Source organism: Actinobacillus pleuropneumoniae (assembly GCF_003290385.1).
GTDB lineage: Bacteria > Pseudomonadota > Gammaproteobacteria > Enterobacterales > Pasteurellaceae > Actinobacillus > Actinobacillus lignieresii.
Map to the genome: position 1 here is coordinate 634,386 of NZ_CP030753.1, position 57,671 is coordinate 692,056.

General features: G+C 41.3%; 45 protein-coding genes and 2 pseudogenes (2 of these 47 cut by a window edge). 23 read left to right on the forward strand and 24 right to left on the reverse strand.

Annotation, left to right across the window (positions count from 1 at the left end):
• A protein-coding gene (gene recO / locus DRF63_RS02975) for a DNA repair protein RecO (protein WP_005596730.1) crosses the window boundary here: on the forward strand, positions 1-273 show its 3' portion. The gene continues 450 nt to the left of window position 1, outside the view; 273 of the gene's 723 nt are visible here — the last part of the coding sequence; its start codon lies beyond the left edge, outside the window; its stop codon occupies positions 271-273.
• A 93-nt stretch (positions 274-366) separates the two neighbouring features.
• Here recO and DRF63_RS02980 read toward each other — a convergent pair whose 3' ends face one another.
• The 14 genes from DRF63_RS02980 to DRF63_RS03045 form a co-directional block, all read right to left on the reverse strand.
• Complete coding sequence (locus DRF63_RS02980; RefSeq protein ID WP_005596732.1) at positions 367-1,983, reverse strand: vWA domain-containing protein; 1,617 nt, start codon at positions 1,981-1,983, stop codon at positions 367-369.
• Between the two features lie 23 nt (positions 1,984-2,006).
• Positions 2,007-2,603 carry a tight adherence pilus pseudopilin TadF gene (gene tadF / locus DRF63_RS02985; protein WP_005596734.1) on the reverse strand — a complete coding sequence of 199 codons (597 nt, stop codon included), beginning with the start codon at positions 2,601-2,603 and terminating at the stop codon, positions 2,007-2,009.
• Entirely contained in the window at positions 2,575-3,060 is a 486-nt protein-coding gene (locus DRF63_RS02990) for a TadE/TadG family type IV pilus assembly protein (RefSeq protein WP_005596736.1), read from the reverse strand. Before DRF63_RS02990 ends, tadF begins: the two co-directional genes overlap by 29 nt.
• Before the next feature lie 2 nt (positions 3,061-3,062).
• Entirely contained in the window at positions 3,063-3,815 is a 753-nt protein-coding gene (locus DRF63_RS02995; RefSeq protein ID WP_005596739.1) for a tetratricopeptide repeat protein, read from the reverse strand.
• Complete coding sequence (locus tag DRF63_RS03000) at positions 3,805-4,650, reverse strand: type II secretion system F family protein (RefSeq protein ID WP_005596741.1); 846 nt, start codon at positions 4,648-4,650, stop codon at positions 3,805-3,807. The genes DRF63_RS02995 and DRF63_RS03000 overlap by 11 nt, the downstream gene beginning before the upstream one ends.
• Positions 4,650-5,537, reverse strand: a complete 888-nt coding sequence (locus tag DRF63_RS03005; RefSeq protein WP_005596743.1) for a type II secretion system F family protein — start codon at positions 5,535-5,537, stop codon at positions 4,650-4,652. The genes DRF63_RS03000 and DRF63_RS03005 overlap by 1 nt, the downstream gene beginning before the upstream one ends.
• Entirely contained in the window at positions 5,537-6,814 is a 1,278-nt protein-coding gene (locus DRF63_RS03010; protein ID WP_005596745.1) for a TadA family conjugal transfer-associated ATPase, read from the reverse strand. Before DRF63_RS03010 ends, DRF63_RS03005 begins: the two co-directional genes overlap by 1 nt.
• Positions 6,815-6,822: 8 nt before the next feature.
• The gene (locus DRF63_RS03015) at positions 6,823-7,950 is read right to left on the reverse strand and encodes a CpaE/TadZ family protein (protein ID WP_005596747.1); all 1,128 of its coding nucleotides are present in this window, start codon (positions 7,948-7,950) and stop codon (positions 6,823-6,825) included.
• 162 nt (positions 7,951-8,112) lie between these two features.
• Positions 8,113-8,616 (reverse strand): Rough colony protein B, encoded by a 504-nt coding sequence (locus tag DRF63_RS03020; RefSeq protein ID WP_005596748.1) that lies wholly within the window; start codon positions 8,614-8,616, stop codon positions 8,113-8,115.
• A complete protein-coding gene (locus DRF63_RS03025; RefSeq protein ID WP_005596750.1) occupies positions 8,613-10,001 on the reverse strand; it encodes a type II and III secretion system protein family protein in 1,389 nt (462 codons plus the stop codon). Before DRF63_RS03025 ends, DRF63_RS03020 begins: the two co-directional genes overlap by 4 nt.
• Entirely contained in the window at positions 9,991-10,809 is an 819-nt protein-coding gene (locus tag DRF63_RS03030; RefSeq protein WP_043991782.1) for an SAF domain-containing protein, read from the reverse strand. The genes DRF63_RS03025 and DRF63_RS03030 overlap by 11 nt, the downstream gene beginning before the upstream one ends.
• Before the next feature lie 26 nt (positions 10,810-10,835).
• Entirely contained in the window at positions 10,836-11,264 is a 429-nt protein-coding gene (locus DRF63_RS03035; RefSeq protein WP_005596754.1) for an A24 family peptidase, read from the reverse strand.
• 44 nt (positions 11,265-11,308) lie between these two features.
• Complete coding sequence (locus DRF63_RS03040; RefSeq protein ID WP_005596756.1) at positions 11,309-11,506, reverse strand: hypothetical protein; 198 nt, start codon at positions 11,504-11,506, stop codon at positions 11,309-11,311.
• A 54-nt stretch (positions 11,507-11,560) separates the two neighbouring features.
• Complete coding sequence (locus tag DRF63_RS03045) at positions 11,561-11,794, reverse strand: Flp family type IVb pilin (RefSeq protein WP_005596758.1); 234 nt, start codon at positions 11,792-11,794, stop codon at positions 11,561-11,563.
• A 593-nt stretch (positions 11,795-12,387) separates the two neighbouring features.
• Here DRF63_RS03045 and rhlB point away from each other — a divergent pair.
• The 9 genes and pseudogenes from rhlB (at position 12,388) to tsf (ending at position 25,111) form a co-directional block, all read left to right on the forward strand.
• On the forward strand, positions 12,388-13,626 hold the full coding sequence (gene rhlB / locus DRF63_RS03050; RefSeq protein WP_005596760.1) for an ATP-dependent RNA helicase RhlB: 1,239 nt from the start codon (positions 12,388-12,390) through the stop codon (positions 13,624-13,626).
• Positions 13,627-13,725: 99 nt separating this feature from the next.
• Positions 13,726-14,148, forward strand: coding sequence for a hypothetical protein (locus tag DRF63_RS03055; protein ID WP_005596762.1), 423 nt, complete (start codon positions 13,726-13,728; stop codon positions 14,146-14,148).
• A 50-nt stretch (positions 14,149-14,198) separates the two neighbouring features.
• Positions 14,199-15,698 (forward strand): helicase HerA-like domain-containing protein, encoded by a 1,500-nt coding sequence (locus tag DRF63_RS03060; protein WP_005596765.1) that lies wholly within the window; start codon positions 14,199-14,201, stop codon positions 15,696-15,698.
• A gap of 199 nt (positions 15,699-15,897) precedes the next feature.
• Positions 15,898-16,929, forward strand: coding sequence for an ABC transporter substrate-binding protein (locus DRF63_RS03065; RefSeq protein WP_005596767.1), 1,032 nt, complete (start codon positions 15,898-15,900; stop codon positions 16,927-16,929).
• Between the two features lie 131 nt (positions 16,930-17,060).
• A complete protein-coding gene (locus DRF63_RS03070; protein WP_005596769.1) occupies positions 17,061-19,061 on the forward strand; it encodes an ABC transporter permease in 2,001 nt (666 codons plus the stop codon).
• Positions 19,062-19,296: 235 nt separating this feature from the next.
• A pseudogene (locus DRF63_RS03075) lies at positions 19,297-21,436 on the forward strand (TonB-dependent siderophore receptor).
• Between the two features lie 144 nt (positions 21,437-21,580).
• A pseudogene (locus DRF63_RS11405) lies at positions 21,581-23,183 on the forward strand (ABC transporter ATP-binding protein/permease).
• 264 nt (positions 23,184-23,447) lie between these two features.
• The gene (gene rpsB, locus DRF63_RS03085) at positions 23,448-24,164 is read left to right on the forward strand and encodes a 30S ribosomal protein S2 (protein ID WP_005596781.1); all 717 of its coding nucleotides are present in this window, start codon (positions 23,448-23,450) and stop codon (positions 24,162-24,164) included.
• Positions 24,165-24,259: 95 nt separating this feature from the next.
• Positions 24,260-25,111 (forward strand): translation elongation factor Ts, encoded by an 852-nt coding sequence (gene tsf, locus DRF63_RS03090; RefSeq protein WP_005596783.1) that lies wholly within the window; start codon positions 24,260-24,262, stop codon positions 25,109-25,111.
• 129 nt (positions 25,112-25,240) lie between these two features.
• Here tsf and DRF63_RS03095 read toward each other — a convergent pair whose 3' ends face one another.
• Positions 25,241-26,794 carry a phosphoethanolamine transferase gene (locus tag DRF63_RS03095; RefSeq protein ID WP_005596785.1) on the reverse strand — a complete coding sequence of 518 codons (1,554 nt, stop codon included), beginning with the start codon at positions 26,792-26,794 and terminating at the stop codon, positions 25,241-25,243.
• Positions 26,795-26,905: 111 nt separating this feature from the next.
• Here DRF63_RS03095 and pyrH point away from each other — a divergent pair, with 111 nt between their 5' ends.
• Together pyrH and frr are read left to right on the forward strand one after the other, a co-directional pair.
• The gene (gene pyrH / locus DRF63_RS03100; protein WP_005596787.1) at positions 26,906-27,619 is read left to right on the forward strand and encodes a UMP kinase; all 714 of its coding nucleotides are present in this window, start codon (positions 26,906-26,908) and stop codon (positions 27,617-27,619) included.
• 183 nt (positions 27,620-27,802) lie between these two features.
• Positions 27,803-28,360 carry a ribosome recycling factor gene (frr, locus tag DRF63_RS03105; protein WP_005596791.1) on the forward strand — a complete coding sequence of 186 codons (558 nt, stop codon included), beginning with the start codon at positions 27,803-27,805 and terminating at the stop codon, positions 28,358-28,360.
• Between the two features lie 77 nt (positions 28,361-28,437).
• Here the strand turns inward: frr and pdxR are convergent, their stop codons facing one another.
• The gene (pdxR, locus tag DRF63_RS03110; RefSeq protein WP_233432347.1) at positions 28,438-29,826 is read right to left on the reverse strand and encodes a MocR-like pyridoxine biosynthesis transcription factor PdxR; all 1,389 of its coding nucleotides are present in this window, start codon (positions 29,824-29,826) and stop codon (positions 28,438-28,440) included.
• Between the two features lie 99 nt (positions 29,827-29,925).
• On the opposite strand from pdxR, the gene pdxS reads away from it, so the two are divergent.
• Together pdxS and pdxT are read left to right on the forward strand one after the other, a co-directional pair.
• The gene (pdxS, locus tag DRF63_RS03115; RefSeq protein ID WP_005596795.1) at positions 29,926-30,813 is read left to right on the forward strand and encodes a pyridoxal 5'-phosphate synthase lyase subunit PdxS; all 888 of its coding nucleotides are present in this window, start codon (positions 29,926-29,928) and stop codon (positions 30,811-30,813) included.
• Entirely contained in the window at positions 30,813-31,388 is a 576-nt protein-coding gene (pdxT, locus tag DRF63_RS03120; RefSeq protein ID WP_005596797.1) for a pyridoxal 5'-phosphate synthase glutaminase subunit PdxT, read from the forward strand. The genes pdxS and pdxT overlap by 1 nt, the downstream gene beginning before the upstream one ends.
• A gap of 73 nt (positions 31,389-31,461) precedes the next feature.
• Here the strand turns inward: pdxT and tadA are convergent, their stop codons facing one another.
• The 4 genes from tadA to pnp all read right to left on the reverse strand — a co-directional run bounded on the left by tadA (position 31,462) and on the right by pnp (position 37,299).
• Positions 31,462-31,986 carry a tRNA adenosine(34) deaminase TadA gene (gene tadA / locus DRF63_RS03125; RefSeq protein ID WP_043991790.1) on the reverse strand — a complete coding sequence of 175 codons (525 nt, stop codon included), beginning with the start codon at positions 31,984-31,986 and terminating at the stop codon, positions 31,462-31,464.
• A gap of 82 nt (positions 31,987-32,068) precedes the next feature.
• On the reverse strand, positions 32,069-33,928 hold the full coding sequence (locus DRF63_RS03130; protein WP_012262860.1) for a DEAD/DEAH box helicase: 1,860 nt from the start codon (positions 33,926-33,928) through the stop codon (positions 32,069-32,071).
• Between the two features lie 221 nt (positions 33,929-34,149).
• Positions 34,150-35,091, reverse strand: coding sequence for a lipoprotein NlpI (gene nlpI / locus DRF63_RS03135; protein ID WP_012262861.1), 942 nt, complete (start codon positions 35,089-35,091; stop codon positions 34,150-34,152).
• 60 nt (positions 35,092-35,151) lie between these two features.
• On the reverse strand, positions 35,152-37,299 hold the full coding sequence (gene pnp / locus DRF63_RS03140; RefSeq protein WP_005596805.1) for a polyribonucleotide nucleotidyltransferase: 2,148 nt from the start codon (positions 37,297-37,299) through the stop codon (positions 35,152-35,154).
• A 300-nt stretch (positions 37,300-37,599) separates the two neighbouring features.
• Here pnp and parC point away from each other — a divergent pair, with 300 nt between their 5' ends.
• The 5 genes from parC to DRF63_RS03170 all read left to right on the forward strand — a co-directional run bounded on the left by parC (position 37,600) and on the right by DRF63_RS03170 (position 47,873).
• The gene (gene parC / locus DRF63_RS03145) at positions 37,600-39,846 is read left to right on the forward strand and encodes a DNA topoisomerase IV subunit A (RefSeq protein WP_005596807.1); all 2,247 of its coding nucleotides are present in this window, start codon (positions 37,600-37,602) and stop codon (positions 39,844-39,846) included.
• A gap of 139 nt (positions 39,847-39,985) precedes the next feature.
• On the forward strand, positions 39,986-41,317 hold the full coding sequence (mukF, locus tag DRF63_RS03155; RefSeq protein WP_005596809.1) for a chromosome partition protein MukF: 1,332 nt from the start codon (positions 39,986-39,988) through the stop codon (positions 41,315-41,317).
• A 79-nt stretch (positions 41,318-41,396) separates the two neighbouring features.
• Positions 41,397-42,110, forward strand: a complete 714-nt coding sequence (gene mukE / locus DRF63_RS03160) for a chromosome partition protein MukE (protein ID WP_005596811.1) — start codon at positions 41,397-41,399, stop codon at positions 42,108-42,110.
• A gap of 20 nt (positions 42,111-42,130) precedes the next feature.
• Entirely contained in the window at positions 42,131-46,621 is a 4,491-nt protein-coding gene (gene mukB, locus DRF63_RS03165) for a chromosome partition protein MukB (protein WP_005596813.1), read from the forward strand.
• A 76-nt stretch (positions 46,622-46,697) separates the two neighbouring features.
• On the forward strand, positions 46,698-47,873 hold the full coding sequence (locus DRF63_RS03170) for a sugar transporter (protein WP_005596814.1): 1,176 nt from the start codon (positions 46,698-46,700) through the stop codon (positions 47,871-47,873).
• Positions 47,874-47,924: 51 nt separating this feature from the next.
• Here the strand turns inward: DRF63_RS03170 and DRF63_RS03175 are convergent, their stop codons facing one another.
• Both DRF63_RS03175 and DRF63_RS03180 read right to left on the reverse strand, forming a co-directional pair.
• The gene (locus tag DRF63_RS03175) at positions 47,925-49,664 is read right to left on the reverse strand and encodes a DUF3413 domain-containing protein (protein WP_005596815.1); all 1,740 of its coding nucleotides are present in this window, start codon (positions 49,662-49,664) and stop codon (positions 47,925-47,927) included.
• Between the two features lie 2 nt (positions 49,665-49,666).
• A complete protein-coding gene (locus tag DRF63_RS03180; RefSeq protein ID WP_005596816.1) occupies positions 49,667-49,888 on the reverse strand; it encodes a YejL family protein in 222 nt (73 codons plus the stop codon).
• A gap of 209 nt (positions 49,889-50,097) precedes the next feature.
• Between DRF63_RS03180 and DRF63_RS03185 the strand changes: the two genes are divergently transcribed.
• The 4 genes from DRF63_RS03185 (at position 50,098) to glmU (ending at position 56,629) form a co-directional block, all read left to right on the forward strand.
• Positions 50,098-50,676 (forward strand): TetR/AcrR family transcriptional regulator, encoded by a 579-nt coding sequence (locus tag DRF63_RS03185; RefSeq protein WP_005618884.1) that lies wholly within the window; start codon positions 50,098-50,100, stop codon positions 50,674-50,676.
• A 32-nt stretch (positions 50,677-50,708) separates the two neighbouring features.
• Positions 50,709-51,914, forward strand: coding sequence for an efflux RND transporter periplasmic adaptor subunit (locus DRF63_RS03190; protein WP_005596818.1), 1,206 nt, complete (start codon positions 50,709-50,711; stop codon positions 51,912-51,914).
• Between the two features lie 12 nt (positions 51,915-51,926).
• On the forward strand, positions 51,927-55,046 hold the full coding sequence (locus DRF63_RS03195; protein WP_005596820.1) for an efflux RND transporter permease subunit: 3,120 nt from the start codon (positions 51,927-51,929) through the stop codon (positions 55,044-55,046).
• Positions 55,047-55,264: 218 nt separating this feature from the next.
• On the forward strand, positions 55,265-56,629 hold the full coding sequence (glmU, locus tag DRF63_RS03200) for a bifunctional UDP-N-acetylglucosamine diphosphorylase/glucosamine-1-phosphate N-acetyltransferase GlmU (RefSeq protein ID WP_005596823.1): 1,365 nt from the start codon (positions 55,265-55,267) through the stop codon (positions 56,627-56,629).
• Between the two features lie 106 nt (positions 56,630-56,735).
• Here the strand turns inward: glmU and DRF63_RS03205 are convergent, their stop codons facing one another.
• Both DRF63_RS03205 and DRF63_RS03210 read right to left on the reverse strand, forming a co-directional pair.
• Entirely contained in the window at positions 56,736-57,053 is a 318-nt protein-coding gene (locus tag DRF63_RS03205; protein WP_005596827.1) for a CHY zinc finger protein, read from the reverse strand.
• Positions 57,054-57,056: 3 nt separating this feature from the next.
• Positions 57,057-57,671 carry the 3' portion of a DUF1919 domain-containing protein gene (locus DRF63_RS03210; protein WP_005596829.1) on the reverse strand. It continues 6 nt past the right edge of the window, so the window shows 615 of its 621 coding nt (coding positions 7-621); its start codon lies off the right edge, out of view; the stop codon is at positions 57,057-57,059.

Genomic DNA, 57,671 nt, shown 5'->3' on the forward strand with positions numbered 1-57,671 from the left:
ATTTGTGCCGCAACCGGTGATCCGGTTTCCCCCTCAATGACTTATCAATTTCGAGAAAATCAAGGCTTTATTGCCTCGCTTTTGCAGAATAATTATACTTTTCTTGGTAAAGATTTATTGGCTTTCGAGCAATTGGATTTTTCCGATAAAGCCACCTTACAAGCGGCAAAACGCTTTACCCGTATGGCATTAAAACCTTACTTAGGTTCTCAACCGTTAAAAAGCCGAGAACTGTTCCAAAGTATCCTACCTAATAAACTTAAAAGTGGTTAAAACTAAAAAATAAAAGGGCATATAGGACAAAATAAAAGCGATCTAATTTGTAAAACTCTTTGCAAATTAGATCGCTTATTTATATGGATATAATTAGTTAATACTACGTCCTACATCATCCGTTTCACCGATGGCTTGTTTGAATGAGTTTAGGAGAGATTCCCTATTATCGGCATAAAAATAATTTCCATTGCCTACACATGTTTTCCAAGCATCAGCGGATTCTGATCTATAACCAAACTCTACAAAAACAAGTTTGGTATTTTTATCTTTATTTAAAGTATTTAGTTTTTCTTGAATAATACTACACATCCCTTTTCTAGATATATCTTTTGTTTTATTTGTTAAGTAAGTATTGTAGTTAAATGTAGAATGTCTATTATAATAGGCTTTGTTTGATGTTGTCGTAGAGGACAAATCCTCTTTTTTACCTAAAATTAAATTTTTAGTAATTCTACTAAAATTAGTAAATGGAATAGAATTTCTTTCAAGGTCTGCTAAATTCAAGTTTGACATATCATCGTTACCGTCAGAAAGCACGAGTATTACTCGTTTGGTTTCTTGATTAAGCTCTTCTGAGCGACTTTTTTCAGATAACATCTGATTACTTGCTGTAAGTAAACCGGAACTAGCTAAAGTACCGCCATTAGCTTTTAGAGAATCAACTCTATTTCGGAATTTCTCTTTTTCTTCCTTAGTGTACCAAAATTGACTAGCTTTTTTTAGACCTTCTAAACATATAGAGGATTTAGGAAATATAATATCATAATTTGGTTTTCCTATCGAATTCAGAGTTGCTTCGGTGTCTAATAATGCAACAAAGTTATCAACAAATTCAGTTCGTCTCAAAGATTTATGACTAGATGTTAAATATTGTTTGATTTTGCTTTTTGACATCTCATGTAGGTTATTTTGTAATACAAATGGTAGTACACATTTATTTTCTTTGGGATGTTCTGCTCCCATTGCAAATGCTGTAATCCCAATTCGATTATATTCATTAGCTTCTTGAGTAAATAATGATTTATCAGCGAGTTCTTTAAGTACTTCTCGTAAAATATATATTTTACTATTTGTCCCACCTTTTAGTTTTTCTCCTTTTATCCCATCTTTCATTGAGCCCGATAAATCCGCAACCACCATTAAATCAATCGGAATATTAAAAGTATTCTTTTTAAATGCTTTAGATTTACTTGCTACATCAACTTGCTGAGGAATGACTTCGACAGTACCAACTTTTAAAGGAAACCATGATTTATGTTCAATAGTTCCGCTCACCGTACAAGTTACTTCACTAGAGCTAGTATGACCTTTCCCACTTGTATTGTTCACTGTTTTACAAATAGGGATTAAATTCATCTTGTCATCGTTTGTCTGAGGTAAAAAGGCTTTTACAAATGTAGTTACCATTTGACTATCACGTTTACCTACTTCTGAGCTAATATCAAAACTATCATTTTCCTTATTTGATGATCCGGATAATTTATAGTCATTGTCTTTACGACCGTTATTATTTTCCGCAGTGAGAGATAAGACCGCTTGTTCCAAACTATCGGAAAGGCGGGCCTGATCTTGAATAATACCGGCACTTTCAAGAGAAACGAATATAAGTGCGAGAATCGGGAGGGCGAGTAATCCGCCCATAACGGTATATACGCCGGACTCATCCTGAATAAAACGTCTGGCTTGAGATAATGGGGTTATTTTCATAAGAATCCATCCTTATTAATTTATTAACGACCGACGCCTAAAGCTGATGCACGTAATCGGCCGGATTCATAGTCTTGTTTCGCTAATGTAAGTCCTTTAAATAAATTAGTCATTTTGCGACATACCGTTACGTAATAGATTGCCGCATAACGGTTTGAGCCTTTAAAGTTTTCGGTAAGCGGTGCCGCATCGGTAATATTTGTACTATAAGCAGCCTTACATTGATTATTAGTTGAATGCTCTGAGGATTTCAGTTTCTTTTCAGGACGAGTAGAGCTACTACTTTTAGGATCTTGAGGTTTAATCGGCTCAAAACCGTAATATTGCACAGTCACATCAATTAGCTTATCATCTGTTTCGCCCATTAACTTAACCGCAAGTTGTTTTAACTTTTTAACATCAGCTTCAGTGACTTCTTCTTTACCGCCGTCCGAAATATTACGTTCTTTAACGACATTTAAAAGTGAATAAGAAGTACGTTGTAATTTACCCGTGGTTGATTGCAGAATCGCAACGTCCACTAAGAAAATAAGTAATACGGAAAACAGGAAGAAAATAAATATAAATTCTACGGTTACCGACCCTTGATTATTATTTAGAAGTTGCTTTATCTTTTTCATATTCTTGAAGTACCACGATATTACGGTTAAATAGAGGTTCAACTGCGCCTTTAGGAACCCAGAAGAATAACGGCGTGTATCTATACTGAAATGAGTATTGTGCGAAAGCGGAACCTTTTGATTCGTCTTTAAGTCGTTGTTCAACCAAATCATCAAAGGTATTAGCATACTTCACTTTCACTTCTGTAATGGCATCTTGACTCAGAAATGACCAAAGACGTCCGTTATTTTTTAGGCTGTCATTAAATAGCTGTTGATAGTTACTGCCAGCCGGATTTTTTCTGGTAGTGCGAGAAGCTTCCGAAACGGATAAATCCAAATAAGAAGACAACAATGCAACACGGCATCCTTCGGCAATCATAAAAAGCACGAGAATAAAGAGTCCAATCGTTAGACTGAACTCAATAGTTGCAACGCCTTTTACATTATTAATAAAACGGTAAAGCGTTTTTTTCATAATTAACGTCCCACTTTAGGTGATTTCTCTGTTTTTTGTAGTGCATTAACCAAATCTTCCGGAGAAGAATTAAGATGCTCTTTACGAATAATATCTAAAGCATATTCCGTATCACCGGCTTTAACTAAAGCAAAAACCAAGTTATGAATTAAACGAGAATCTTTCGAACCGTTTAAATATTGCGGTAATAGCAAATTTGCCGCATTACGATAGTCGTTATTTAAAATGCTCAGCATAGCCAAATTATTGATGGCAATAGTGTCATGAATAAATAATTCGCGAGATTTATTCAGATCCTTTTCAGCCGCCGCCAATTTACCTAGTTGCGCTAAACTGATAGCCCGTAAGTTATAGGCTTCGCTGCTTCTCGGCGATTGGAAGATGAGATCCGTTGCCGCTAAGTATGCTTCGTTATATGCCCCGGCTTGAATTTGATTACGGATATACAATAATTCGATATCTTCGTTAAAAGGTAATTGTTTAAAGCGAAGCGGTTCTAAATAAAGTAAGGAAGATTTACTATCGCCGGATAAGTAGTAGCTTTTAGCTAATTTATATTGAACAAGAGGATCTTGATTCAATTTAAGTTGGTTACGATATAAAGAAATCAGAGCGCTATAATTTTTGGTATCTTCATACAGTTTTTCTTGTTCGGCCTTTTGGGCGGGTGAGAGATTTGCCGTCAAGTTAGAACAAGCGGATAAAGACAGTAATACGGTAGATACGAAAATTGTTTTAAGTAATTTAGAAGACATTTGGTAAAACCCTCATTGCACCAGGTGCGACAATTAAAATGATAATGGGAAACATAATGAAAAGAATAAGCGGAATACTCATTTTGGCGGAGAGCGTTCCAAGTTTTTCTTCCATTACAAGTAACTGCATTTCACGAATATCGGCGGATAGTTGCGTTAAATGTTCATAAAGCGAAGAACCGAAATTTAGGCTTTGTTGCATTACCGTACAGAACATTCTTATTTCTTTAGTAGGTAATGAAATCGCCATATCCTGTAATGCGGCACTTAAGCTGGTAAGTTCCGCCTTACGAATAATACGCAAAATGACGTAAGTTAAGTCCGCATTTAAATGTTCAAAATCAATCGCGACCTGTTTAAAGGCGGCTTCGATACTGATACCGGTTTGAACATTGACGGCGACAAGATCAATAAATCCGGGAATGTCGTTCATAATGCGTTTGATTTTGCTTTTTAAGATTACACCGATGGTAATACTCGGAAACATAATCGCTAAGACCACAACAACCGCACAGCCTAATAAAAATGTAGTCTGATCATCGCTTACGATATAGTTAATCAACGTAAGTAGAGCGATAACCAATAGTTTTACTTTGATATTTTTATCAACTAAGCCAAGGAATTTAAGTAATGGATTTTTATTTACCAGTAGTAATTCCAGCTCAATTTGCTGCTTGGTTTTCCCTTTTTGACTGTTATCCTCTACATTGTCTTTAGGGCGAGTTCCTTCAAGAATCTCTTTATTTTTGTCTATTTTCTTTTTATGGGAGAAAGCCATCGTTAAGACGAAAATACCGAATACGATAATGCCAAGGAAGAATAGAATAAGATTCATTAAGTCGATTTCCTCATTAACCACCAAATAATAAACATACCGAGCAATTCACTGCCTACCACATAGTAGAGAATGATACGACCGGCGGGATCATTGACGACGAAATCAAAGTTCTCCGGTGTAGTGACTTTCATAAATAGGAAGAAACCGACCGGGAAGCACGCTACTATCGCTGCGGACATCCGTGCCTCCGAAGTCATGGCTTTCTTTTTCTGTTCCATTTTATTTGAGTCGGCTATTGCCCGCCCTAAACGAGAGATTACTTCTCGCATTTGTCCGCCTCGAGAAAGGTTGGTACGAATAATGCTGATAAAGAAATAGAATTCTTTATAAGGGTAGCGTGAATAGCTGTCTTGAAATACAGCCATTACATCCTCTCCTCGAGCAAGTCGCTTATAAATTATCGTGAATTCTTCACCGATAGGACCCGTAATATCTTTACCGCAACGCTCGAGAGCTTGTAATAAACTGACTCCGGAAGACGTAGCGGAGTTAAGAACTTGAATAACTTCCGGAAACTTCTCATTAAATAGTTTTCTATTGCGACGTTGCCCTAATTTCCATATGACAAAAATAAAACCGATGACCTCTGCAATCATAAATGCCTGATTAGGGAAACGGATGTAGTTTGCATTGAGATAATATAGTCCGATGAAAATCAAAAAGTGGATAATGATATTGCGAACAAGATTGTTTTTATCACCGGAAGTAAAGTAATAAATCCAAAGTTGTGCCGTATCATTTACTTTTTTCGTCGTTTTATTCAGTTTCTCGGTGAAACCGGTTTCACGAGCATTTATTTTTTTATGTGTTTTGAACCAAGCCGAGGCGGTAAATAACAGCAGTAAAACACCAAATGCAAAGACGAAATAATAAAGTAGCGTCATTATTTCTCCTTAAAGATATTTTGCAGTTCATCACTCAGGTTAAACATTTGAGCATTTTGGTAAACAACGGAACGAGTAAGTAATCCGTGATTGGTAAATTGACCGATAATTTTGTTATCTTCATCTCGGTATTTACTCGGCTCATATGAGAAAATGTCTTGTAAAACGATTTGTCCGTTTTCCATACCCATTACTTCGGTGATGTTAGTAACTTTACGCGAGCCGTCATTTAAGCGAGAAGCCTGAATAATAATATTGACGGCAGAAGCGATATTTCGGCGAATCGCTTCTAACGGTAACGAAGCGTTTGACATCATGACCATACTTTCCAAACGTGCCAGAGCATCACGAGGACTATTGGCGTGCAATGTGGACATTGAACCGTCATGTCCAGTATTCATCGCTTGTAGCATTTGGAATGCTTCCGCACCGCGACACTCACCGACAATGATTCGTTCGGGGCGCATACGTAACGCATTGATTACTAGATCCTGCATCGAGATTTCACCTGTCCGTTCAACACCGGCTAGACGAGTTTCTAGGCGGACAACATGAGGTTGTTCCAGTCGTAATTCAGCGGTATCTTCAAGCGTTAGCACTCGTTCGGTATGAGAAATATAGTGAGAGAGCGCATTTAATAAGGTTGTTTTACCCGAACCGGTACCGCCCGAAACGATAATATTTACACGAGAACGTGCGGCAATAATCAGAAAATTAGCCATATCGAGCGTCATTGAACCGTAATTGACTAAATCTTGTAAGGATTTTTTAGATTTAGAAAATTTACGAATTGAGATAGACGTTCCGTCTAAAGCAATCGGTTGAATAACTACATTCAGTCGGCTACCGTCGGGTAAACGGGAATCGACTAACGGCATACCTTCATCAATACGACGACCGACACGAGCGACTAATCGTTTCGCTATATCGGTAAGCTGTTCATTATTGATAAACTTTTTGTCCGTCTTTTCAAGAATACCGGCACGTTCGACCCAAATATTATCCGGACCATTAACTAAAATATCGTTTACACCCTCGTCTTCCATTAACTCGCGAATCGGACCGTAGCCGCCTATCTCATCAGCGACAAGACCCGCCATATAAGCGGCGTCCGCCGGTGTAAGATAAATAGAGTGAAGGTTTGAAATGCGATAAAGTGATTGAGTTAATTCGTCAATTAACTTATTACGCTCGTTTTGGATTTCATCGAGTTTTTCTACGTCCAAATTACTGAGTAATTCGGTACGAAAGAATATTTGTTGTTCTTTTGTTAGCATAATAATGTTTATTTAAAGAGTTTTTGGAAGAAAGACATTTCCATTTTTTTATTACGTTTAGCCGCTTGTCTGGAAAGCGTACCAATCACTTTCATTGCGAGTGTTTGCACTTCTTTTTGTCCTTTACGATCCAAATTAGCAATGTTTACGGTATCGCTATTCGTTGAACGCTTGCTATAAGGCATAACACCGTCTATTTCGCATTTCAGCAAACGCTCGATATCCGCAGTTGCCATCAGTTTCGCCGTTTCTTGTTTATGATCGGAAATGCAAATAAAAGTACGAATTAAACGTCCCGTATTAGCACGCATACGTTCACATTCATCTAAAAATTGTTTGGCTACACGCAGCGAGCTAATTTTGCGCTCGATTACTAAAACGAACGTATTACTGTGCTGTAACATATTTGCATAGTCTTCTTTACTTACGTTAAAAATCGGTTGGTCATAAATAATAAAGTTATATTTATGCAGTGTTTCACCGGTAAGTTGAGAAGGCATACCGCGATACAAGTCCAGACTTGCCGAATATTCCGTCACGTCATTTTGGATTTTTTTATCAAAAAGCAGATCCAAATCTTGAGAACCGTTATTACCTTGAGCCAGTAATACCGGTACTTTTTTCTCTGTAGAGATGGTTTGTGCGATATGCGCGCTAATAAAGCTGGCACCGATACCGCCTTTACAACCCAAAACACTAATTTTGATCGTATGGCGTACCAGCGGAATATTTACACCGGCGAGTATTCGCGCAACCATTTGGGTTAATTGGGTTTCGGCATGAAAGTAGAGCACACCTTGTTCTAAAAACTTTTGTGAGAGTGAAATAGAGTCACTTTCACCTACTACGCAGCACCAGACGTTTTGCGGAATAACGCTATGAATACGTTCGATAATTTTTGGTAACTGCGTTTCGTTTTTTATATCGATAATGACGCCTAGAGTTTCTTCGGCCGAAAAAGCAAGACTATCGGCGTCTAAAAAATTCGTATTAATAATTTCAATATTTTCCAGTCCGCGGGAACGAAGTTGTTGAGCTATTTGATTATTGATCCGGTTCGTTTCTGAAATGATTACAATTTTACGGATGCTATCAACACCTTCTTTGCCGTGACCTTCTTGATCGAGCAATAACATAATTAAATCCTTTATAGGGCTTGTTTATTTCTTTTGAATTGGGATGGCTGCTAATTATTGATAACTTCCGGACACGGAATATTTCAATGACGAAGGTTTTATTTGTTTTTAATTAATCAACCTAAGTCATTGAATATAAAAGCTGACATCCGATGCTAAAACTTAATATTTCAGTTGTATTTGATTATTATGTTTTAGCGCACAGTCATAATATGGGTCGTATCCCATGTGATCTTCTGCGGTTTCTATTCGACATAGCGAATTTCTTTTAGCAACTTGACGAATTTCCACATAAAGAGGATAAAGACCGTTTTTGGTTTTATTGTGTGTTATATGAATATTCGGTTTTACATTTAACGCTTTTAAGCGTTTACTAATCTTTTTGGCTAAATCTTTAGCCGATTGCGTATTAGAAATAATATGAATAGCTTGGCTATTTTTATCACTTGCCGCATGACGTTTAATTTCGGTAACTAAATTTTCAAATCCAACGTCAGACTTATCCGCTAATACGAAACGTTGTACAAGCAGTGATTTATTTGCAACTAAGTTACTGTGCGTCGGTTGAACAGGATGAATATTTTCTAATAATTCCGCATTAGCTATTGCGTGGGTGGTTAGAGCCAGTCCTAATCCACTACATAAGATTGCGATTAATTTTTTCATTGGATAAACCCACCGTTTTTTAAGAAATTAGTCGTTAATGTTTTGTGATAAACATTTTTAAGCGATGAACTGTTAAAGAAACGCTCCATCGTGCCGGTATTTTCAAACGTAGGATAAAGAACTTGCGAGCCGTCCACCGGTTTTACTAAATTTACTGTCGCTACCACAACAAGCTCTTTACTTTCACGAGATGAACTTGCGTTGCGGAAGAATGCGCCTAAGATAGGAATATCACCTAAAACCGGTACTTTTTTGATTCCTTCAATATCTTGTTTATTCAGTAATCCGCTGATAATAAAGCTTTCGCCGTTACCGACCTCGAATGTTGATTTTGAACGGCGTGTATTAAAAATAGGGATGCGGCTGTTTACAATTTCATAATTGCCCGCAATCGTACTAACGGATTGTGATAACACTAGACGAATACGATCGCTTTTTTGTACTTTCGCGCCTACGGCAAGTTTGATACCGAATTCTTTATAAAGCACGCTTAGTTCACCGTCTTTATCACGTTGTACGAAAGGTACTTCACCGCCGACTAAGATGTCTGCCGTTTCGCCGGAGAGCATGGAAATATTCGGTTCGGCGAGAATTTTGCCGTTGTTTTGATTATCTAATGCGCTAATTAATACATTTAAATTATTGGAATTGACTAAAGCCAACTGACCGCCGTTTTTATTGAAATTACCTTGAATGGCGGCATTACCAAGATTTCGGAAAAAATTACCGCTTAAGTTGCTCCAGTTAATACCGATTTCATCGGAAAAGGTTTTATTTACTTCGGCAACGGTTAATTTCACATTAATTTGAGTGGCATTTTCCTCATTGGCATTATTGATCACGCCTTCATATTGGTATTTATCTAAAAACGGGACGTTTTCTTCGCCGTCGTTATGTTTCAGTTTGGTTTCGATAACTTTTTTGCCCGCACCGAGCGATTCGCCTACAATTCGATTGATTTCATCACTTTCCGCCGCGTTTTTCGCTTTCCCTTCAAGTACATAAGCCTTACCGACTTTTTTTACCGTCAGGTTACTATTCGGAAAACGGGTTTGAATTTGTTGATTGGTCGCCGCAATATTGTTAATCGCATTATTTACGTTTACAAAATCTTCCGTAAGTGGCGTACCGTTTGCATCGAAAGCAATCACTTCCGAGCGACCTTCCGCTTTGGCATACAGCATAAAACTGTTATCGTCCAAAATTTCATAGTCTGCGACTTCGGATGAAGAAACGAAAATCGTATCGATTTTGGCATTGGTTTTGATTAATTGGCTTTGTCCTTGCTCCAAGGTAAATGTTTTTGCCATAGCCGAATGCGATAACGCTAAAAGTCCTAATAATGCGGAGCTAAGTAATGTTTTTGAGAATTTATTAATTTGCATTATTTTTTCCTCGTAGTTGGCGAATAAACATGCCACGGTGATTTAACGGTTTTTCTGTTGCCTCTAAGCCACTCGGTAATGCAATAAGTTTGGCTTGCTTATCAAGTGAATAAAATTCTTTAAGCATTGTTGCGTCGATTTTGAGGCTGATATAGCCTAAGAAATCCTTTTTATTTTGGCTTTCGCCTTGTTTCACTTCTTCTTGAGTAAAACTTTTTACCTGTAATACTTTTAAATTATCGGCAATTTTTACCAACGAATTTTGTTCACGTTCCGGATGCGCAAGATCTTGTTGCACGCTATAAACGGAAACCAAATCGCCGCCGCGCACGGAATCCAAAATATATTGTTCCGCATCTTGTACGTAGATACGGTAGGCAACTTCCTGAGACGGGTCTAAACTGAGTAGGATAAAGCGAGGATCTTCAGGCGTAATAATTACATTAGGCGTAAGTAACGAACCCGCTTTGAGATTTTCAGTCACTAAAAAGCCTTGTAACGAGTGATTCGGTTCTGCATCCAATAATGCTTTTAAATCGGAATCGACTAAGGGGCTTGTTTCGGCAACAGTGAGTTCGGAAAGCGTATAATCTTCAGGTTGAATTAATGTGCCTTTTTCTAGATCTCGATTGAGGGTTACGGTAGTAATCACTTTTTCCGTAACAGGTGAATTGCTACTCTCTTCCGAGGTGGTCGTGGTACCGACATTTTCAGTCGTTGTTCCTTCATTAGTAGGCAACATAAATAAGCCGCCGAAACCGAGAACAATAATGACCAGAGAGATGATTAGTAACACTCTATAATTCATTCGTCATTTCCTTAGTTTTGATTTTTTCAATTAAATAGTAATAAAGTGGTGAGAAAGCCCGCACTAATTGCAATGCCGTAAGGCAATCCTTTTTCTCGAATCGCTTTTCGATAAAAAAGCCAACCGATAATAATCAGCAATAATCCTGCACAAGCGGTTAAAAAAAGGAAAAATACGGCAAAAGGCGATGGAACCGCCAGCATTAATACCGCTAGTAATTTCACATCACCGGCTCCAATAACATTGAGCAAAAAGAGTACGAAACCGATAACTAAGCAGAGTATGGCAGGAAACCAAGAAATCGAGCCGTACATCAGATAGCTAAAGGGGATAATCACCAGTAACAATGCCATAATGACTCGGTTACTGATCAGTCGGTAGCGTAGATCCGTCCAGCAAACGACTAACAATAAACAAACCATTACGGCAATGAGGGTTGAAATAAAGAGTGTCATGTATGTGAAATCCTTATTTTGTTTATACCCTAAGCTCAGCACTGCTAAGACGTGCTTAACAGTGCCGAAGTGACTAGCTCGGAGAGCTGTTTAAATTTTCTTAACGTTTCATCCGTGAAACTTGAGTCACCGTATAAAACGGCAACAACAAATACCGCCATCGCAACGGCAACTAAGCCGTATTCAAGAGAAGTAATACCTTGTTGTTGCCGATAAAACTGTAAAAGTTTTTTTATTTTCATAATGAAATATATTTCTAATTCTTATACTAAAATATGTATAAGAATTATCGGTTACTATTGCTTAGTTAAGCCATTTGCACCTTGTACTGTTTTTGTAAGTTGATCGAATTTTAATTTTAATTGTTGAATGAAACCTTTGTCGTTATAGAACACCGCAACAATTAGAATGGCTACCGCTACAGCGATCAAACCGTATTCGATTGCAGTTACACCTTGTTGGTTTTCTTTAAAACGACGGATACCTTCGGTTACTGAAATATATGCTTTGGTTGTTAAGTTAGATAACATGTAATAATCTCCTTAAATTATTTAATTTTGTTTAACAATGGAACAAATTAGCGTTACCGCCGGAAAGAGGTCCTAAGCGATAACGGGGCGTATAAAATTAAGCTTGTTTAATGTAAATATACCTTAAAGTTTATTTGAATAAAGTAAAACCTATATTTTAATGTTTTTATAACGATTTGTTGGCAATTTGTTAAAGGCGTTTGAGAGATTATCAGGCTGATAAAATTCGTAGCGTCATCGGTAGAACCAATTGAAAAATAAAGTAAATAAGTAAATTTTTGAATATGGATAAGTATGATTTACTCTGTTAAATTTACGTTAATGTAAATCTGTTTTGTTAATATGCATATAAACTGGTTAGACCAGTTTGTGTGATACAAGCAAATCGTATCGTTGCTTATTTTTTAATCTTTTTTGCCGTTTTTATCTTTCTAAACGGTTATTTCTTGTAAATTTATGAGGTTTGTCAGAGAGGGGAATATGTATTAAACCGACGTATCCATTCAAAAAAGAAAAAGAACCCTTTCTACTCAAGGTTCTGCGACTATGTTATGCTAGATGCCTAAATTGAAACTATTTAAAAGGAGATTGGCATGTCAAAACATTTGACCGAGCAACGTTTTATTGATTTTCCGATTCATGAAAACGTACTTGCTGCGCTGGATAGCAAAGGATTTGAGTTTTGCACTCCGATTCAAGCGAAAACACTACCGATTACATTAGCCGGACAAGATATTGCCGGGCAGGCGCAAACCGGAACAGGTAAAACTTTGGCGTTTTTAATCGCTACTTTTCACTATTTATTAACGAACGATAGCGAAACGAATAAAAACCAACCGCGAGCGATTATTCTTGCGCCGACTAGAGAGTTAGCGGTGCAAATCGGTTCGGATGCCGAGCTATTAGTGAAACATTCCGATTTAAAATTAGCCTTGGCTTACGGTGGAGACGGTTATGACAAGCAAGTGCAAGCGATTGAACAAGGCGTAGATATTTTAGTCGGTACCACCGGACGGGTGATTGATTATGTGAAACAGGGCATAATTAATTTAGATAAAGTGCAAGTGGTGGTGTTGGACGAAGCGGATCGTATGTTTGATTTGGGCTTTATTAAAGATATTCGCTATTTAATGCGTAAATGCCCGAAACCGGAACAGCGTTTAACGATGCTCTTTTCCGCTACGCTTTCGCCTCGTGTGCGAGAGTTGGCTTATGAAGATATGGACAATGCGCAATATATTGAAATTGAGCCGTTGCAACGCACCGGACATCGCATTAAAGAAGAACTGTTTTATCCGTCAAACGAAGACAAAATGGCGTTATTACTTACCTTATTAGAAGAAGAATGGCCGGATCGCTGTATGATTTTTGCCAATACCAAACACAAGTGTGAAGAAATTTGGAACTATTTGGTGGCGGACGGTCATCGAGTAGGGCTTTTAACCGGCGATATCGCTCAGAAAAAACGATTAGCGTTGTTAGATAGTTTTACTAAAGGTCAGTTGGATATTTTGGTGGCGACCGATGTTGCCGCTCGAGGTTTACATATTCCGGAAGTCACTCACGTATTTAACTATGATCTACCGGATGATTGCGAAGATTACGTACACCGTATCGGGCGTACCGGTCGTGCCGGTGAGAGCGGTCATTCCATCAGTTTCGCTTGCGAGCGTTATGCGGTGAATTTACCGGCAATCGAAGCCTATATCGGACATCATATTCCGGTCAGTCAATATGATAGCGGGGCGTTATTGACTTTACCTAAACCTACCCGTTCACGTACTACAAGATCGTATCAAACGAAGAAAAGACAGTCTGCTATTTCAATATAATAACTAAACTTGTTTCTGCAAGCGGTCGGATTTCTTGTAAATTTGACCGCTTTTTGCTGAAACTTAAAAGATATTTAAATCATTATTTAGAGGTCATAAATGAAAAAATTGGTATTTTTAACGATACCTTTTGGATTAAGCGCTTGCGGTTCGGCCGATTTACAAACGGTTTGGCAAGATGTAAGTAACTTGGATAAGCTGTTTGAGCCTGAACAACGTAAAGGTGTTGCGGTAACGAAAGGGTATCCGGTATCGGATGTTGCGATGAATTCGACACCGCAAAAAACAGGAAAAAAGGTTGCAACGAAACAGTCAATAACACATCAAAGAATTAATACGGCGCAATGTAAAGATGCGGACGATTGGTATTTAGACGGCTACCGTGTCGGTCGTTCTTTTGCCTCACAAAAAGCAGCGATGTATCAGCAACGTGTGAGTTATTGTAAAAGAATGTTATCTCACGCCGATCAGTTCCAACAAAATTGGGAAAAAGGCTTTAAAGTTGGGGTGAAAAAAGCATAAAATGGCGCGGTTTAATTTATGATAAACGTCATTATTTAAGAGTATTCAATATGGCACAATACGCACTCGCCCAAACGAAAACAGGGCAAATTATTTCATTAAATTCCAAAATGGCAAACCGTCACGGCTTAATTGCCGGTGCGACCGGTACGGGTAAAACGGTAACATTACGTAAATTCGCAGAAGCATTCAGTGATGACAGCGTGCCGGTTTTCTTGGTCGATGTAAAAGGCGATCTTTCGGGGCTTGCACAAGCGGGCAGTTTATCCGGCAAAATTGCGGAACGTGTCGAACAATTCCAATTAGGCGGAGAAAGCTATTTAAGCGGTTATCCGGTTTCTTATTGGGACGTGTTCGGCGAAACGGGGATTCCGCTTCGTACCACGATTTCGGAAATGGGACCGATGTTGCTTTCTCGTTTGCTCAATTTAAACGACACGCAAGAAGGCTTATTAAACCTAGTTTTCCGTGTGGCGGACGATCGCGGTTTGTTGCTTATCGACTTAAAAGATTTACGTGCGTTACTGAAATTTGTGGCGGAAAACGCTAAAGAATTCCAAGTGGAATACGGTAATGTTTCGGCGGCGAGTGTCGGTGCGATTCAACGTGCGTTATTAGCGCTAGAAAATGAAGGGGCGACAAACTTATTCGGCGAGCCGGCGTTAAATTTACAAGATTGGATGCAAACTCGTGACGGCAAGGGCGTGATTAACGTACTGAATTCAGAGAAGTTAATTAATTCGCCGCGTATGTACGGTGCGTTTTTATTGTGGTTTATGGCGGAATTATTCGAAACCCTACCGGAAGTCGGCGATCCGGAAAAACCGAAATTCGTGTTGTTCTTTGACGAAGCGCATTTATTGTTTGACGATGCGCCGAAAGTGTTGGTGGACAAAATCGAACAAGTAGTGCGTTTAATTCGTTCGAAAGGAGTAGGCGTATATTTTGTGACGCAAAATCCGTTAGATTTGCCGGACTCGGTATTAGGTCAGTTAGGTAACCGTGTGCAGCACGCTTTACGAGCCTTTACCCCACGTGATCAAAAAGCGGTGAAATCGGCGGCGGAAACCTTCCGTGCCAATAAAGACGTGGACGTGGTGGAAGCGATTACCCAACTGGGTGTGGGTGAAGCGTTAATTTCGGTATTAGATGAAAAAGGTATGCCGACCCCGGTGGAAGTGGCGTATATCTATCCGCCGAAAAGTCAGTTACCTCCGTTAGCCGCAGCAGAGCGTGATGCGTTAGTGAAACAGGATGATCTGTATGCGTATTACAGTCAGTATGTGGACAACGAATCGGCATACGAATTATTGAATGCGCAAGTTGCTCAAGCTCAAGCGGTTCAACAACAAGCCGAAGCCGAGAAAGCGGAAGAAGAAAGCGATTTCTTCGGCGGTATGATTGCTTCGATTTTCGGTACGAAAAAGAAAAAAGATCAAACCGTTGCCGAGCAAGTGGTGAGTGAAGTGACGAAGTCGGTAGCGAAAAAGCTCACCAATCAAGTTTCTAAACAGATTATGCGTGGAATCTTAGGCGCGATTACTAAGTAATTGTTGTTTTACAACGATATTGCCTATTACAAGCGGTCGTTTTTGTGAAATTTTTTGCAAAAACGACCGCTTGCTATTTTATTGGAATGATTTGTAAATCTGACCTTGTTAAAATGTTAATTTCTGACCCTTTAAATCATATCTGTTTATCTTGAGAATAAGTTATTATTTTTAATTTATAAAATAAAGGATAACAATAATGAAAGCAAAACTAACAACATTAGCTTTAATTGCAAGTGCGGCATCGGCATTATTAAGTGCGAATACGGCTCGGGCGGAAGGGCGTTTAACCGTTTATTGTACGGTACAAAACGAGGTATGTGAGAACTTAACTCAAAAGTTTGCTAAGCAATATCAGGTGGAAACGCAATTTATTCAAGGCGGTACCGGTACGATTTTCGGTAAAATTAAAGCGGAAAAAGACAATCCGCAAGCGGATATTTGGGTCGGCGGTACAATTGAGCCGCATTTCCAAGCCGGAGAACTAGGCTTATTAGAAAGTTATCGTTCGTCAAAACAAGCGGAGATTTTGCCGCAATTTAAATCACTAATGGAAAAACGCGGCGATAAAACTTCGATTATCTATATGTTAGTGCTAGGTTTTGGGGTAAATAGTGAGAAGTTACAAAAATTAGGCGTGAAATCACCGCAAAGTTGGGACGATTTGCTTAATCCGGCATTTAAAGGCGAGATTCAATTGCCGGATCCTCGATCTTCAGGTACGACTTATACGATTATGGCAACGCTTATTCAAAAATTGGGCGAAGAGAAAGCGTTCGAATACCTTAAGAAATTAAATGAAAACGTATCACAATATGTTAAAAGTAATTTAGTCACGGCAAATCTTTCTCGTGGCGAAAGCATGGCAAGTATCGGTTTTGTGCATGCTTATGCGACGGAAAAAGAAAAAGGTGCGCCGGTTGAAACGGTGATTCCGGCAGGCAAAGTCGGCTATGCGTTAGGCGGTGCAAGTATTATTAAAAATGCGCGCAATTTAGAGAATGCCAAGTTATTTATGGATTATGTGTTAAGTGCCGAAGCGCAAGAATTACCGTGGCGAGAGCATGGTGTGTACCAGATTCCGACTAATGTGAATGCGAAGGCTTCGCCAAATTCGGTAGATCCGAAAAAACTGGATTTATTGGATTTCGATTTTGATAAATTCGGTTCGAGTGAAGAAGGTAAGCGTTTGATTGATAAATGGCTTACTGAAATTAAATTAGCGAAATAATTTTCTTTGATAACAAGCGGTTGAATTTCTCCCGAATTTTACAAACGGCATTTGCAAAATGTTGGCTAAATTTAACCGCTTATAAACCACGCTATGCCGTGGTTTCTTTTTTTGAATAGCACAACCCCTTTATGTTACAACGTTTTTCTCATTCTTATTTTTGGATCTTACTAGCGTTGCTTGCCTTTGCTTGCTTGCCCTCGCAGGCGTTAGATTACGGCTTATTCGGCGCAACCAAAAGCGAACTCGCAGCGGCAATGGGCTGGAGTAACGTTAATATCAGTTGGCTTTGGTTTGGCGGTTTACTGATTTTTCCGGCGTTTCGTTTCATAAAAGATCGCATCTTACGCAGCCGAATCGAATTAGGTCTGGTGCTGTTGCTCACACTTTTTCTGTTATCTTCCGCCGTTTATCTCAACTATCGTTTCGGCTATGCGATTATTTTTCTTGCTTTCGCACTATTAGCAATCAGCAGCAATGCGTTGGCGAATTTAAAGGTGTTACAAGCCGATCGCTTTATGATCGTGAGCTTGTTAGTAGTGATATTGACGATAGCACTTTTTATTTTATATCCGATCACCACAATTTTTAGCACGATGTTCAGCGAGGGCGATTCGTTTGCGATCCTAGAACAAAGCTATCTTTTACGGATTATTTGGAATTCGTTAAGCGTATCGGCAACGGTGGGCTTGTTATCCACTGTACTCGGTTTATGTTTTGCACTTTATACCACTCGAATGGCAAGCAAACGTACCCGCTTGCTCAGTAAGTTTTTTTCGGTTCTGCCAATAGTTATGCCGCCTTTTGTGGTGAGTTTGGGCATTGCGTTAATGCTTGGGCGTTCCGGCTATATTACCGAATTTTTGGTGGAATATTTCGGATTTAGTGCAAGCTGGCTGTATGGTTTTACAGGTATCACCGTTTCGCACACCCTAGCGCTGACACCGATGGCGTTTATGATTTTAGAAGGTGCGTTAAAATCGTCTAACGTGGCATTGGAAGAAGCGAGTTACACGCTACGAGCAAATAACTGGCAAACATTCCGCTTTATATTATTGCCGCTGCTCAAGCCGGCGTTAGCCAATTCGTTTTTGGTAATTACCGTGCAATCGCTTGCCGATTTTAGTACGCCGTTTGTGTTGGGCGGTAATTTTGATGTGTTGGCGAGCCAAATTTATTTTTACCTTGTCGGCACGCAGTTGGATTATGCGGCGGCAAGCGGTTTAGGCGCAATTTTACTTGGCTTTTCCTTGCTGTTTTTTCTGATTCAATATTGGTGGATTGGCAACGGATCTTATGTCACGGTATCCGGAAAGGGGTATCGAGGTACATTCCAGCCGTTACCAAGCGGTCTAAAAAGCCTAATTTTTTGCATACTCGCCGTGTGGGTCGGTTTTACCGTTTTGCTGTACGGTTCGATTTTTTACGGTAGCTTTACCGTGAATTGGGGCGTGGATCATAGCTTTACCTTAGAAAATTATCGCAATCTATTCGGGCAAGGCTTAGATCAGGGTGGTTTTCCGTCATTGATTCAAACCGTGTTGTTCTCGCTGATTGCCGCTCCGATCAGTGCGGTATTGGGGCTATTAATCACTTATTTGCTGACTCGCCGTAACTTTGTCGGTAAGCAGAGTTTGGAATTTGTTACCTTGCTTTGTTTTGCCGCACCGGGAACGGTTGCCGGCGTGTCTTATGTGCTGGCGTTTAATCATTCGCCGCTTTATCTTACCGGTACGGCGGCGATTATCGTGTTGTCGATGGTAACACGTAATATGCCGATTGGAATGCGAGCTTGTATGGCGGCATTACAGCAATTGGATAAATCGCTCGATGAAGCCTCGTTTTCTTTAAAAGGGAGTTCGCTTAAAACGTTATTGTTTGTAACCTTGCCTTTGTTAAAACCGGCATTTTTATCGGCGTTAGTCACCAGTTTTGTTCGTTCTATGACTACGATTAGTGCCATCGTATTTTTAGTCTCGCCGAGTACCAGAGTAGCAACCTCTTATATTCTGAATCGAGTGGAAGACGGTGCTTACGGATTGGCGGTGGCGTACGGCTCGACTTTGATTATTGTGATGATGTCGATTATCGGCTTATTCGGTTGGTTAATGAAAGATAAACGGCAGTTTTAAATTTTATAGATTTTTAACAAGCGGTTATTTTTATTCAAACTTTTGCAAGTTTTGGGCTAAAAATAACCGCTTGTTTTTTAGCATTGATTTGTAAATAAAAATAAAGAGCAATCTATGAGAGTGATTTTTATTTAAAACGTCTGTATGATTCGCGCCTGTTATTGATAATGATTTTCAATAATTAAAATCTATCAATATTTATAGATCCTCATTAATTATTTTATGGAAGCGTCTTATGAAATTTAAACATAGCGTGATTTATACGGCATTATTTACATTACCTACAGTAGTGCAGGCGGATGAAGCGGCAACATTAGAACAAGTTGATGTGACCGCACAATTTGAAAAAGCAAAAGCGGCGGGCGATAAACAAAAAGAAATTGTGAATTTGAGTTTGCTAGGCAGACAGACCGCGTTTACTTCACCGATTTCCGTAGTCAATTATGATGAGAAAGCGTTTGAAGATAAAGCCCCGCGTAATGTAGTGGATGCAATTGCCAAAACCGACGCTTCCGTAATGAATTTTGGCGGGGAGAGCAATACGCTCTCCGGTGTGTATGTGCGTAATTTACAGTTAGATATGCGCCAAGTGAGTGTAAACGGTTTAGCCGGTTTATATTCGACTTACAATTCTCCGACTGTAGCGGTAGCCTCAGCACAGTTAATTAAAGGTGCTTCTACCGCAACTACCGGTATGGATCCGGAAGGTTCTGCCGGTGCGTCAATGAATATCGAGACCAAACGCGCAACCGATGAAGAGATTAATAAAATCGGCTTCGGTTGGTATAGCAATAATCGTTTACAAGAAACCTTCGATTTCGGTCGCCGTTTCGGGGCGAATAACGAATGGGGTGTGCGTGTAAGCGGTAAATATCGTGACGGTGATACCGCTCGTCATGATTACGATGAAATGAATAAAGAATTGGCAATCGGTGCCGATTATCGTGGCGATGCGTTGCGTGTCGGTTTGGATTATATGTACAGCAAACGTGATACGGACGGCGGACGCGCACGTTTACAGGATTTGCAAAATCTTGCTTATACGGCGCCTGCCGCACCAAACGGTAAAACCAACTTAAATCCGCATTGGCTCGAGCAGACCACCGAAGACGAAACCGTGATGGGGACATTCGAATATGATTTGCCTTACGGAATGATGTTATCCGGCGGTTTAGGTCATATGGAGTCACGTTATTCGGGCGCATTCGGACAAATCACTTCACCTAAGCAGAATGGTGAGTTTGAAGTTAGTGGTATTCGTGGCATTGATTTCCGTTCTCGTACGACCAGCGGTAATTTGAAATTACAAGGGGACTTTGAAACAGGAGCGGTTTCACATAACTGGAATTTAACCTTTGATTCGGTGATACGCCAGCTAGATCATGACCAAAGCAGTAAAACTAACGGAAAAATTAAAGGCGGCACAATCTATGCCCCGAGTTTTGCTCAATTAAAGAATTTTGATTTAACTGCAAATACGCAGGGTGTGGATTCGAAATTGAGTGCCAATAGCCTTGCATTCGCAGATACATTGGGCTTTGTGGAAAATACCGTTCTCTTAACTTTAGGCGGTCGTTTCCAATGGATTAAGCAACAAGATAAAAAAGCCGGTACGGAAGTGAAAGCGGATCGCTTTAGCCCTATGGTAACCCTTGCTTATGTGCCGAATCCGGATTTAAGTACTTTACGGTAACTATTTGGAAGATTTAGAACCGAGTAATATTGATGTTGAAACCGGCGAAATGAATAGTCCTCGTGTCAGCAAGCAAATCGAAGTGGGGGTGCGTAAAAACTGGGATAATTGGCTTACTACTACGCTAAGTGCGTATGAGATTCGCCGTCCGGGGATTATTCGTGGTAATAAAGCGGTGTTGAAAGCACTTGCAGGTAAAGAGCATGGCAAAGAGCGTAACCGTGGTATTGAATTGAATACTTATGCGAGTTTGCTAAATAATACGTTACGTCCGTCATTAGGACTAACTTATAACCAAGCGAAAGTTTTTGATTTCTCGATTTATGCCGATGTGATTACCGACGGCGTGCAAGTAACCAGCCCTCGTTGGATGGCAAAAGCGAATGTGGAATGGGATACGCCGTTTGTGGCTAACTTAACGCTGAATGCCGCATTGCAATACTATGGTAAATCTTACCAAGATAGTACGGCGAATTACCGTTTACCGTCTTATACCACAGTGGATTTCGGTACGAAATATGTGGTGAAAGTAGCGGATAAACAAACGCTAACTTTACGTGGCGGGGTGGAAAATGCCTTTAATAAACATTACTGGCAAGTACAACGCGGTCAATATGACCGCAGTTTTGCCGTGTTAGGTATGCCTCGTACTTACTGGGCAAATATGGAATATTCATTCTAAATCTCCATTTGGCAAGCGGTCGGATTTTGCAAAAAATTTGCCAATTCCGACCGCTTGTTTTTTTATTCGGAAACGTAAGTTATTATTTTTTTAATACATTTTTAAATGAACTGGTAAACAGAATTAAATAATAGTTTTTTATGGTTGATAACGGCACTTTGCTGCGTATCTGCTGGGCTTTTAGCAACGGGTCGGTTACTCAAGCAAACCGAGTTCGGGCAGCGCTTTTGGCATATTACTCAACCTTGTTGGCAGAAAAGCCATAAAGGGAAAACGCTCGGCTTACTTTTATTGTTGATCTTTTTGATCCTACTTGAAGTGCGGATTAGCGTACTCAATACCTTTTTCTATAATGGCTTATACAAATCGTTACAGGATAAAGCGGTTGAGGCGTTTTGGTTTTTTGCGGGGATTAATACGTTATTAGTGATCGTGAAAATTATTCACTCGATCATCAATTATTTTCTTACCCAATCGTTTGAAATTAAATGGTTGGAAAAACTGAATAGCGAAATGCTGCATCGTTGGCTACAAAATAAAAATTACTACTTGTTACAGTACGAAAAAAATTTACCGGATAATATCGATCAGCGTATCGAACAAGACGCGGCGGCTTTTGTTTCGGGAACGGTGGAAGTGACTCGAGGTGTGATTAATTCGATTGTCGCGACCATTGAATTTACGATTATTCTATGGGGATTATCGTTATTCGTTGATTCGTGTGCGAGACAATGCCGAAAGTATCGCTTTCTATTCAGGTGAATCACGAGAACAACGCAATTTAACCGCTAAATTCGATTATATTATTGCCAATCGCTGGAAAATTGTACGCAAAATGTTGGGGCTAGACGGTTTTAACACCGGTGTGACGCAAGTGGCGATGATTTTACCGCTGATGTTGCAAGCGCCTCGTTTCTTTGCCGGCCAAGCGACATTAGGTGATATGCACCAAACGGTACAGTCCTTTAACCGCTTAATGCGTGCGTTGTCTTTTTTCCGCTTGTTTTATGAGGAATTTACCTTATACCAAGCCCGTTTGAATCGTTTATACGGATTCTTTACTACGCTGAATAAACTCGATCGAATGCCGATACACATACCGTATCCGTGTTCTCGAGGATTTGTCTTAAAAGATTTCGGTATTAAGGATGCAAGCGGTCAAATTTTGCTGAAAAATATCAATATCGAACTACATGCCGGCGATTCGTTACTGATTCAAGGTGCTTCCGGTACGGGCAAAACCACGCTATTAAAAGCATTGGCTGGGATTTATCCGTTTGAAACCTTCGGAGTGGCGGAGCGTGCTTGCTTAGAACAGCCGCTGTTTTTACCGCAACGCCCTTATGTGCCGCAAGGCAGTTTACGTGATGCGATTTGTTATCCGAATTTATCGGTTACGGACGAACAATTAAAAGCGGCGATGCAAGAATGTTGTTTGCATAAATATGTAGATTCGTTGGATTTCGATACCGATTGGCAAGCGACACTTTCGCCGGGTGAATTGCAACGAGTAGCATTTGTCCGTATCCTACTTGCGAAGCCGGAATTGATTTTCCTTGATGAAACCACCTCGGCATTAGACGAACCGACCGAAGCGATTTTGTATCGGACGATTAGAGAGCGATTGCCGAACAGTATTATTATCAGCGTCGGGCATCGTTGTACCTTACAACAGTTCCACAATAAGCAGATCAATTTAAGCGAAAGGGAACGTTGCGAGTGCATGGATTGCGGCTATTGCAGCTAAAACAAGCGGTTAAATTTACCGGTATTTTTGTAAAAAATTGCTGGTAATTTCGTCCGTTTTTTGGCATAATTCGCCCCGTTTTTTGTCTGAAGAATTTTAGGCGAGAAACATTTACATTTATTTTTTTAACACTAAAACACACACATATCGCAAGCTAATGGTCGGGGTGCTACGTAAGTGGTTGATTTATTAGGATATGTGGAGGCTAAACCCCGCTTTGTCTTTCATAAGTGACAAAGCAAACAACATTTAAGGAAAATTCTTATGGCACAAGTTTCTATGCGCGATATGCTTAACGCGGGCGTTCACTATGGTCACCAAACTCGTTACTGGAACCCAAAAATGAAACCATTCATTTTCGGTGCGCGTAACGGTGTTCACGTAATCAACTTAGAAAAAACTTTACCTTTATTCAACGAAGCTTTAGCAGAATTAACTCGCATTTCAAGCAACAACGGTAAAATTTTATTCGTAGGTACAAAACGTGCAGCGTCTGAAGCGGTTAAAGCAGCAGCAGTAGATTGCCAACAATTCTACGTAAACCACCGTTGGTTAGGTGGTATGCTAACTAACTGGAAAACAGTTCGTCAGTCAATCAAACGTTTAAAAGATTTAGAAACTCAAACTCAAGACGGTACTTTTGACAAAATCACTAAAAAAGAAGCGTTAATGCGTACTCGTGAGTTAGAAAAATTAGAGTTAAGCTTAGGCGGTATCAAAGATATGGCTGGTCTTCCTGATGCGATTTTCGTTATCGGTGCCGACCACGAGCATATCGCAATCAAAGAAGCAAACAACTTAGGTATTCCAGTATTTGCTATCGTTGATACCAACTCTACTCCGGACGGCGTTAATTACATCATTCCGGGTAACGATGATGCAACACGTGCAATCCAACTTTACTTAGACGCAGCGTCAGCAGCAGTTAAAGAAGGTCGCGGTTCAAACGTTGAAGCTGAGTTAGAAGCGACAGCTGAATAATCATTGTTAAGGCATAGCCCTTAAATCACTTTAGAGCAGGGGCGATTTTTATCCTCCTGCTTTTCTTATCTAATTTAACCTTAGAGGAATACAAAATGGCTGAAATCACAGCATCACTTGTAAAAGAACTTCGTGAACGTACTGGCGCAGGTATGATGGAATGTAAAAAAGCGTTAGTGGAAGCAAACGGTGATATCGAATTAGCAATCGACAACATGCGTAAATCAGGTCAAGCTAAAGCGGCTAAGAAAGCAGGTCGTGTAGCGGCTGAAGGCGTTATCTTAGCGCGTATCGGCGCAGGCTTCGGCGTATTAGTTGAAATGAACTGTGAAACAGACTTCGTAGCTAAAGATGCCGGTTTCTTAGGTTTAGCAAACGAAGTTGCTGATTTCGCATTAGCAAACAAAGGTACAACGATTGAAACGTTAGCGGCACAATTCGAAGAAAAACGTGCGGCGTTAGTGGCTAAAATCGGTGAGAACATGAACATTCGTCGTGTTCAATACTTAGACGGTCAAGTAATCGCACAATACTTACACGGTGCTAAAATCGGTGTATTAGTAGCGGGTGAAGGTTCGGACGAAGAATTGAAAAAAGTTGCAATGCACGTTGCTGCAAGCCGTCCTGAATTCGTAAATCCTGAAGACGTTTCTGCAGAAGTTGTTGAACACGAACGTCAAATCCAAATCGACATCGCAATCAACTCCGGTAAACCGAAAGAAATCGCAGAGAAAATGGTTGAAGGTCGTATGAAGAAATTCACTGGTGAAGTTTCATTAACAGGTCAAGCGTTTGTAATGGATCCTTCACAATCAGTAGGCGACTACTTAAAATCTGTAAATACGAAAGTAACTAACTTCATCCGTTTAGAAGTTGGTGAAGGTATCGAGAAAGTTGAAGAAGATTTCGCAGCGGAAGTTGCTAAAATTACCGGCGGTAACGCTTAATTCTCAATTTAATAAAAAAGCAGGCGATTAGCCTGCTTTTTTTCTGTCTGTTGCTATGCAAGCGGTCATTTTTCTTCGGATTTTTGCAAATAGCATACTAAAAATAACCGCTTGTCGTGTTTGCCGAACTTATTTAATCGGAATCACAATCGCCGGATCGGCTTTTGCCGGAATCTTCTCGATCACTTGCTTTAATCCGTAATCGTCCTTATCGCTTTGATTACTGAATAAATCCGCTTGCGGATTTAATTTCTCATTAGTAATGCCAATCCATTTGCCGATACCGTCGGTAAAGTTTAAACCGGATTTAAACACTTTATAAACGTGGCGTTCGGTATCATCGCTTGAAATTTTAAATAGCGGCACGTCAAAATGTAACTTACCTTGTGCGGTATTTAAAATATGAATGCCTTTGTCGTCTTCGCTATGAATTAAGCCGTGATCGGAGAAGTAAACCATAGAGAAACTTCTGCCGGTTTTCGCTTTATTTTGATTTAACTCGTTATATAATTTTTCCAGTAATTCATCGGTTTTCTTCATTGAAGAAAGATAGCAGTTCACGTTGTGATATTTTTGCGCAATTTTCGCATCATCAAAGATTTTCGGATAATCGGTGAGGCGATCACATGTAATCGGGTGTGAACCGTACAGATGTACTACAATAAAACGTTTACCCTGAGCGTTTTGTGAAACAATCTGATTAAATTTCGGTAATAAAGCGAAATCACTGATATTCTGGCTAAACGAATCGCCCGTTTTTAAGAAGATTTTCTCATCGCTTTTATTTGCTAATGAAGAAATCGGTGTGTCAAAACGACCTAAATAGCCTTGGTTGGAAATCCAGTAGGTTTTAATACCGGCGGATTTGACTAATTCCACTAAATTCAAACGATAGTTGCCTTCCCAAGTTTGAGTATTCGGTTTGGTCAATAGCAATTTTAATGAAGCAATAGTATTGGTGCCGCCGGCGGTAAAACCGTCAATCAAAGTGCCTTTTGCATTACTCATAAACGGCGTATTTTCAACCGGATAGCCGTAAGCGTGATGGTAATCTTTACGTGCGCTTTCGCCGATTACCAGTACATAATCGTCATATTTCGAATCGGCGGAAAGGGTTGAAGTTCCCCACTCGGACGGAATTTCCGTACTGTTATTTAAGGCTTCCAATTCTTGTTTTACTTTCATACTTTCGTTAAAAAACTCGTGAAAGAATTTAAAGGGTGCCAGACTGAATAAGGAAATGACTAGCGAGCAGACGATAAACGCACGATTATTTAAAAAGTTGATTCGATGTTTTTTCGTGATTTTTCGGAAAAAAATGACCGCTACCAACATTCCGACAGCCAGTAAATAGTTGGTAAGAGGCAATTGCGAAAGAAATTCTCTGCCCTCCAATAAATCGGTGGCGAATAAAGAAGCGATATATTGATAAGACGGTGCGCCGAAGGATAAACCAATCGGGGTGTAAAGCGCATAACCGATTGCAATCGGTAACAATAAGCCGTAAAAAGAGAGCTTAGAACTGCCTAACGCGATAATCAGTATCACGGCAAACAGTATTTCGGCTAAGGTCGGAGAAGGAAAAAAGCCTGAGCCTTTCAACATCACATAGCCCGAAAAGATTGCGAGTAGAACGGCAATAACGGTATAAATGATTTGTTGTTTTGTTAATTTTTGTATCATTTTTTATTCCAAATTATAAATATGATTTCTTATTTATTTCCTGTTTAAATCGGATGGTCTATAATAGCGTAATTTTGTTTTTAGTCCATACAGCATTAAGAGGCAATTAAAATGAGCAACCCAATCTATAAACGTATTTTATTAAAATTAAGCGGCGAAGCATTACAAGGCGATGAAGGCTTCGGTATTGATCCGTCTATTTTGGATCGTATGGCATTAGAAATTAAAGAATTGATTGAAATGGGTGTGGAAGTCGGTGTGGTACTCGGCGGCGGTAACTTATTCCGCGGTGCGAAATTAGCGAAAGCCGGTATGAACCGTGTTGTGGGTGATCATATGGGGATGTTGGCAACCGTGATGAACGGTTTGGCAATGCGTGATGCGTTACACCGTGCGGATGTTAATGCAAAATTAATGTCGGCATTCCAATTAAACGGTATTTGCGATACTTATAACTGGTCCGAAGCAATCAAAATGTTACGTGAAAAACGTGTGGTAATTTTCTCTGCAGGTACCGGTAGCCCGTTCTTTACTACGGATTCCGCAGCTTGTTTACGTGGTATCGAAATCGAAGCGGACATCGTCTTAAAAGCAACTAAAGTGGACGGCGTATATGATAAAGATCCGGCTAAATTTGCCGATGCGAAACTGTATAATCAATTAACTTATGCGGAAGTCATCGAGCAAGAATTACAAGTAATGGACTTAGCGGCGTTTACGTTAGCGCGCGACCACGGTATGCCGATTCGCGTATTCAATATGGTGAAACCGGGCGCATTAAAACAAGTGATTACCGGTACGACCGAAGGTACGATTATTTCTTAATAATCCGTATGCGATACAAGCGGTCTGTTTTCTTTACTTATTTGCAAATAAAGAAAGCAGACCGTTTTTTGTTTGCTCGTCACTGTTCGGTAAGCGAGAAATTTGGCGTTAGGGCTATGAAAACGAAAGGGATTTAGGTAGAATTGACAAGATTATTGACTCAAATATTGAAAGGAACAACAAATGATCAATGAAATTAAAAAAGATACGCAAGATCGTATGGAAAAGAGCTTAGAAGCGTTAAAAAGCCATATTTCTAAAATTCGTACCGGTCGTGCGCAACCAAGTCTTTTAGACGGTATCCAAGTAGAATACTACGGTTCTGCGACACCGCTTCGCCAATTAGCAAACGTAGTGGCGGAAGATGCGCGTACATTAGCGGTAAACGTATTTGACCGTTCTTTAATCAGTGCGGTAGAAAAAGCGATTTTAACTTCCGATTTAGGTTTAAACCCTTCATCAGCCGGTGCAACCATCCGTGTTCCGCTTCCGCCATTAACGGAAGAACGTCGTCGTGATTTAATCAAAATCGTAAAAGGCGAAGGCGAACAAGGTAAAATTGCAATCCGTAACGTACGTCGTGATGCAAACGATCAAATCAAAGCGTTATTAAAAGACAAAGAAATCAGTGAAGACGAAGAGCGTAAAGCACAAGACGAGATCCAAAAAATCACTGACGGTTATGTGAAAAAAGTAGATGAAGTATTAGCGGCAAAAGAAAAAGAATTATTAGATTTCTAATCTTTGCTGAATGAAGAAAAAGGCACGTGTTTACGTGCCTTTATTTTTGCAAAAAAATTGTAAAATTTGACCGCTTGTTAGCAAGCAATATCCCAACAGTGTAGCAACTTGTCTAATCCTTCCCGAAGTTGTTCTTCCGACAAATGACCGAAGCCTAAACTAAATAATCTGCGTTGTTGGTGATGAATCGGATAGACCTTAATTTTCTGTGCTTTTGCCAGTTCGACTAATTGATCTAACGTTCTTGTTTCGTTTAATAATTCAATCAGCAAATAGAAGCCGGAATGTTCGCCATAATAGTTAATTTGTTTGGTATAAGGCGAGAGTAGTTCGCACAATAATTCCATTTTACGGCGGTAGATTTTTCTCATTCGATTAATATGTTTTTCAAATTCTCCGGATTGAATAAATTTGGCTAAACGTTGCTGTTCTAAGCGAGAAACCGAGGCATTAAAAAATTCACAATATTGCTGATATTCGCTTAATAAATTGCGAGGTAGCACTAAAAACGTAATCCGCAGTGAGGGCATGAGTAATTTAGAAAATGATCCTAAATAGATCACTTTATCTTGTCGGTCTAAACTTTGCAGTGAAGGAATCGGTTTACCGGTGTAGCGGAACTCGCTGTCGTAGTCGTCTTCAATAATGTAACGACCGTCTTGTGCTACCGCCCATTCGAGTAATTGTTGGCGTTGTCCAATGGTTAAAATATGACCGAACGGATATAAATGCGAAGGAGTCAGATACGCTACGTTAATTTGGTTCTGTTCCAAAAAAGATATATCCAGTTGATAATTTTCCGAGCTGAACGGCATTTTAAAAATTGGCTTTTGATAGAGATTCAATAATTTTTCTACCGTAGGATAACCGTAAGATTCCATTGCCCAATTCATAGCAGGATTGAGCTGTTGAAATAATAAAATCAATTGCTGTAAGCAGCTTTCTACGCCCGCCCCAATTACGATTTGTTTCGGTTCGCAATTTACTCCACGTGAGGCCAATAAATATTGGGAGATCTGTTGGCGTAAATTGAGATCACCTTGCTTATCGCCCATATTTAAAAAATCTTTATTTGTCCAATTGGCACACTTTTTCCAACGATTTAATGGAAAAGATTGGCTATCGATTTTATTTGAGTTGAAATCGATCTCATACTCTGTAGAAGCGGTCGAATTTATAAAATTTTTTACGACATTAGCACTCGGATAAGTCAGCTCAGCTTGAAAACAGACAAAGAAACCGCTGCGAGGCTTGGATTCGATATAACCTTCCGCCAATAATTGTGCATAAGCACTTTCCACCGTGTTTTGGCTGATTTGTAAGTATTCGCAGAGGTGACGCTTAGACGGCAATTTATCGCCAAGTTGCAATTCTTGGCTATAAATAGACCGCTTGATTTGCTGATAAAGTTGTAAATAAAGCGGTGTAGTTTGCTGCTTATTGAGTAGATAGCTTAATTTTTTCACTTCTGACATCATTAATATTTATTAAATTGATGCTTTTAATCATATCTGTTTGAAATAAAAATAGCCATCGTTTTTCACATCAATAAAAAGGAAATTCATATGACTAAAATTTTAGGTTCTGATCCGGTTAAACGTGGAATGGCTCAAATGCAAAAAGGCGGAGTCATTATGGATGTAGTGAATGCGGAACAAGCTCGCATTGCAGAGGCTGCCGGCGCGGTTGCCGTGATGGCATTAGAACGTGTGCCTTCCGATATTCGTGCCGCAGGCGGAGTAGCAAGAATGGCGAATACGACTATTGTGCGTGAAGTGATGGAAGCGGTGTCTATTCCGGTAATGGCAAAGGCTCGTATCGGACATATCGTTGAGGCGAGAGTGCTGGAAGCAATGGGCGTAGATTATATTGATGAAAGTGAGGTATTAACGCCGGCGGATGAAGAGTTTCATTTGTTAAAAAGCGATTATACCGTGCCTTTTGTGTGCGGTTGCCGAGATTTAGGCGAAGCACTGCGTCGTATCGGTGAAGGCGCTTCGATGTTGCGTACTAAAGGCGAACCGGGAACGGGCAATGTAGTGGAAGCGGTTCGCCATTTACGCAAGGTCAATGCGCAATTACGCAAAGTGATTAATATGAGTCATGACGAACTGATGACCGAAGCAAAATACTTAGGCGCACCGTTTGAATTATTGTTACAAATTAAAACGTTAGGCAAATTACCGGTAGTAAATTTTGCGGCGGGCGGAATTGCCACACCGGCGGATGCCGCATTAATGATGGAATTAGGCGCAGACGGCGTATTTGTCGGATCGGGGATTTTTAAATCCGAAAATCCGGAGAAATTTGCAAAAGCGATTGTACAAGCTACCACTCATTATCAAGATTATGACTTAATCGCTCGTCTTTCGGCGGATTTAGGCGAACCGATGAGAGGGTTGGAAATCAGCGAATTAGCGGTACAAGATCGTATGCAAGAGCGTGGTTGGTAATGAACGATTATACAAAATATACCATAGGCGTATTGTCATTACAGGGGGCGGTTTCGGAACATATCGCTCAAATAGAAACTTTGGGCGCAAAAGCCATAGCGGTAAAGTCGTTATCCGAATTGCAGCAAGTTGATGCTTTGGTGTTACCCGGCGGTGAAAGTACCGCAATGAGGCGCTTAATGCATTCAAGCGGTTTATTTCAGGCACTCAAATCATTTGATAAGCCGATATTAGGTGCTTGTGCCGGATTGATTCTGTTAGCGAATAAGCTTGAAGGCGGTGAGCCTCCTCATTTAGCCAAAATGAATATTCAAGTTCAGCGTAACGCTTTCGGTCGGCAGGTTGATAGTTTCCAAACGGACTTGATGATAAAAGGATTTGCTGATCCGTTTCCGGCGGTTTTTATTCGCGCACCTTATATCAGTCGTATAGGCAGTGAGGTAGAAGTGCTGGCGGAATGGCAGGGCAATGTTGTATTTGCCAAGCAAGGCAATTTACTGGCTTGTGCGTTTCATCCGGAATTAACATCGGATACGCGTGTTGTAGAATTGTTTCTACAACAGCTAAAAGAGTAGTTTTTATCGTAAATCTAAGGACATCATTTAGGTGTCCTTAGATCGAATTGCATTTTGCAAAAAATCGAGGAAATTAGACCGCTTGCTTCTGCCGTTTTTGTTCTTGACGACGGCGTTGAAAAAATCGACTGATTTTTTGGCTACATTCTTCTGCTAACACACCGCCTCGAATTTCAAGAAAGTGATTCATTTTATAATCTTCAAACAGATGAAATCTAGAGCCGATAGCTCCGGTTTTATAATCGCTTGCGCCAAACACTAAACGGCGTAAGCGGCTATGTAAAATCGCACCGGCACACATTGTACAAGGTTCTAAAGTGGCATAAAGCGTACAGTCTAATAAGCGATAATTGCGTTGTACTTTGCCCGCTTGACGTATCGCAAGCATTTCCGCATGCGCACTAGGATCGGACAATTGAATCACTTGATTCCAGCCTTCGCCGATAATGTTGCCTTCTTGATCAACCAATACCGCACCAACCGGAATTTCACCTATCGCTTCGGCACGATCCGCTAATTCCAACGCATACCGCATAAAATGGATATCTTGTTCCGAAATGGTAAGAGAACATTGCGTGATTTGAGGTTTGATAAACATAATTGCAAAAAAGAGAAAAAAGCTAACCGCTTGTTCTAATAGCAAAATGCCCCAAAATCGGGGCATTTATTAACGGGATCAATTAGTCGCGACGACCACGACCTTTGTCATTAAAACGTTTTTCTTTAAAACCGCCTTTTTTACGGTCGTTAAAGCCGCCTTCACGACGGTCAGAACGTCCGCCGCGATCACTACGACGATCATTGCGGTCGTTTCTATCATTACGACGACCGCCGCCGCGACGTTCTTCAAACGGTTGGCTGTTTACACCACCGGCAGGGCCTAATAAAGACATTTGCATTTGTTTGTTTAGTACGCGCGCTTTTTGTGCAAAGTGTTGCACGATATGATTCGGCATACCCTGCGGTAATTCAATCGTAGAATAAGTATCGTGTAATTTGATATGACCGATATAGCGGCTGCTAATATCGCCTTCGTTAGCGATAGCGCCAACGATATGACGCACTTCCACACCGTCTTCACGGCCTAATTCGATACGATATAAATCCATTGCTACACCGTTATTCTCACGGTGTTCACGACCGCCACGGCGTTCATCGCGTCCGCCGCGACGATCATCACGATCTCTGCGACCGCGTTCGCCGCGTGCCGCACGAATTTCCGGATCCGGCGGAAGAATGAGTTTTTGTTTCTCTTGAAGCATCATCATCATTGCCGCCGCCAATTCTTCGTGATCTTGGTCGGCAGTGAATAAATCTTCAAGCAACTCGCGGTATTTTTCTAAATCGTGATGCTCTAATTGTTTAGAAACACGCGCTTTGAATTTCTCGCGACGTTTTGCCATTAGAATTTCGTGATTAGGAATAGCCACTTCATCGATCGGTTTTTTCATTAAGTGTTCGATGTTACGCAGTAAACGGCGTTCACGCGGTTCGACGAATAATAAGGCACGTCCTGAACGTCCTGCACGACCGGTACGACCGATACGGTGAACATAAGATTCTGCGTCTAACGGAATATCAAAGTTTACTACAAGGCTGATGCGTTCGATATCGATACCGCGAGCGGCAACGTCGGTCGCCACTAAAATATCTAAACGACCCGATTTTAATTTATCTAACGTTTGTTCACGCGCTTGTTGGGTCATATCGCCGTTTAACGCCGCCGTGCGATAGCCGTTACGCTCGCATAATTCGGTAATATCAATCGTGCCGGTTTTGGTACGAGTAAAGATGATTGCCGCATCAAATTCTTCCACTTCTAAGAAACGCAATAACGCATCGTTTTTACGGAAGCCGTTTACTAACCAATAACTTTGGGTAATATCCGGTGCGGAACGTTGCGTCGCTTGAATTTTGACTTCTTGCGGATCTTGCATAAAGCGACGAGTAATACGACGAATCGGCTCCGGCATCGTTGCGGAGAATAACGCCGTTTGGTGATTTTCCGGTAATTCCGCCATCACGGTTTCAACGTCGTCAATAAAGCCCATACGAAGCATTTCGTCCGCTTCATCCAATACGATGGATTGTAGCGCAGAGAGGTCTAACGTACCGCGACGAATATGGTCAAGAATACGCCCCGGCGTACCGACCACCACTTGTGAGCCTTGTTTTAAAGCACGTAATTGAATGTCGTAACGCTGACCGCCGTAAACGGTAACCACATTAACGCCTTTCATATTTTTAGTAAATTGTTCGCAAGCATCCGCGACTTGAATCGCGAGTTCACGGGTCGGCGCCATCACCAACATTTGCGGATGACGTTTAGTCGGATCGATTTGCGCTAATAAAGGTAAAGAGAATGCCGCCGTTTTACCGCTACCGGTTTGTGCCATACCGAGTACGTCACGGCCGGCTAATAAATGAGGAATCGTTTCTTGTTGAATAGGAGAAGGCGTCACAAACCCCATGTCGTTTACAGCATCAAGAATAGATTGAGGAAGACCAAGGTCTGCGAAAGTTAAAGAATCAGTTGTCATAAAAAACCATAAATAATAACGGACGATAGATAATGCCGAATAAATAGCCGTAAAGATATTTATTCTTCAATATCCATCATCAATTGATAGAAATTGTTGAGTAGTTAGGAAAGAAAAAATGAAATAAAGAAGCAATATCAAATGCTTTTAACAAATTGTCCCAAGAGTATAAGCGGTCCGTTTTTACAAGAAATTTGTAAAACCAGACCGCTTCATTCGTCCTAATTTTTCCCAACAACGGGATCATCTTGAACCGCAACATTGCTACTACCACGTAGCTGCGAGAGTTCAAATAGGGCAAAACGATACTCAACAAAGTTAAACACTTGATTTGCAAGAGAGAGACGGAAAAGCGTAATCGCTTCATCCGTTTTATTTAATTTGAGTTTTTGTTTTGCTAAATAAAAATATGTTTCGGTCAGAATTTCTGCATAAGAAGCCGTATTCGGTTGGGCTTCTGCATCCATTCTAGCACGAAGTTCGCTCAGAGTTAAGTCCCCTAAGAAATAATGTACAACATTTGTGCCCCAGAACTCGGGAGAAAGCGTTTCGGCACGCTTAATTAAGTTGTTTTTGGCTTCTGTAGGTTTTAACTCCAATTCGTTGAAATATAGCCATAACGCTCGGTACGGATCTTGTTTTTCCGCATCATAAAAACGTAACAAATCACGCTGAGCTTCGGAATAACGGCCGCTATAATAAAAAGCCAATCCGCGATTAAGGTAAGTGTAGTTATAGTTCGGATCTAATTCCAATACCGCATTAAAGGCATCAATCGCGCTGTCATAATCATCTTCAAGTAATAGGTATAAGCCCATATAATTGTAAGCCGCAACCATTTTCTGATTCAAGCCGATAGCCTGTGTAAAATCATAACGTGCAAGCGACCATAATCCTAGACTGTCGTAGAGTACGCCGCGTTCGAAATGTAGTGCGGCACGTTCGTCCGGATTTAATTTGGCTTCCTGTAGTACTTGAGTTAGACGAACGACCATTACTTCTTGTTCAAAGCGCAATTGAGGGTTTAGTTCGGCTAAAGCTAAGCGGTTGGACGATACCATTTCCGACGAATGACGGCTTATACAACCGGTCAGAAAGAGCAACGCCAAAAGATTAAGCATCAAGAAGCGAAGGTGAAACACTTTAAAAATCAGTAAACACATTAGGTAAATCGCCTATGAGAAGATATCTACCTTCAAGAATTGAAGGTAGATATCTTATTTTTAAATCTCAGCTTGTTGTTCTGACGAAACTTCCGCTTCTTCAGTTACATTTTCGGCAACAGAGGTATCGTTATTAAGATCTTTCATAGTTAAACGGATACGGTTTTGACGATCGATTTCAACTACTTTCACAGTCACTTCTTGACCTACGGATAAGTAATCCGCAACGCGTTCGACACGCTCATTCGTGATTTGCGAAATATGTACTAAACCTTCTTTACCACCTAAGATAGAAACGAACGCACCGAAGTCCACAACGCGAGTTACTTTACCTTTGTAGATCGCGTTCACTTCAACTTCAGCCACGATATCTTCGATACGAGCCATTACCGCTTTCGCCGCATTATTATCGGTTGCGGCGATTTTTACGGTACCGTCGTCATCAATATCAATCGAAGTACCGGTTTCTTCGGTTAATGCGCGAATTACCGCACCGCCTTTACCGATCACGTCTTTGATTTTCTTCGGATCGATCTTCATCGTATGAATACGAGGCGCAAAATCGGAAATATCGGCACGAGGTGCAGGAATCGCTTGTTCCATCACGCTTAAGATGTGCATACGCGCACCTTTCGCTTGATTTAATGCGATTTGCATAATTTCAGGCGTGATACCTTCGATTTTAATATCCATTTGAAGTGCGGTTACACCTTCACGCGTACCGGCTACTTTGAAGTCCATATCGCCTAAATGGTCTTCGTCACCTAAGATGTCTGAAAGCACCACAAATTTTTCTTCTTCTTTCACTAAGCCCATTGCGATACCCGCAACCGCCGCTTTAATCGGTACGCCTGCGTCCATTAACGCTAAAGATGCGCCGCATACGGAAGCCATTGAAGAAGAACCGTTTGATTCGGTAATTTCAGATACTACGCGCACTACATACGGGAATTCTTCAGCAGTCGGCATTACCGCTAATACACCGCGTTTCGCTAAACGACCGTGGCCGATTTCACGACGTTTCGGCGAACCGATACGACCGGTTTCACCGACAGAGTACGGAGGGAAGTTATAGTGGAATAAGAAACGGTCTGATTTCTCGCCGGTTAATTCGTCAACAATTTGTGCATCGCGCTCAGTACCTAAGGTTGCAACCGCTAATGCTTGTGTTTCACCGCGAGTAAAGATTGCAGAACCGTGCGTACGAGGTAATACGCCGGTGCAAATGTCTAATGCACGAACCGTATCTACCGTACGACCGTCAATACGCGGTTCGCCGGCAATAATACGACCGCGAACAATAGAACTTTCTAATGCGGTAATAATATCAATAATCGCACCTTCAGAAACGGTTTCGTCTTGTGCGGTTAATTGTGCGATAACATCCGCTTTAATTGCATCGATTTGTTCGTAACGCGCTTGTTTTTCTGTAATACGATACGCATCGCCGATACGCGCTTCCGCTAACGCTTTAACTTGGTTGATTAATGCGGTATTCGGTTCCGGCGCAACCCAATCCCAACGCGGTTTACCCGCTTCTTTTACGAATTCTTTAATATTTTCAATTACAACTTGTTGTTGCTGATGACCGAATACGACTGCGGATAACATTTGTTCTTCAGAAAGAATATCCGCTTCCGATTCAACCATTAATACCGCTTTATCCGTCCCTGCTACTACAAGGTCTAAGCGGCTGATTTTTTGTTCCGAAGTGGTCGGGTTTAATACGAATTGATCATTGATAAAACCGACACGCGCCGCACCGATAGGGCCGTTGAACGGTACGCCTGATAATGAAAGCGCCGCTGAAGCACCGATCATCGCCACTAAATCCGGACTGATTTGCGGGTTCACCGAAACAACCGTAGCAATCACTTGAATTTCGTTAAAGAAACCTTCCGGGAAAAGCGGGCGCACAGGGCGGTCAATTAAGCGAGCGATTAAGGTTTCGCCTTCAGACGGACGACCTTCACGTTTGAAGAAACCGCCGGGAATACGACCGGCTGCATAAGTACGCTCTTGATAATCTACCGTTAATGGGAAGAAATCTTGACCTTCTTTAACCTCTTTTTTAGCCACAACGGTGACGAATACGGTAGTATCGTCCATGCTTGCCATAACGGCCGCCGTTGCTTGACGTGCGATAGCACCTGTTTCTAACGTTACGGTATGCTGACCGTATTTAAATTGCTTAACAATTGGATTCATTTTGACATTCCTATTAATTTGTACTTTATTTATTGTTTTATTTCTTTTAATGCGACTAGCAAAAATTCTCTGATTAATCTTATTTTCTTCATTTTATATTAGCGGAAAATTTTTGATAGCCGCCTCTCTAAAAGCAAGAAACAAAACGAATCTATTATACCTAAAGATTTATAGAAAATCGCCTATTATTTTAGAGCTTGTAAGATTTTTACAAAATCGGACCGCTTACCTTTTTACGGTGGACAGCGATCCGTAAATCATAGAAAATAAGCGGTCTTTTTTACTAAATTATTTGCAAAAATGAGTATAGAAATCAATTACGAAGGCGTTGAACAGATGCCGATTAAGCGTTTTACCGAAGACGCTTACTTAAACTATTCGATGTACGTCATTATGGATCGTGCATTGCCGTTTATCGGTGACGGGTTAAAACCGGTACAACGCCGTATTATTTATGCCATGTCCGAATTAGGCTTAAATGCTTCGGCGAAATACAAAAAATCCGCACGTACCGTCGGGGACGTGTTAGGTAAATTCCACCCGCACGGCGATAGTGCTTGTTATGAAGCAATGGTGCTCATGGCACAGCCGTTTTCTTACCGCTATCCATTGATTGACGGACAAGGGAACTGGGGTGCGCCTGACGATCCGAAATCTTTTGCGGCAATGCGTTATACCGAATCAAAGCTGTCAAAAATGGCAGAGGTATTATTGGGAGAATTAGGGCAAGGTACGGTTGATTACCAGCCGAATTTTGACGGCTCGCTTGAAGAGCCGAAATATTTACCGGCACGCTTACCGCATATTTTGCTGAACGGCACGATGGGGATTGCGGTCGGTATGGCAACCGATATTCCGCCGCATAATATCAACGAATTAGCCGAAGCAAGCGTGATGTTATTGGAAAATCCGAAAGCAAGTCTTGCCGAGTTAATGACGGTGGTGCAAGGTCCGGATTACCCGACTGAGGCAGAAATCATTACCCCTAAAGCCGATATTGCCAAAATGTATGAGCAAGGCAAAGGCTCAATTAAAATGCGTGCGGTGTGGAAAAAAGAAGACGGAGAAATTGTGATTTTGGCATTACCGCATCAAGCTTCGCCTTCAAAAATCATTGAGCAAATCGCAACGCAAATGCGGAATAAAAAATTGCCGATGGTGGATGATATTCGTGATGAATCGGATCACGAAAATCCAATTCGCATCGTGATTGTGCCTCGTTCAAATCGTATTGATTTTGAAGCGTTAATGGATCATTTGTTTGCCACGACTGACCTCGAGAAAAGTTATCGAGTCAATATGAATATGATCGGGCTAGACGGCAAACCGGCGGTGAAAAATCTGCAAACGATTTTAACCGAATGGCTAACATTCCGCCGTACTACGGTAACGCGCCGTTTAAATTACCGTTTAGATAAAATTTTAAACCGCTTGCATATTTTAGAAGGCTTAATGATCGCCTTCCTCAATATTGATGAAGTGATCGAAATTATCCGCAATGAAGACGAGCCGAAAACGGCATTAATGGCTCGCTTTAATTTGAGCGAAGCACAATCAGAAGCGATTTTAAATTTACGCTTACGTCATTTGGCAAAATTAGAAGAACACGAGTTACAGGAGGAAAAATCACAGCTTGAAAAAGAGCGTGATGAATTGCAATTAACGCTTGGCTCGGAGCGCCGTTTAAATACGCTGATCAAAAAAGAAATTCAAGCGGATGCAAAAGCGTTTGCCAGCCCGCGCCGTTCACCGCTTGTTGAGCGTGCCGAAGCGAAAGCGATTTCTGAAAGTGATTTAACCCCAACCGAAGATGTGACGGTGATTCTATCGGAAAAAGGCTGGGTACGTTGTGCCAAAGGGCATGATATTGACGTGCAAGGCTTAAGTTATCGTGCCGGTGACGGCTATCTTGCCCATGCTCACGGTAGAAGTAACCAGCCGGTCGTGTTCCTAGATAGCACCGGGCGAGCTTATGCGCTTGATCCGACTTCGCTACCATCGGCACGTTCTCAAGGCGAACCGCTCACCGGTAAAATCACTTTACCGGACGGGGCAACCGTGCAACAAGTGTTAATGGCGAACTCGGACACTAAAGTCCTGATGGCGTCGGATTCCGGCTATGGCTTTATTTGTAGCTTCGAAGATTTGGTTTCTCGCAATAAGGCGGGTAAAGCGGTCATTTCTTTAACCGAAAATGCCAAAGTGCTGCCGCCGCAATTAATTGATAACGAAGCTGAACTTTCGCTTGTCGCAATGAGTAGTGTCGGACGAATGTTAGTATTCCCGATCACCGAATTACCACAGCTTTCGAAAGGTAAAGGGAATAAGATTATCAATATTTCCGCACAGGCGGCAAAAGAAGGTAATGAATTGCTTGCCCGTTTATTACTGGTTAAACCGACACAGTCGTTAGTGTTTGTTTCCGGCAAACGCAAAATCACGCTTAAACCGAGCGATATTGATAATTACCGTGGCGAACGAGCAAGAAAAGGATCTCAACTTGTACGAGGCCTAAGTGCCACTTCGACAGTGGAAATTGTAGACTAATTATTTTCTCATCAGACAAGCGGTCAAATTTCGTAAAAACTTTGCGGAATTTGACCGCTTCTTTTTTTGATTTCGTTCCTATTTGATTCACATTCCTGTACAATAAAAGCCATTTTTCATCAACAAACGACAAAGCTGTATGCAAAACGAATTGGCACAGACAATCCCCGAACTGATCAACTGGACGAAAGAGCGAGAATTTTCACTTTCGTTATCTTCTGATCGCCTTGCCTTTCTCTTGGCGATTTCCATTTATAATAACGAACAAACGGACGGAGAGCTTTTAGAAAGTGATCTTATTGATCTTTTTCGTTATGTTTCGGAAGTATTCGACCAATCGGAAGCCACCCTTACACAACGTGCCAATAATGCGATTAACGATTTAGTTAAGCAGCGTTTTCTTAACCGTTTCTCCAGTGAATTTACCGAAGGTCTAGCCATTTATCGTATCACTCCGTTAGGTGTCGGTGTGGCGGATTATTATGTGCGTCAGCGAGAGTTTTCTACCCTACGTTTATCCATTCAGCTTTCGATTGTAGCGGACGAGATTCAGCGTGCTTCATCGGCGGCGGAAGAGGGCGGTGACGAGCGTTTTTGGCGTAATAACGTATTTGCACCGCTTAAATATTCGGTCGCGGAAATTTTTGATAGTATCGATCTTTCTCAGCGTATGATGGATGAAAACCAACATCAAATTCGTGAGCGAATTGCCGAACTGTTAAGTCAAAATTGGCATGAAGCGATTCTTAGTTGTGAACAATTACTGGATGAAACCTCGGGTAATTTACGTGAGTTACAAGATACGCTTAATGCGGCAGGTGACAAGTTACAGGCACAATTACTGCGTATTCAAAGCTGCTTGATCGGGCGTGATGATTTGGATTTTGTCGATCAACTGATTGTCAATCTGCAAAACAAATTAGACCGCATCATTAGCTGGGGGCAACAAGCGATTGACCTGTGGATCGGTTATGACCGTCACGTACATAAATTTATCCGTACGGCGATTGATATGGATAAAAACCGTGTGTTCGGTCAGCGTTTACGCCAATCTATTCAAGATTATTTCAATGCGCCTTGGTTACTTTATACTGCCAAAGCGGAATCGCTATTAGATCTGCGTGACGATGAAACGATGCTGAATGAGGCGGAAGCGGTCGGTGAATTACCGAGTGAGTTGGAATATGAATCGCTTTCGGATGTTCAAGAACAAATTATCAGCGTAATGCAAGCGCATTTAGCGCCGTTTAGAGCGGAAGGTAAACCAATCGATCTCGGTGCGGTATTACGAGAGCAACTGGCACTTTATCCGCAATCTCGTCATTTTGATGTGGCACGAATTATTGTAGATCAAGCGGTAAAACTCGGTATGGCAAGCCTCGATAGCCAAGCGGTTTATCCTGAGTGGCAAGCAATTAATGATAATGGTGCGGAAGTTCAGGCGAACGTGATCGACCAGTACAATAAATAGTAGGGTGGGGGAAAGCCCCACCATTGGAAAGACAAAAGGTTTAATGGTAGGCAAAATGCCTGCCCTACGAGAGTAAAATATGACAGAGCAAATTCAAGACGTTATTTCTCCAAAATTGGCAGTGGCAATTGCTAACCCGATTTTCCCAGAGCTAGACAGCCAACTTCGTGCCGGTCGCCATATTAATACGGAACAGCTGGACGAACACGCATTCTTAATGGACTTCCAAGCCGAGTTAGAAAGATTTTACCGCCGTTATCACGTGGAATTAATTCGTGCGCCGGAAGGCTTTTTTTACCTACGCCCGAAAGCATCAACCTTGATCGCTCGTTCGGCAATGTCGGAAATGGAAATGTTAGTGGGTAAAGTGCTTTGCTATCTTTACCTCAGTCCGGAGCGTTTAGCACAACAAGGCATTTTCAGCCAAGATGATGTATATGAAGAGCTGATGAATCTCGCTGATGAAAGCAAATTACTCAAGGCGGTGAATCCGCGTTCGACCGGTTCTGACTTAGATAAAGCAAAATTAGCCGAGAAAGTTGGTGGTGCGTTACGCCGTTTGGCACGTATCGGTATCATTACTCGTATTGGTGAGCAAAACAGTAAGAAATTTGTGATCTCGGAATCCGTGTTCCGCTTCGGAGCGGATGTCCGAGTAGGCGATGATCCGCGAGAAGCGCAATTACGCTTAATTCGTGGCGGTGAAGCGACAACACCGGCAATTTTGGCGGAACAAGCGGTCGAATTTGCAGAAAATTCTGCAACTGACGAACTAGAAGATGAAACAGAATAACGGCTAACGAGATAAAGCAAATGACAGATACAAACGAATTATTTGAAGATCAAACCACTGCGTTGCAAAATTCTGCACCAATCGCACCGCTTGCCAATCCTCAACATACAGTGAGCCGTGGTAAATTCCGTTCGCTTACGTTAATTAACTGGAACGGTTTTTTTGCGCGCACCTTCGATTTAGACGAGTTGGTGACCACGCTTTCGGGCGGTAACGGTGCGGGTAAATCCACCACAATGGCGGGTTTTGTAACTGCTTTGATCCCCGATCTTACTCTATTAAACTTCCGTAATACGACAGAAGCCGGTTCAACCTCAAGCTCTCGTGATAAAGGTTTATACGGGAAATTAAAAGCCGGTGTGTGTTATGCAGTATTAGAGTCGTTGAACTCTCGTGGACAACGTGTAATTACCGGTGTGCGGTTACAACAAGTGGCGGGGCGTGACAAAAAAGTGGATATTCGCTCGTTCTCGTTACAAAACGTGCCGATGAGTGATTCAATCATTAGTATACTGACTGAACAAGTTGGCGAAAAAGCACGTGTATTGCCGTTAGCGGATTTAAAAGACAAATTTGATGGTTCGGAAGTGCTATTCAAGCAATATCACTCGATTACCGATTATCACAGCTTTATGTTCGATTTAGGCGTGATTCCTAAACGTTTACGCTCTTCGGCGGATCGCAGCAAATTCTATAAATTAATCGAAGCGTCGCTTTACGGTGGTATTTCAAGCGTGATTACTAAATCGTTACGTGACTATTTATTACCGGAAAACACCGGCGTTCGCCAAGCGTTCCAAGATATGGAATCGGCATTACGTGAAAACCGTATGACGTTAGAAGCGATTAAGGTCACGCAATCTGATCGTGATATGTTTAAACATTTGATCACCGAATCAACCAACTACGTATCTGCCGATTATATGCGCAATGCAAATGAGCGCCGTGGTAACGTACAAATTGCACTAGAGCAACGTCGAGCGTGGTATGAATCGAAATCTAAACTTGAGTTAGAACAGCAACGCTTAATTGAATTTAGCCGTGAAGTGGCGGATATTTCAGAAAACGAAAGCAGTTTAGAAGCGGAATACAATTCGGCGAACGATCACTTAAATTTAGTGATGAATGCGCTTCGTCACCAAGAAAAAATCGAGCGTTATCAAGATGAAGTGGCGGAACTCAATGAAAAGCTAGAAGAGCAACAAATTGCGTTAGAAGAAGTTTCCGAACAAGTAGAAACTGCACAAGCAAGAGCGGATGATGCCGATGATCAAGTGGAAGAATTACGCTCACAAATGGCGGATTATCAGCAAGCGTTAGATGCTCAGCAAACACGAGCGTTGCAATATCAACAGGCGATAGCTGCATTAGAAAAAGCGAAACAACTTTGTGGCTTACCGCATTTAGATCTCCATAATGTAGAAGATTATCATGCGGAGTTTGCCGCACAGGCGGACGATTTAACCGATCAAGTCTTCGAACTGGAACAACGTTTATCCGTTTCAGATATGGCGAAAACGCAGTTCGAAAAAGCTTATGAATTGGTTTGCAAAATTTCCGGTGAAATTGACCGCTCTGAGGCGTGGGATGAAGCGAGAAGTTTGCTAACAGCGTTTACTGATCAAAAAATGCAGGCAACACAAGCGGTCGCTTTACGCCAGAAACTTGCAGATTTAGAACAACGTTTACATCAACAACAAAATGCGGAACGCTTATTAGCCGAATTTAATCAAAAAGCACAAACTCAATTTGAAACAGCGGAAGAATTAGAAGGCTACTTCGAACAGCAACAGGCTCGCCTTGAAGATGTGGAAGCGGAATTAGCGGAATTTGTTGAAGTGCGTTCGACTCAGCGTCAGCAACGTGAACAGCTTAATCAGCAATATAACCAACTAGCGAAAACCGCACCGGCATGGCATACGGCGCAATCCGCATTAGCGCGTTTAGAAGAACAATGTGGTGAAAAATTTGAAGCCAGCCAATCGGTCATGCAGTTTATGCAAAATATGCTGACTAAAGAGCGTGAAGCAACCTTAGCCCGTGATGAATTGGCTCGCCGAGAAGCCGCATTAGACGCACAGATTACTCGTTTAAGTCAGCCGGACGGTTCGGACGATGTTCGCTTAAATCAATTAGCGGAGCGTTTTGGCGGCGTGCTGCTTTCTGAATTATATGATGATGTATCGATTGATGATGCACCGTATTTCTCAGCACTTTACGGTGAAGCTCGTCACGCTATCGTGGTACGTGATTTAGAAAGCGTTAAGTCACAATTAGAAAAATTAGACGATTGTCCGACCGATCTTTATTTGATCGAAGGTGACCCGTCAGCATTTGACGATGCGGTATTTACCGCAGAAGAATTGGCTGAAGGCGTGGTGGTCAAAGTATCTGATCGCCAATGGCGTTATTCTAAGTTCCCGGAAGTGCCGTTATTCGGACGTGCAGCACGTGAAAAACATCTAGAAACGTTAAAAGCGGAACGTGATGAAGTGAGCGAACAACACGCGGAACGTGCCTTTGACGTGCAAAAATGTCAGCGTTTACATCAGCATTTAAGCCAATTTGTCGGTACGCATTTAAGTTTAGCCTTCCAACCGAATCCGGAAGAGCAAATGCAAGAAATTGCGGCGGAACGTACTGAAATCGAACGTGAACTTAACCAAGCGGCAGGTAGTGAACAGCAATTACGTAGCCAATTAGATTCGGCAAAAGCCAAATTGCAAATGTTGAATAAAATTCTACCGCTTGTGAGTTTGTTAGAAGACGAAACCTTAGCAGATCGTGCGGAAGAATGTCGTGCGCAATTAGATGAAGCGGAAGAAGATGAGCAGTTCGTTCGCCAATTCGGTAACTATTTAACTCAATTAGAACCGATTGCGGCGAGCTTGAAGAGCGATCCGGCGAAGTTTGAGCAGTTGGAGCAAGATTACCAACAAGCTAAAGCGGAACAAAAACAAGTCCAACAAAAAGTTTTTGCACTGTCTGATGTGATTCAACGCCGAGTGCATTTCAGCTACGAAGAAGCGATTGGTTCGGAAGGATCAGCATTAGCCGAGCAATTACGAGCTCGTTTAGAGAGCGCACAACGTGAACGTGAGCAAGCGCGTGATCAATTACGTCAAGCACAAGCGCAATTTACTCAATACAACCAAGTTTTAACCGGTTTACGCAGTTCGTGTGATGCGAAAACACAGATGTTGCAAGAATTGATTCGTGAAATCGATGACTTAGGCGTACGTGGTGATATCGGTGCGGAAGAACGAGCAAGATCACGCCGTGACGAATTACAACAACGTTTAAGCCAACAGCGTTCACGCAAAGGTTATTTAGATAAACAATTAGGTACGATTGAAGCGGAAATTGATAATTTAACCCGTACGCTACGTAAAGCGGAACGTGATTACCACACACAACGAGAGTTAGTGGTGCAAGCGAAAGTCAGCTGGTGTTTGGTTCTTAAACTTTCACGTAACAGCGATGTGGAAAAACGTTTGAATCGCCGTGAGTTAGCTTATCAATCGGCGGAAGAATTACGTTCGATTTCCGATAAGGCGTTAGGTGCTTTACGTACTGCAGTGGCGGATAACGAATATCTCCGAGACAGCTTACGTGCTTCGGAAGACAGCCGTAAGCCGGAAAATAAAGTGGCGTTCTTTATTGCGGTTTATCAACACTTACGCGAGCGTATTCGTCAGGATATTATTAAAACCGATGATCCGATTGATGCGATTGAACAAATGGAAATCGAGTTATCTCGTTTAACCAACGAATTAACCAGCCGTGAGAAAAAATTAGCAATTAGTGCGGAATCGGTGGCAAATATCTTGCGTAAAACGATTCAACGTGAGCAAAACCGTATCTTACAGCTTAACCAAGGGCTACAAAATATTGCCTTCGGTCAAGTGAAAGGGGTGCGTTTGGTGGTGAATATTCGTGATACGCACGCAATCTTACTGAACGCATTGAGCAATGGCAGAGAAGAGCATAAAGATTTATTCGATAGCCAAAAACTCAGCTTCTCGGAAGCGTTGGCAATGTTGTATAAACGTGTGAATCCGCATATCGAGATGGGACAACGTACGCCACAAACGATCGGTGAAGAGTTATTGGATTACCGTAACTATTTAGATCTTGAAGTGGAAACCTTCCGTGGCGCAGACGGTTGGATGCGTGCGGAAAGTAGTGCGCTTTCAACCGGTGAAGCGATCGGTACCGGTATGTCAATCTTATTAATGGTAGTACAGAGCTGGGAAGAAGAATCTCGCCGTATGCGTGCGAAAGATATTCTACCGAGCCGCTTATTATTCCTTGATGAAGCGGCACGTTTGGATGCAACTTCAATCAATACCTTGTTTGAATTGTGCAAACGTTTAGATATGCAGTTATTGATTGCCGCACCGGAAAATATCAGCCCGGAACGTGGTACGACTTATAAGTTGGTGCGTAAAATCACCAATAACCAAGAGTATGTACACGTGGTCGGATTGAAAGGGTTTGGGCAACAATAAAGCGTGAACTTACAAGCGGTCAGAAATTGCAAAAAAGTTGCAAAATCTGACCGCTTAATTTTTTAGGAAGAATAAAATGATTACCAGAAAAGAACATCGCAAACTTTCGTTTTTGCGAGTGTTTGTGTTTTCACTGTCCGCATTTATTTTTAATACCACGGAGTTTATCCCCGTAGCACTGTTATCGGATATTGCGGTTAGCTTTGAGATGGAAACGGCAACGACAGGATTAATGATTACCGCTTATGCGTGGGTGGTTTTTTTAGCGGCATTACCTTTTATGTTACTGACGGCAAAAGTAGAACGAAAGCGTTTATTGCTAGTGTTGTTTGCGATATTTATTGTGGGACATATCGTCTCATATTTTGCCACCAGCTTTACCATGTTGTTGATTTCCCGAATGGGGATTGCTTTGACCCATGCTATTTTCTGGTCAATTACAGCTTCACTGGTCATTCGTGTTGCACCGAAAGATAAAAAACAGCAAGCGTTAGGACTATTAGCCTTAGGCAGTTCATTAGCGATGATTTTCGGTCTGCCGTTAGGGCGAATGATCGGGCAAGCGTTCGGTTGGCGTGAAACGTTTGCTCTCATTGGTATCATTGCGTTGGGTATTATGTTGATTATGTGGAAGTTACTACCGCATTTACCAAGCAAAAATTCGGGATCGTTAGCCAGCTTGCCGATTTTAATTAAGCGTCCGATGCTAGTTGGTATCTACTTATTGACAGCGGTTGTTATTTCCGGACATTTTACCGGCTATAGTTATATTGAGCCGTTTATGGTGAATATCAGCCAAATGAGTGAACAAACCGGCACGGCAATTTTATTAGTGTTCGGCTTGGCCGGTGTGGCGGCAAGTTTCTTATTCGGGCGTTTATATCCGAAAGCACCGAAGAAATTTATTATCAGCAATATGGCATTAATTATGCTAATGCAGATGTGCCTATTACCATTTAGTAATCATATTGCGGCGATGTTCGGCATTGTGTTTATTTGGGGAATTGGTATTACCGCCATGAGTATCGCATTGCAAATGCAAGTGTTGGAGCTAGCACCGGATGCAACTGATGTGGCAACGGCAATTTATTCGGGGATTTATAATGTCGGTATCGGTGGCGGCGCATTAATCGGTAGCCAAGTGATTCAGTATATCGGCTTACCTTATATCGGATGGGTTGGCGGCGGATTGGCAGGTTTTGCTATTTTATGGTTTGTATTTATTTCTTTACGTTATCGTGTAACAAAATAACTTAGGAACAAAAAAAGAAAATGGGCTTGTTAGCCCATTTTCAGTTACCGCTTATTTCTCAACAAATTGATTACTTTGTTGGATCATATGTAAGAAGAGTGCAAGCGGCGGACGTTCACTTTTTACTTTTTCGCCTTGCGCATTAAAATTCTCAAAGTGTCCTCGTTTATCAATGTGATATTGCTCGCCGTCCGGCATAATAGCTACATCCCATTTATGATTTGATGCCAATAGCCATAAACGTTTATTTTGCGTCGTTAAATCAATCCCTTGTGCATAATCGCTAAGAGGGTTTTTGATTTTAAAGAATTGATTGAGTAACGTAGGCAATATATCTACGTGGCTTGACAGAAAATCATACTGTTTGCCTTCGCCCTGCCAATACATCATCATCGGTACTTGGATATGTTGTTTGGCAAAACTATTTTCACTTTGTTTATCGGACGGAAGCGCTTGATCCGCCGTAAGAATCACTAACGTATTGGCTAGCAAGGCATGGGTTTCCAGCTGAGTCCAAATTTCATTGAGTTGCCAATCAAGTAATTTCGTTTGTTGAACATAATCGTTTGCACTAGGCATCGCTAAATCTAAATAACTAAAAAACGGCTCGTTTAATGAACGTTGAGTAACCCATTGTTTCCATTGTGCAATAGCATCTAAATTATTCTGAGATTCGGATAATAAAATTCCCGCAAAAACGCCTTGGTGGTAAATCGGATCGGCAAATCCGTTGTGAGAAAATAGTCCCAATTGATAACCGGATTGTCTGAAAGCAAGCAACAACGGCGACGTTTCTTTATTACCTAATACCGCATCCAGATATTTGCCGCTTAAACTATAAAATAAACCTAATACGCCGGAGGCGGCAGAATCTCCGCTCGAATAATGTTGCATAAAGCGATGAGATTTTCGGCTGATCTCGGTTAGCGTCGGCATATATTCGGCGGTAATCGCATCGTTATTCAAACCGGACAAATTAATGAATAAGAGATTAGTCGTCGGTTTCTGAGTGAAAATTAAGGTATGTTTCGGATAATTTAAATAAAAACTGTCTAAACGACCGCTTTCTTCGATTTCTTGTTGTAATTCGGCTTGATCGATCAACCCGTGTTTTTGCAAAAAGGTTCGAGCAGTCATCGGATGAGAAAGCGGATAATTGGCTTTTTGTGCGGTAATCGGACGATAAAGCGTCATATCCGCCCAAGCATAAACCAAATGGGTTGCGGTAAAGCAACTAACGAAAAAATAAGCGACATATTTTCCCCATGTTTGACGGTTAAAACTGCGAAGTTTTTGCCAACACCAACGGGAATAAAGCATCTCCACCAATAAAATAAGCGGCATAGGAACAAAAAGTAATTGCCATTGGCGAGTCAGTTCACCCTGATCGGGGTTTACCAGCAAGTCCCACACCAGCGGAGATAAGTGCAGATAAAATTGTTTAAAAACCTCGGTATCCAGCAATAAAACGGTTTGTCCGATAGTCGCTAAAATCACGGAAAGTCCGCGGAAAGTCCGTTCGTTTTTAATTAAGAAACTGAGAGGAAAGAGTAGTAACAGATAAACGGCAAAAACAATAAAACTGAAATGACCGAATAAACTGGTGAAAAAGTAGAGCTTACCGGAAAGCGTATTAGGCCAGTCGGCATTAAACGCATATCGAGAAGCAATCAATAACGCCAACACCACATTAAAAAGTGCGAACCAATGTCCCCAAGTAATACGCTGCGAAGTTTCTTCACGGTATTGGAGAGAATTTGACGGTAGTAGTCGGCGTAATCGATTTAGCATTGTTATTTGATTTTAAGTGAATTTTTAAGTGCGTTTGAGAATGCTTCGGCAAGCGCAAGACGTTGAGCTCCGGTTTGCACGTTTTCTAATAAAATATTCGTGACCATATTTCCTAACGCCATTAAAGACAGATCCACCGGCGCTTTGTGTTTTTCAAGGATTGCGATTAAATCGCCGGATAACGCATCGAATTGTTTGCTTTGATATTTTGATTGAGTTGCCATAGTAAAAATTTCATAAAAAAATATTAATAATATTAACATAAAATTTAATGGAGTGAGAGTAACAAGCGGTAAGATTTTTGTATAAATTTGCGAATTTATAATGCAAAAGGCTTATTCGTCACTATATATCGAAGCATTTTTTCTTTGATTATTTAAATGAATAAATATAGAATGAACGCTTGTTCATTATGTGGCGGATGGGAGATTTTATGTCTAAAAAAGAGAGGCTGAATGATATGGCTCGCCAGATTTTATCAGCGGCGGAGTTGCTCATTGCAAAGGAAGGTTTGCAAAATTTATCGATGAGGAAAATCGCAAGTGAAGCCGGTATCGCAACAGGCACGCTTTATCTCTATTTCAAAACGAAAGACGAGTTACTGGATTGTTTGGCGGAACAATTACATGAACGATATTATCGTTATCTGAATATTCAGTTTAATCCGAACAGTTCTTTTTTTGATCAGTATCGTGAGATTTGGAATAGGAAAAGGCACTTTCTTACGGATAATCCCATCATTGCGGCAAATTTATCTCAATACCAAGCGATGCTAGGTTTTAACAGTATTTTATGCCGAATAATGAATGATTCCGAATTTATTTGGAATCGTTTTGTTGAAGAAGGTAAAAAGCAAGGTGTAATTATACCGCTTCCTAATGATCTACTTTATTGTATGAGTATCGGGGTGGCTACGGATATTGCTTATTTGGAACAAGTCAAGCAAGAACCCGTATCAACGGAATTTTTCGAGGAAACTATCTTACGGACTTGGAAAGCGATTGCTTGCTAAGGAAGTTTTTCATTTTATTTTACGGAGAGACTATGACGACGGAAAACCAAAAGCCGGGTAAAGGCAGAAAGTTTTTGATTGCGATAACCTTAGTTGTTGTTCTCGTTGCCTTTGTCGGGGTGGCGGGAATGCAAAAATTTATTGCAGGTAAAAAGGCGGAAGCGGCGGCAAATATGCCGGAAACCGTGAGTGAAATTACGGCAATGACGATTTCAACACAAGAATGGACACCGAGTATTTCTGCGGTAGGTTATATCAGACCGAATCAAGGTGCGATGTTAAGTGCCGAGGCGTCCGGTACGGTAACAAAAGTTCATGTGCGCTCGGGACAACGTGTGAATAAAGGCGATTTATTGGTCGAATTCGATAGTGCGGTGGAAGAAGCGACATTACGCGCGTCGCAAGCGCAATTACCGAATGTGAAAGCCAATTACGAACGTTATCGCAATCTTATCGCATCAAACAGTGCGTCTAAGGCGGAATTTGATAATGCGCAATCGGCTTATAATCAATTATTGGCAAATATTGAATCTTTAAAGGCTTCAATCGCTCGTCGTAAAGTTTATGCGCCGTTTAACGGACTTGCCGGTATCGTAAATGTGAATGTCGGACAATACATTACGACGGGTACGCAAATCGTACGTGTTGAAGATCAAAGTTCGATGAAAGTGCGTTTTACCTTACCGCAAACCGATGTTGAGAAAATCGTGGTAGGACAAAAAGTGACTGCGGTGGTCGATGCGTTACCGGGACAAACTTTCCCGGCGAGTATCGTTGCAATCGATCCGGCGGTTGATCATACGACGGGGTTAATCAATGTGGAAGCGGTAATTACTGAAAATCAGAACAAATTATTATCGGGAATGTTCGCACGCTTAAACGTTGCGTTACCGACGGAAAAAGATCAAATCGTCGTACCGCAAATAGCGGTAACTTATACTATGTACGGCGAAACCCTTTATGTCTTACAACCGCTTTCCGAAGCGGATAAACAATTAGCGACCAAAATGGCGGAACAAAATCCGAAATTAAAAGTGGAAAAAATGTATCGTGTAAAACAGGTGGAAGTAAAAACATTAGATCGTAGCGGTATTTATGCACAATTGGCAAAAGGCGTAAAAACCGGTGATTTAATTGTAACGGGCGGATTCCAACGTTTAAGCAATAACGCACTTGTTATTGTTTCTGATCAAGAAGCGGTCGGTGTGACTCAACCTGCTAAAGAAAGTAGACTTTAATTGAGGTAATCAATGAAATTTACTGATATTTTTATTAAACGTCCGGTACTTGCCGTTTGTATTAGTTTGCTAATTACCATTTTAGGTTTGCAATCTATTAACAAACTTCAAGTACGCGAATATCCCGAAATGACGATTTCCATTGTCACGGTAAAAGTCAATTATTCGGGTGCGGATGCAAGCCTTATGCAGGCATTGGTAACTTCTCAAATTGAAGAAGCGGTAGCGCAGGCGGATAATATCGACTATGTTACTTCATCAAGCGGTCCTAGTTCTTCCACGACAACGATTAAGATGAAGTTAAATACCAATCCGCAAATGGCGCTCGCGGATATTTCTGCGAAGGTAAATGCGATTCGTGCAAATTTGCCGAGCGGTATTGACGATCCGTCCATTAGCGTTTCGTCCGGTTCGAACGATGCGTTAATGTATATCCGTTTCGTTTCGGATGAACTTTCTACACCGCAAATTACCGACTATATCAATCGTGTGGTTAAACCTCAATTCTTTACGGTAAACGGCGTTTCGAGCGTAGATATTTTCGGTGCGGCGAACTTCGGTTTACGTATTTGGTTAGACCCGGACAAAATGGCGGGAAATAACCTTTCCGGTGCGGCGGTATTATCGGCGTTAAGTGCGAATAACTTAAATACGGCTGCCGGTAATGCGAACGGTTATTACACGGTTTATAAGAACAAAGTGGAATCCAGTACGCCGTCTGTCGAAGAACTGGAAAACGTAACCATTTCGACAACTTCCGACGGTCGTATCGTTAAACTTAAAGATATTGCAAAAGTTGAATTGGATAAATATCAAGACGCTTCCCGAGCTATCGCAGACGGTAAAGAAGCGGTTGTATTAGCGGTTAGTGCCGCAACAACGGCTAACTCGCTTACGGTGGCAAAAGATATTTATCCGGTATTTGACCTTATCACTAAAAATTTACCGTCGTCAGTGAACGGTCAAATTATGTATGATAAAACGGTTGCAATTAACAGCTCGATTAATGAGGTAATTAAAACTATCGGAGAGGCGACAGTTATCGTATTAGCGGTAATCATTCTTTTCTTAGGATCATTACGCGCAATGATTGTGCCGATTATTACTATTCCGATTTCATTGATCGGGGTGTTATTCTTCCTGCAAATGTTCGGATTCTCTATTAACTTATTAACCTTGTTAGCGTTAGTGTTGGCAATCGGGCTTGTGGTGGACGATGCGATTGTGGTGTTGGAAAACGTCGAACGCCACGTAAAAGAAGGGAAAACACCGTTTGATGCGGCGATCATCGGTACACGTGAAATCGCCTTACCGGTAATTTCAATGACCATAACACTTGCTGCGGTATATTCTCCGATGGCATTAATGGAAGGCGTTACCGGCTCTTTATTTAAAGAGTTTGCACTAACGCTTGCCGGTGCGGTATTTATTTCAGGGATTGCGGCATTAACCTTATCTCCGATGATGTCCAGCCGAGTATTAAAAGAGCATAATGAAGAAAACGAAAGTCGTTTCTCAAAATGTATCAATACAATGCTAGATAAAATGACCGCTTGTTATACCAATATGTTAAGAGGTGTGATGTCGGTACGTTGGTTAGTGGTTATCTTTGCAATGAGCATTTTTGCGGTATTACCGACGTTATTAACTTCTCTTTCCAGTGAGGTTGCACCGACAGAAGACCGTGGATTCGTGGTCGGTATCGGTAACGGCCCGTCCAATACCAACTTAGATTATACGCAAGCGGCAACAGAAAAATTTAATGAAGAGGTCGGGAAAATTCCGGAAGTCGCATCGATGATGACTGTTTCCGGTTTTAACGGCGCAAACAGTGCCTTATCAATTATTTCATTAAAAGACTGGAGCGAGCGTGAGCGTGAACGTAAACCGATTTCGGCGGACGTTTCTGCAATTGCGAAAAACGTAGTCGGTATGGATATTAACGCAATTTCCTTCCCGGAAATTTCAACCGGTGAAAACGGTTTACCGTTCTCATTGGTAATTACTACGGCGGATAATTATGTGAAGCTAGCCGATGTCGCGAACGACTTCTTGAAAAAAGCGCAAGCATCGGGTCAATTCTTCTTCTCAAGTTTGGATTTGAAATTTGATACGGTCACGATGAAATGGAAATTTGATCGTGAGAAAATGGGGACATACGGCGTAACGATGCAACAGGTAAGCGGTACGTTAGGAGCATATTTATCCGGCGCGATTATTACGCGTGTTGATATCGACTCTCGTGCTTATCCGATTGTGTCGCAAGCGGTTCGTCAAGATCGATTAAATCCGCAGGATTTGGTTAATTACTATGTAACCACCGCAAGTGGCGAGTCCGTGCCGTTAAGTTCGTTTGTTTCTTTAGAATTATCAACGGAACCGGCGGCGTTACCTCGTATGAACCAGTTAAATTCCGCAACGATTTCCGGTGTGGTATCCAGCTCAATCGGTGATGCGGTAAATTGGGCTAAAGCGGAGCTTGATCGCAGCTTACCGCAAGGTTATCAATACGACTTTAAATCCGAAGCGCGCCAATATGTACAAGAAGGTAATGCAATGGCGATGACATTTGCTTTAGCCGTCGTGATTATCTATCTTGTTCTTGCGATTCAGTTTGAATCTTGGCGTGATCCGATGGTAATTTTGGTTTCGGTACCGCTTGCATTAAGTGGCGCTTTAGTCGTACTAAATGTGTTAGGTATTGCCGGAATAGCCGGTGCAACTTTAAATATCTATTCGCAAGTAGGTTTAGTAACGTTAGTCGGTTTGATTACTAAGCACGGTATCTTAATGTGCGAAGTGGCGAAAGAAGAACAGTTACATAACGGCTTATCCCGTTTTGATGCGATCGTTCATTCGGCAACTATTCGTTTACGCCCGATTATGATGACGACCGCGGCGATGGTGGCCGGCTTGATCCCGTTATTGTTTGCAATGGGTGCAGGGGCTATTGCTCGTTTCAGTATGGGGATGGTGATTGTTGCCGGTTTAAGCATCGGGACATTATTTACCTTGTTTGTACTACCGGTTATTTATACCTTCTTAGGACAAGAGCATAAACCGCTTCGTGAATTCGACGAAGAAAAATATGCTAAAGCATCCGTAGAAAAAATCGAGCATACCGGTATGTAATCGATTAAATGGTTGAAAAGCTCCGTCAATACGTCGGAGCTTTTTTATATCTTTTAATCAATAAAATCGCAGAAGTTCCAGAACTAATCGAACGAATTTATATCAAAAATTAATAAACATGAAGAAAATGTATTTTAGCAATATGTAGTTCATTCTGTTTATGGCGTTTTTCTATTACAATATTATAGTATTTATTTAATTCATTAAGGGATTACACAATGACTCAACTAAGCGTAGTAATTTTAGCGGCGGGTAAAGGTACTCGTATGTATTCTGATTTACCCAAAGTGCTTCACACCGTTGCAGGTAAGCCGATGGTTCAACATGTTATCGATACGGCAAAGCAGATCGATGCCAAACAAATCCATTTAATTTATGGCCACGGTGGCGAATTATTACAACAACGCTTAAGTTCTGAGCCGGTAAACTGGGTATTACAAGCGGAGCAGTTAGGCACGGGGCATGCAATGCAACAGGCTGCGCCGTTCTTTGCAGACGATGAAAATATCTTAATGCTTTACGGTGATGCGCCGTTAATTACCAAAGAAACCTTAGAGCGTTTGATTGCGGCAAAACCGGCAAACGGTATCGCATTATTAACCGTAGAATTGGAAAACCCGACCGGTTATGGACGCATTATTCGTGAAAACGGCTCGGTGGTTGCAATTGTAGAACAAAAAGATGCGAATGCAGAACAATTGAAAATTCGTGAAGTGAATACCGGCGTAATGGTAGCGAGCGGTGCCAGTTTCAAAAAATGGCTGGCTAATTTGAATAACAATAATGCACAGGGCGAATACTATATTACCGATGTAATCGCTATGGCAAATCAAGACGGCTATAAAGTTCAAGCGGTACAAGCGAGTGAGTTTATGGAAGTTGAAGGGGCGAATAACCGTTTACAACTTGCCGCATTAGAGCGTTTCTACCAAAAAACGCAAGCGGAAAAATTACTGTTAGCCGGCGTGCGTTTAATTGATCCGGCTCGTTTTGATATTCGTGGTAGCTTAACTCACGGTAAAGATGTTGAAATTGATGTAAACGTCATTATCGAAGGTAAAGTAAAACTGGGTAATCGTGTTCGTATCTGTGCAGGTTGTGTACTTAAAAACTGCGAAATCGGCGATGATGTAGAAATTAAACCGTATTCTGTGATTGAAGATGCGGTAGTGGGTAAAGCGGCACAAATCGGTCCGTTCTCTCGTTTACGTCCGGGGGCAAATCTTGCGGAAGAAACTCATGTCGGTAACTTCGTTGAGATTAAAAACGCACAAGTCGGTAAAGGATCAAAAGTAAACCACTTAACTTATGTCGGTGATGCGGAAGTGGGGAGCAATTGTAATATCGGTGCGGGTGTAATTACTTGCAACTATGACGGTGCAAACAAATTCAAAACGATTATCGGTAACAATGTGTTTGTCGGCTCGGACAGCCAATTAGTCGCACCGGTGACTATCGCAGACGGTGCAACAATCGGTGCGGGTGCAACCGTAACTAAAGATGTGGCGGAAAACGAGTTGGTGATTAGCCGTGTACCACAACGTCATATTCAAGGCTGGCAGCGTCCGACAAAGAAAAAATAGCGGATTAACCTCAAAATATAAAAATTAACAAGCGGTCGTTTTCGCAGATTTTTTTGCAAAAACGACCGCTTGCTTTTTTGATATTTATATGGATTTCAATCTATTTTTATTCTACCTCAAAATAGATCGAATAGTGTTTCTGACAGCCGCTATTAAATTGTGCTTGGCAGTAAGGGCAATGCGTAACCTGCATATATTGCCGAATGGTTAAAGTTTGTCGGCAATTACCGCATAAAATTGCGTGCTTATCAAATTCAGTTGCTTGCCAGCGTTCAATATCGTGTGTTTCACAGGCTTGATGACATTGATAGCAGGGGTAAAATTTATTACAACATTTGAATTTAATGGCGATAATATCCAGTACCGAATGATAATGCTGACAGCGTGTTTGATCATCTACCGTTAAACCGTAAACCTTAAACATACGCTAGAAACCTTTCCCGTTAAACCAATTCACATAATCCAATTGGTCATAATATTTCTTACCGTCCCAGCCGGAAAACTCGAATAAATCGCCGACTTGCGTTTGATTTTCAAATCCTTCGATATAAAAAGCCGATTTTGATTCCGGATAAGGCTTATGGGTAAAGACCACTTTATTTGCGAACGGCAAGCGGTCGAATTCTTGCAAATCTTGGTAAGTACAGCCGTCACGATCGGTCATCATCACAAACAGGTTATCCAAATTAATGCGTTTGCTACGTTCCGCCCATTTACTTGCCGCTTCTTGCTCGGAATTATAGTGCATAAAATGAATGGTGAGATCATCCAATTTCCCGACCGGATAGTTCTTTTCAGAGGCGATAAAGGTCAGTTCAGCCTGCATATAGTGCGGCATATTTTTTAAGTATTTCAAAAAGTCGGTCGGAGAGAGATATAAATTCACAAACGGAGAACGAAATTGTTCGTTCAAATCGTGCAAAATAAATGCGCCGTTACAGTTAATCGATAGTACGGACATCGTGTGATTTTGTAATTGTTGGCGGTTTCGGCGATTAATCGTTTTACGTAGAAACTTATTTAATGCCTTTTTAGCGAGTTT

Excerpts from the sequence above, each read along its gene's own strand:
- DRF63_RS02980 (WP_005596732.1), bottom strand. The coding sequence starts at position 1,983 with ATGAAAATAACCCCATTATCTCAAGCCAGACGTTTTATTCAGGATGAG.
- tadF (WP_005596734.1), bottom strand. The coding sequence starts at position 2,603 with ATGAAAAAGATAAAGCAACTTCTAAATAATAATCAAGGGTCGGTAACC.
- DRF63_RS02990 (WP_005596736.1), bottom strand. The coding sequence starts at position 3,060 with ATGAAAAAAACGCTTTACCGTTTTATTAATAATGTAAAAGGCGTTGCA.
- DRF63_RS02995 (WP_005596739.1), bottom strand. The coding sequence starts at position 3,815 with ATGTCTTCTAAATTACTTAAAACAATTTTCGTATCTACCGTATTACTG.
- DRF63_RS03000 (WP_005596741.1), bottom strand. The coding sequence starts at position 4,650 with ATGAATCTTATTCTATTCTTCCTTGGCATTATCGTATTCGGTATTTTC.
- DRF63_RS03005 (WP_005596743.1), bottom strand. The coding sequence starts at position 5,537 with ATGACGCTACTTTATTATTTCGTCTTTGCATTTGGTGTTTTACTGCTG.
- DRF63_RS03010 (WP_005596745.1), bottom strand. The coding sequence starts at position 6,814 with ATGCTAACAAAAGAACAACAAATATTCTTTCGTACCGAATTACTCAGT.
- DRF63_RS03015 (WP_005596747.1), bottom strand. The coding sequence starts at position 7,950 with ATGTTATTGCTCGATCAAGAAGGTCACGGCAAAGAAGGTGTTGATAGC.
- DRF63_RS03020 (WP_005596748.1), bottom strand. The coding sequence starts at position 8,616 with ATGAAAAAATTAATCGCAATCTTATGTAGTGGATTAGGACTGGCTCTA.
- DRF63_RS03025 (WP_005596750.1), bottom strand. The coding sequence starts at position 10,001 with ATGCAAATTAATAAATTCTCAAAAACATTACTTAGCTCCGCATTATTA.
- DRF63_RS03030 (WP_043991782.1), bottom strand. The coding sequence starts at position 10,809 with ATGAATTATAGAGTGTTACTAATCATCTCTCTGGTCATTATTGTTCTC.
- DRF63_RS03035 (WP_005596754.1), bottom strand. The coding sequence starts at position 11,264 with ATGACACTCTTTATTTCAACCCTCATTGCCGTAATGGTTTGTTTATTG.
- DRF63_RS03040 (WP_005596756.1), bottom strand. The coding sequence starts at position 11,506 with ATGAAAATAAAAAAACTTTTACAGTTTTATCGGCAACAACAAGGTATT.
- DRF63_RS03045 (WP_005596758.1), bottom strand. The coding sequence starts at position 11,794 with ATGTTATCTAACTTAACAACCAAAGCATATATTTCAGTAACCGAAGGT.
- rhlB (WP_005596760.1), top strand. The coding sequence starts at position 12,388 with ATGTCAAAACATTTGACCGAGCAACGTTTTATTGATTTTCCGATTCAT.
- DRF63_RS03055 (WP_005596762.1), top strand. The coding sequence starts at position 13,726 with ATGAAAAAATTGGTATTTTTAACGATACCTTTTGGATTAAGCGCTTGC.
- DRF63_RS03060 (WP_005596765.1), top strand. The coding sequence starts at position 14,199 with ATGGCACAATACGCACTCGCCCAAACGAAAACAGGGCAAATTATTTCA.
- DRF63_RS03065 (WP_005596767.1), top strand. The coding sequence starts at position 15,898 with ATGAAAGCAAAACTAACAACATTAGCTTTAATTGCAAGTGCGGCATCG.
- DRF63_RS03070 (WP_005596769.1), top strand. The coding sequence starts at position 17,061 with ATGTTACAACGTTTTTCTCATTCTTATTTTTGGATCTTACTAGCGTTG.
- rpsB (WP_005596781.1), top strand. The coding sequence starts at position 23,448 with ATGGCACAAGTTTCTATGCGCGATATGCTTAACGCGGGCGTTCACTAT.
- tsf (WP_005596783.1), top strand. The coding sequence starts at position 24,260 with ATGGCTGAAATCACAGCATCACTTGTAAAAGAACTTCGTGAACGTACT.
- DRF63_RS03095 (WP_005596785.1), bottom strand. The coding sequence starts at position 26,794 with ATGATACAAAAATTAACAAAACAACAAATCATTTATACCGTTATTGCC.
- pyrH (WP_005596787.1), top strand. The coding sequence starts at position 26,906 with ATGAGCAACCCAATCTATAAACGTATTTTATTAAAATTAAGCGGCGAA.
- frr (WP_005596791.1), top strand. The coding sequence starts at position 27,803 with ATGATCAATGAAATTAAAAAAGATACGCAAGATCGTATGGAAAAGAGC.
- pdxS (WP_005596795.1), top strand. The coding sequence starts at position 29,926 with ATGACTAAAATTTTAGGTTCTGATCCGGTTAAACGTGGAATGGCTCAA.
- pdxT (WP_005596797.1), top strand. The coding sequence starts at position 30,813 with ATGAACGATTATACAAAATATACCATAGGCGTATTGTCATTACAGGGG.
- tadA (WP_043991790.1), bottom strand. The coding sequence starts at position 31,986 with ATGTTTATCAAACCTCAAATCACGCAATGTTCTCTTACCATTTCGGAA.
- DRF63_RS03130 (WP_012262860.1), bottom strand. The coding sequence starts at position 33,928 with ATGACAACTGATTCTTTAACTTTCGCAGACCTTGGTCTTCCTCAATCT.
- nlpI (WP_012262861.1), bottom strand. The coding sequence starts at position 35,091 with ATGTGTTTACTGATTTTTAAAGTGTTTCACCTTCGCTTCTTGATGCTT.
- pnp (WP_005596805.1), bottom strand. The coding sequence starts at position 37,299 with ATGAATCCAATTGTTAAGCAATTTAAATACGGTCAGCATACCGTAACG.
- parC (WP_005596807.1), top strand. The coding sequence starts at position 37,600 with ATGAGTATAGAAATCAATTACGAAGGCGTTGAACAGATGCCGATTAAG.
- mukF (WP_005596809.1), top strand. The coding sequence starts at position 39,986 with ATGCAAAACGAATTGGCACAGACAATCCCCGAACTGATCAACTGGACG.
- mukE (WP_005596811.1), top strand. The coding sequence starts at position 41,397 with ATGACAGAGCAAATTCAAGACGTTATTTCTCCAAAATTGGCAGTGGCA.
- mukB (WP_005596813.1), top strand. The coding sequence starts at position 42,131 with ATGACAGATACAAACGAATTATTTGAAGATCAAACCACTGCGTTGCAA.
- DRF63_RS03170 (WP_005596814.1), top strand. The coding sequence starts at position 46,698 with ATGATTACCAGAAAAGAACATCGCAAACTTTCGTTTTTGCGAGTGTTT.
- DRF63_RS03175 (WP_005596815.1), bottom strand. The coding sequence starts at position 49,664 with ATGCTAAATCGATTACGCCGACTACTACCGTCAAATTCTCTCCAATAC.
- DRF63_RS03180 (WP_005596816.1), bottom strand. The coding sequence starts at position 49,888 with ATGGCAACTCAATCAAAATATCAAAGCAAACAATTCGATGCGTTATCC.
- DRF63_RS03185 (WP_005618884.1), top strand. The coding sequence starts at position 50,098 with ATGTCTAAAAAAGAGAGGCTGAATGATATGGCTCGCCAGATTTTATCA.
- DRF63_RS03190 (WP_005596818.1), top strand. The coding sequence starts at position 50,709 with ATGACGACGGAAAACCAAAAGCCGGGTAAAGGCAGAAAGTTTTTGATT.
- DRF63_RS03195 (WP_005596820.1), top strand. The coding sequence starts at position 51,927 with ATGAAATTTACTGATATTTTTATTAAACGTCCGGTACTTGCCGTTTGT.
- glmU (WP_005596823.1), top strand. The coding sequence starts at position 55,265 with ATGACTCAACTAAGCGTAGTAATTTTAGCGGCGGGTAAAGGTACTCGT.
- DRF63_RS03205 (WP_005596827.1), bottom strand. The coding sequence starts at position 57,053 with ATGTTTAAGGTTTACGGTTTAACGGTAGATGATCAAACACGCTGTCAG.